Below are 57671 nucleotides of genomic sequence, written 5' to 3'. Positions count from 1 at the left end.
CTTTAACATTAAAAGGTTCAACTTTGGTAAAACGGCGTAAACCAACCTGCATCATGCGCAGTTCATCGCCTTCTGCAAAAGCCCAAAGCGCTTCTTTTCCTGCTTTGGCTATACCATCTACAGCTTCTACCATGTAAATCCGCAATAAATCCAGCTGACCTGCACATGCTTCTTCACCACGTATATGCACTAATTTTTCCGTCCTCAGCAAAGCTGATTCCAGTACATAGACATAACTGGCCATATCGGCAATGTTCATTAAAATTTCCTGTTCTTTACTCAGGGTCATCATCAATTTTTGAACCGCAGCACCAGCTACCATTAACGTTGCTTTTTTCAGATTAGAAAGTACTTTTTTCTCTGCAGCAAATAAGGTGTCATCTTCTTCACCAAAATCAGGTATACTCATCAGCTCGGCGGCAACTGCTGTAGCAGGCGTCATCAAATCCAGCTCACCTTTCATGGCTCGTTTCAGCATCATATCAACCGTTAACAAGCGGTTAATTTCGTTTGTACCTTCAAAAATACGGTTGATGCGGGCATCGCGGTAGGCCCTATCCATAGGTGCATCGGCACTAAAACCCATACCCCCATAAATCTGCACACCTTCATCTACCGTGTAATCTAAAGCTTCAGAACCCCAAACCTTTAAAATGGCACACTCTACTGCAAATTGTTCAACAGACTTTAATCTAGCTTTGCCAGATTCCATTCCACCTGCAACCAATTGATCATAAGTATCATCAATATTCTGCCCTGCACGATAATTTGCCGCATCAACCGCATAAAGCTTAGATGCGATTTCTGCAATTTTAAAACGAATGGCACCGTACTTCGAAATCGGGCGGCCAAACTGAATCCGTTCGTTAGAATAATTAATGGCAATATTTAAAGTTGCCTTCGATGCTCCGATAGCTGCCGCAGATAATTTAATACGGCCAATGTTTAGAATATTTACTGCGATTTTAAATCCGTTTTCGCGCTCGCTTAACATGTTCTCAACAGGTACCGGGCAATCGTTAAAGAAAACCTGACGTGTTGAAGAACCCTTAATCCCCATTTTATGTTCTTCCGGGTTCATGGTAATGCCGCCGAAATCTTTCTCTACAATAAATGCAGTTAAGTTTTTATCGTCGTCTATCTTAGCAAAAACGATAAAAACATCAGCAAAACCACCATTAGTGATCCACATTTTCTGACCATTGATAATGTAGTGTTTACCATCATCGCTCAATTTAGCCTTTGTTTTTCCTGAGTTTGCATCCGAACCTGAGTTTGGTTCCGTTAAGCAATAAGCTGCCTTCCATTCACCCGAACCAAGTTTAGGAATATACTTTGATTTTTGTTCTTCGTTGCCATAATATAAAATCGGTAATGTACCAATTCCAGTATGGGCAGAAAGTGCAACGGCAAAAGAATGGCCTGCACCTACCACATCCGCAACCAACATGGAAGTATTGAAATTTTTTCCGAAACCGCCATATTCTTCCGGTACGGAAACACCAAGAATACCCAGCTCGCCGGCTTTGGTTAACAGTGTTGGCATGAGTTCAGGATCTTCCTGCTTGTCGATTTTTTCTAAATTGGGATAAACCTCAGCTGCCAGAAAATCGCGACAAGTTTGTGCAATCATCTGCTGCTCTTCGTCAAATTCTTCAGGTATAAATACTTCCTGATAAGTGGTATCCTTAATTAAGAATTCGCCACCTTTAATTGTCTTTTTTTCAGTTGTTTCCATTGTTATGAGATTTGAGAAATGAGATTTGAGATTTGAGACCTGCTCAAATTCAAACTCAAATCATTTTTGTATGAGTTTTGAGATATTAGATGTGAGATTTGAGATTTTTTGATCGAACCGCATTGTCTCAAATCTCATATCTAGCTTCTCACGTCTATAAAAGTTCAAAAATTCCTGCGGCCCCTTGCCCGGTTCCTACGCACATGGTTACCATTCCGTATTTTTTGTTCTGCCTCTTCAACTCGTTCATGATCTGCACAGTGAGTTTTGCTCCCGTACAACCAAGTGGATGCCCCAGGGCAATTGCTCCACCGTTTACATTAATCACATCTGGGTTTAAATCCAATGTCCTGATTACCGCTAACGATTGTGAGGCAAAGGCTTCATTCAGTTCGATTAAATCAATATCTTCCTTTTTCAATCCGGCTTGCTTCAAAGCTTTTGGAATCGCCTCAATAGGACCAATGCCCATAATACGTGGTGGAACGCCTGCAATACCATAACTAACCAACCTCGCAATTGGTTCGGCATTTAATTCTTTCATTTTCTTTTCAGACACGACAAGAACGAATGCAGCACCATCTGATGTTTGCGAGGAATTACCTGCAGTTACACTACCTACTGCGTCAAATACAGGTTTCAGTTTCGCTAACTTTTCCAGCGTTGTATCTGCACGTGGCCCTTCATCAGTATCAACCACGTAAGATCGGGTTTTCTTTTTAAGGTTGTCATCCAGATAGTTTTCATTTACCGTTATCGGCAGGATTCCATCTTTTAAATGACCATTTTTTATGGCATGAATCGCTTTTTCGTGAGATTTTAACGAAAAGGCATCCTGATCTTCGCGGCTTACATTATATTCTTTAGCTACGGCTTCGGCGGTTAAACCCATTCCCCAATACCAGTCTGGATTGTTTTTGGCCACCTCTGCATTTGGCACCAGTTTCCAGCCACCAAAAGGCATTCCACTCATCACCTCTACACCCCCGGCAATTATACAATCGGCCATACCAGCTTTAATTTTGGCAACTGCAGTAGCAATCGTATCTAACCCCGAGGCACAGTAACGGTTTACGGTGACACCCGGTACCTTATCGGTATCCAGTCCCATTAGCGAAATCATACGGCCAATATTTAGCCCTTGTTCTGCCTCTGGCGTAGCATTACCCACTATTACATCGTCAATCTGTTCTTTATCTAAATTTGGGACTGATGCCACCAAAGCCCTGATTACTTCTGCGGCCAAATCATCAGCTCTTGTAAAACGGAATACGCCACGGGGTGCTTTACCCACTGCTGTACGGTATCCGGCTATAATATATGCTTCCATTTTTTTGAGATTTGAGACTTGAGATATTAGATTTGAGCCCTGTCCAAACCAATAATTCAAATCGATTATTATTTTTTGAGATACTAGATGTGAGACATTAGATTTGAGACCGATACCTTCTAAAATCTAGTGTCTCATATCTCATGTCCTTTTATTAATTTTCTTATTCAGCATCTGCTGAAAACCATAAGTCATTTTTTGTAGTTCATCAATTTGATCAAGTAAAGGATTCAAAATTTCAGATTCGAGAATAGCAAGTTTGTTAGCGATTACCAATTGAGTTTGCAATTCATAAGAAGATCCATTAGCTATCCCTAAAAAATTATTAAATTCTTTGACTGAATTTCTTCCGGCACCTTCGGCAATGTTAGATGGAATTGAGATAGCTGCCCTTCGAGATTGACTGGTTAAGCCAAAGCGCTCATCAGTTGGAAAGGTTGATGTTGCTTTGTAAACATCAACAGCTAAATTAATAGCCTTATTCCAAATTTTTAACTCTTTTAAATTATTCATATTCTATTATTGCTGATGCTATGAACGATGCAAACTGTCTCAAATCTAATGTCTACTGTCTCAAATCTAATGTCTCCTATCTCACATCTAATTCCTCAATGGTTTCCCTTTTGTAATGATACTCTGAATCCGTTCTAACGACTTCCTTTCTCCTGCGAGGGATAAAAACGCCTCTCTTTCCAAATCTAACAGATACTGTTCGGTTACTTCTGTTGGTGCAGATAAATCACCACCACACATTACATAGCCCAGTTTCTCAGAGATTTTTTTATCGTGTTCGGAGATGAAATGCCCTGCGTACATACTATTTGCACCAGCATAAACAATTCCCAATCCCTGCTTTCCTAATACTTTAATATCGTTCCGTTGTACTGGTTTGGTATAACCGGCATCTGCAAGCTCAATCGCTTTTGCTTTTGCATCGGCCAGTAAACGGTTGCGGTTCATTGAGATCGAGAATTTATCTTTTTGCAGATAGCCCAATTCATAAGCTTCGTAACCTGAAGTGGAGACTTTGGCCATACCGATAGTCAGGAAACGATCTTTCAGGGCATTCTGCACAATCTGATCGTCTTTAAACTCATCAGAAGCACGCAAAGCAAACTCTTTGGTACCGCCACCGCCAGGAATTACACCTACCCCAAATTCAACCAGGCCCATATAGGTTTCGGCAGAAAGCTGAACATGGTCAGCATGTAAACTAAATTCACAGCCTCCGCCCAGGGTTAAATTATGCGGGGCTACCACAACCGGAATAGAAGAATATCGGATGCGCATTGACGTATTCTGGAACATTTTGATCGCCATGTTTAATTCATCCCACTCCTGTTCTACCGCCATCATAAAAATCATCCCTACGTTGGCACCGGCAGAAAAATTTGCGCCATCATTGCCGATAACTAAACCACGGTAATCTTTTTCTGCCATATCAATGGCCTTATTGATTCCCGAAATCACGTCACCGCCAATGGTATTCATTTTAGTATGAAATTCTACATTCAGAATGCCATCACCGAGATCAATAATGGAAACACCAGAGTTTTTCCAAAGCGTTTTATTTTCGCGCAGGTTATCCAGAATGATAAACTCTTCTGTTCCTGGTAGCGCTTTATAACTTTTGGAAGGGATATCGTAATATTTTTTAACCCCGTTTTCTACTTTATAAAATGACGTATTTCCAGCGTCCAGCATTTCCTGTACCCAGGCTGCCGCTTTATTGCCATATTGATTCATCCCCTCGATGGCTTCTTTTACGCCAACGGCATCCCACAATTCGAAAGGACCGAGTTCCCAGCCAAAACCAGCCCGCATCGCATCATCAATACGATACAATTCATCAGAAATTTCCGGGATTCTATCTGATACATATTCAAATAAACCAAATGAAGAATGGCGGAACAATTCGCCTGCCTTATCTTTTCCTTTAGCAAAAATCTTCATGCGCTCACGAAGGTTTTCCACCGGCTTGGTCATTTCCAAAGTCGCCGATTTGACCTTCTGCTGAGGCTTATATTCTAATGTTTTTAAGTCGAGTGCAAGAATTTCAGTTTTTCCGTCAGCAGTTTTGGTTTTCTTATAAAAACCCTGTTTGGTTTTATCGCCCAGCCATTTATTTTCTTCCATTTTTTGCACGTATGCAGGAAGCTTAAACAAGTCGTGTGCTTTATCATCAGGGCAGTTGTCATAAAGCCCTTTGGCCACTTTGATCATGGTATCTAAACCTACAACATCTGATGTGCGGAATGTGGCAGATTTTGGTCTGCCCAATGCCGGCCCTGTAAATTTATCAACCTCTTCTACCGTTAAATCTAATTCTTCGACCAGATGCAAAAGTGCCATAATCGAATAAACACCCACTCTATTGGCGATAAACGCCGGGGTATCCTTACATAGAACAGTTGTTTTCCCTAAAAACTTATCACCATATTGCATCAGAAAATCAACAATTTCCGGCTTTGTATGTGGCGTAGGAATAATTTCCAGTAGCTTTAAATAACGTGGCGGATTAAAAAAGTGTGTCCCGCAGAAATGCGATTTAAAATCTTCGCTTCTTCCATCAGCCATTAAATGAATTGGAATACCAGATGTATTTGATGTAACTAAGGTGCCCGGTTTACGGAATTGCTCTACCTGTTCGAAAACCTTTTTCTTAATATCCAGGTTTTCGACAACCACTTCAATTACCCAGTCGTAACCGGCGATTTTAGACATATCATCTTCGAAGTTTCCGGTTTTGATTTTATTTAAGGCTTTTTTTGAGTAGACCGGAGATGGATTTGTTTTCACGGCCGTTTGCAAAGCAGTATTTACAATCCGGTTTTTTACAATGGGGTTGTCCAATGTTAATCCTTTTGCCTGCTCCTCGGGGCTGAGTTCTTTTGGTGCGATATCCAACAACAATACCTCAACGCCAATATTGGCGAAGTGGCATGCAATACGCGAACCCATAATACCCGACCCTAAAACTGCAACTTTATTAATGCTTCGTTTCATCATCTATTTGCTTTTCATTAGTCTGACGAACCATTTTATACAGTCCTTGTCAAACAGATTTCATTAATATATTTATTAATCTACAGTATAGGCTACTGTTATGTCATTCAATTTAATCAGGAGGTTGATAAAGGTCTCTTTTTCTTTTTTTGAAAAATGCTCATCAAGATACTCATTAAATTTCCGAACAACCCCCTTGGCCAACTGTTTTTTCTCTTTACCAAAATCAGTCAAAAAAACCTTTACCGAACGTTTATCCCCTACAGATGTTTCCCGAAAAATAAGGTTTGCCTCTTCCATATTATTCAGCATACGAGATAAACTAGTTGCTTTAACCCCAAGCAAGCCAGCTAAATTTGAAACCGCAGTGCCTTCAACATCATCTATATTAATAAGCATATAACCAATAGCCTGTGTAATCCCGAAACTGGAAGCCATTTGATTATACTTATTAAACATATTTTGCCAGGCAAACTTAATATGGTAATCTATGGTTTGTTGTTGCTTCATTTTCACTAATTTATTATGCTTGCATAACAAAGCTAATGAATGTATTTTGTTAATGCAATAGAAAAATTCAAAATATTTGTCAATTTTTTCTTATCATAGCCATACACAAAATTAAACCGCAGAATATGTTTAAAGTAAAGCAAATACTCTTGTTTAGTTTTTTTATTTTATGGACCGCTATTGGAAAAAGCCAGGTTGCCTATTTTGGAAAATCTCTTCTAAACAGTCAAAAGCTAGAGGTTTTCAAAAAAACAACCACTTTATTTACCTTTCAGTATAATGACTATGCTGAATTGGAAAAATTTGAGCAGGCCATTAAAAAAAACTGGAAAATCACACCATATAAAATAATTAAACCTGAAGAGTTGGCACGTTATGATACGCTTGCCAATTATTCACTTTTTTATTTTGATGCTTATACCGAAAAGTTAGACAGCATCAACAATACAAATATTATTTATGCGCTGAAGTTAATAACACCGTCTAAAAAGCCTAAGGTAAAAGAAGAAATTTTATTGGCGGCAGTAGCGCTTTTTGCTGATCCGAGTACCAATTTCCTCGTTGAAACACAAGATCAGCAATATGGCACGAAACGAAGAATAAAAAATAATATTTTATCTCATTTCTATAATAAAGCCAGTTTCTATAATTGGTCGCCAGGCTTTTTAACCGGTTATTTAAAACAAATAAACGATGGATTGCTCGCCAGCGAAAATTGTAATTTAGATTACCAATTTTACAATAGAGTGCGTTTGCCGGAACTGGCAAAAGAAACGCTGTATGTACCCGAATATATTAAGGAGGTTTTTTCTTCGAGATTAGCTCTCTTACCACCATCAGGAATTATTGCCGAACCTTATAATTATAAACTTAAGTTTGTATCGTATGAAGCACTGGATAGTTTAATCCTAAGTAACGCTGCTCCTATTAAATATGTGGTTTATACGCAGCGCGATAACGATAAAATCATAAGTGTATACGACAGTAAAGATGATAAAATTATTTATCAACGCTTTTACCCGCAATCGCCGGATTTTGAGATGAACGATTTAAGCGAGATTAAAAAGGTGATTGTATCACTGAAATAAGTTGAGTTCAATGATCTAAGGTCGATTAACATTTATACTTTTTGATTCATTTAACCTTTTTCCAACGCAATCTTCATGCTGAACTTGTTTTAAAAGTAGCACTAGCATTTTCAATTGTCTTGTAGCTACTGCGTGGTCAGCATCCTTTTTATTTACAAGACCTGAAATAAATCCGATGGCTCGAATCAGAGTGACGACTTTGTTTAGGGATTCTTCATTTCGTTCAGAATTCTATTGCACTAAGTTAACTTAATAAAGATCCTTCACTACGTTCAGGATGACAACCCGCATTTATAGCCATTAACCAAATCAGCTAGCAACCATACATAAAACGCCATAAACAGAAAAAGTCCTGATTTTCACCAGGACTTTTTAATATTGTTTAAAAACAACTTAGTAAAGTGTAAACTCTACACGACGGTTTTGTTGACGTCCCGCTGCTGTTTTGTTAGTTGCAATCGGTTGACCCATGCCGTAACCTGTAGCTTCAATACGTGAAGCGTTGGCACCTTGAGAAACCAAGTATGCTTTAACAGATTCTGCTCTTTCTTTTGATAAACGCAGGTTTAGTTCTTTTGATCCTGTATTATCGGTATGACCAGCTAATTTTAAGCTAAAGTTTTTCTGTATCAATAATGCTGCGACCCTATTTAATGAAGCATAAGATTTAGAACGAATAGTAGCTTTACCTAAATCGAACTCTAAGTTTTTAATCGCTTCATTAACTACTTTACGGTCTTCTTCTGTTACGATAACTTTTTCTACTACTTTCTCAGGAGTTTTTAACGGGCAACCAGCACCATCCACAACGGTACCTGATGGTGTATCCGGACATTTATCCAATTTATCAGCAACGCCATCACCATCTGAATCTTTTAATACATCGTTAAGTTCTGAGCGTAGCTTTGCATTATCAGCTTTTTGGGCATTCAATTCAGACCGTAAACCTTCTGCAGTTTGTTTTGCCTTTAGGGCTTCATCATAAGTTAAAGCTACCGGATTATGGAAAGCCAGTTGTTTCCCACTACCTAAAGCAAACTCTAAACCTGCATAAGCATAGTTGTATTTATCGTTTCCATTTTTATAGTAACCATCTAAGTTATCGCCATCAACAAAGTTGATTGTCCAACCAAGATCAAAGTTTACGGCATCAGAAATTTTAAATTTCGCACCTAAACCTACAGGAATGATCAGTTCGTGGATATTATCACCACCACCAAATGTTGAAGTTCCTGCTGCTGTAGTGATGGTGGGTTTGTAAGCAGCAATACCCGCTCCTGCAGAAGCATAAAGCTGTAATGTATTTTCTTTTTTAAACATATCGATATTAAACATGTTTACAACAGCATTTAAACTTCCTGAATAAGATAAGTCTGTATCAAAAGATTTTACCGGAGCGTTGTTTACCAAACCACTTTCATAGGGTTCTGAGTTATCGCCTTTTAATTTACCGCGAACTCCATCTAAACGTAGAGAGAAATAAGGTGTAAACTGTTTTTTAATGTATAGGCCATATCCCAAACTTGATTTGTTATTACTGAAATCATTTTTTCCGCCCAGTGGTGATAATGGCGTTAGCACACCAGCGTTTACTCCAATAGACCATGTTCTTAATGTTGTAGTTGAAGTTGCCGGACTTTCCTGAGCTGAAGCAACCGACCCGATTAATAAACCAGCAATTGCAACTGGTAGGGCTTTAGATAATTGTAGTTTCATAATTTTCTGTTTAACGTTGAATAGCGTCTCATAATCTTTACAATAGCCATACCAAAAATATAACGAGGTAAAAATACTTATTAACTTATCAACAGAAATTTGCGCAAACGAAACCTCTGTTAAATAATGTGAACTATGAATCTAAAAGATCATTTGCGATAATAACAACTGTGTTTTTATGTTAATTGAGCATTCTATTTGTCCTGGCCGGATGGGCTTCTTTCTTTTTGAAAGAAACAAAAAACGCCAGCTGAAAATTTGTCTGTTAAAGGCAGGGAGTGGGCTTTGATTGTGCTTCCCGAATCCCGATAGCAAGCAATCGGGATGTTAGGCTGGTGATGCTGAGAACGAAGATTTTCTACTTTGGCTTAGCGAAACGTTCATGCATGTCGGCAAAATTAAGACCCACAGCTCACGTTAAAATAGTCAAAGGCAATTATGAGGTCCATTGTTGAGTATTACCATTATTGATCATATCATGCACCAGATTATGCCCAGTTAATACGTAGATAATTTGATACAATAGAAAATTAATGAATAGAGCCGAAATGGCTACCAGCCAATGGCTTTATCATCACCCCTTGGGTCGGCACCACCCTGATAATTCCCCCATTTGGTCCTTAAGATGGCATCAACTCTGCCAATTGGGTCTCGCTGTAAAATTTTATAACCTTTTGCCTTCAACTTCGATATTGATAAGCTGTCAATAGCATCTTTTTCTACATACACTTCATCCGGCAACCACTGGTGATGAAACTTTTTAGCATTAACGGCCGATTGCATAGACATATCGAAATCGATTACATTAATAATGGTTTGGAATACAGAAGTAATAATGGTGGAACCTCCAGGTGTACCTACCACCATAAATAATTTTCCGTCTTTCTCCACAATGCTCGGCGTCATGGAGCTCAACATTCTTTTATTCGGGGCTATCGCATTGGCTTCGCCGCCAACCAAGCCGTACATATTTGGTGCGCCTGGTTTAACTGAAAAATCGTCCATTTCGTTGTTCAACAAAAAACCTGCTCCTTTTACGGCCACCAACGATCCATAAGAACCGTTTAAAGTGGTGGTAATGGAAACGGCATTTCCATCACGGTCTATAATAGAGAAATGCGTGGTTTCTTCATGTTCTTTGCCATTTATTTCACCGGCTGACACAACACTACTTGAAGTTGCAGAGGCCCAGCTAAAGTTTGCCATCCGGTTTTTATTATACGCAGCATCTAATAACTGCTGTTGCGGAACGGCATAAAAATCAGGATCGCCCAAATGCTTTGCGCGATCGGCGTATACCCTTCTTTCTGCCTCGACCATTACCTGTATGGTTGAATCGGCATTATGTCCCCATTTTTTAAGCGGATAAGGTTCTACAGATTGAAGCAACTGGATCAGGGCAATACCTCCGCTGGAAGGAGGTGGCATGGTAATAATTTTGTAGCCCCTGTAATTCCCGGTTATAGGTTTGCGCCAAATGGCGTGATAATTTTTTAAATCTTCTTTTGTAATAAGCCCTTTTCCGCGCTGCATTTCGGCTGCAAGCGAATCGGCCACAGCCCCTTCATAAAAACCGGCTCTGCCTTTCTCCTGGATCAGTTTTAAAGTATTGGCCAGCTCTTTTTGTACCAACACATCATTTTCCTGCCAGGTGCTTTCCAAATTTACAAATGCCGTTCCATTTGGGTTAAACTCCATAAACTTTCTATGCAAACCGTTCAATTCACCGGCCTGCCGTTTGGTAATTTTAAAACCAAGTTGAGCCAGATCTATTGCTGGCTGTATTACCTGCACCCAGGAAAGCTTTCCATATTTCTTATGCGCCTCTACCATACCATCTACCGATCCTGGTACCCCCGCAGCTAAATGGCCGTAAAGGCTTTTATCTACAATTGGATTGCCGGTTGCATCCAGATACATATCTCGGGCAGCTGCCTTCGCTGCTTTTTCCCTGAAATCCAGGGCATTTATTTCTCCGGTTGAACTGCGGTAAACCATAAAACCGCCTCCCCCGATATTTCCCGCATTAGGATAAACCACTGCCAGGGCAAACTGAACAGCAACAGCCGCATCAACTGCATTTCCTCCCTTTTTTAAGATATCTATACCTACCTGAGATGCTTCCGGATGGGCTGAAACCACCATGCCGTTTTTATATTCGCCACTATTATTTTTACCCAATTGTCCGGTTACACAACCAGCCAATAAAAACATCATGCTTAGGTATATTGCTGATTTTTTATAATTAGTGAGGGGCTTTATAGTTTTCTGCATCCCGATAGATTTTTTCAATTATTTCACTGTTTTTTTCGGTAATCACTTTTCTTTTCAAACTTAATTTTGGCGTTAGCTCGCCCCCATCTATGCTCCACTCTTTAGGTAATAGTGCAAATCGCTTTACCTGTTCCCATTTACCAAAATCCACATTTGCCGCTTCAATAACCTCGTTATATTTAGCGAGCACCTGCTCGTTTTTAATGATCTCTTCGTTTGAGCTGAAATTAATGCCCTTTCTTCCTGCCCAGGTTTTTAAGGTTTCGAAATTAGGAACAATCAGTGCAGAAGGAAATTTTCTATTTTCGCCCAGAACCATAATCTGCTCGATAAAAATCGATTCTTTATATTTATTCTCCAGCATTTGCGGGGCAACATATTTACCACCAGCTGTTTTAAACATCTCTTTTTTACGGTCGGTAATTCTTAAAAAGCGGCCATCAACCAACTCACCAATATCTCCGGTATGAAACCATCCATCCTGATCTATAGCCTCCTGAGTTAAGTCGGGACGGTTATAATAACCTTTCATCACCTGGTGTCCGCGGGTCAATACTTCCCCATCAGGGGCAATTTTAACTTCCACACCTTTAATTACCTCACCAACGGTACCAAACATGGTTCCGCCGAAATGATTAACGGTAATTACAGGCGAGGTTTCGGTCAATCCATAACCCTCAAACACAGGCATACCAGCTGCCCAGAAAATCCTCGCCAATCGCGGATTGAGGGCGGCACCTCCAGATACGATGACCACGATTTCTCTACCCAGAGCTTCTTTCCATTTTTTGAACACCAGTTTACGGGCAATACCCAGCTTGAAATTGTACCAGGCACCTGCATTGATGGTATATTTTTCGGCCAAGGCTACCGACCAAAAGAAAATTCCTTTTTTTATCCCGGTTAATGCCTTTCCTTTTTCCATGATCTTATCGTACACTTTTTCAAGAAGCCTTGGAACAGTAGAAAAGGCATTAGGTTTTACATGCTGGATATCGGCAACAATAGTTTCCATACTTTCTGCATAATAGATCCCTGTATAATTAAACAGGTATAGATAAATGATCATCCGCTCAAAAATGTGCGATAAAGGCAGAAAACTTAAACTTTTGTTAACCCCCTCGGGCATAACTACAGCCGAGTTTACAAAATTTGCGACTAAGTTATTATGCGTTAGCATTACTCCCTTGGGCGTTCCTGTTGTACCTGAAGTATAAATTAAGGTCAAAACATCATCTGGCTCCACATTTGAATGATAGGCTTCCAGGTCAATATCCGTACTTGCCTTACCGAGTTCGATTAAGGTATTCCAGTTTTCGGTTGCTGTAACTTCGTTAAAAGTATAAATCCTAATATCAGGATTTATGGCATCGGCACAAGGTTTAATTTTTTTATACAATTCTTCGTCAGCTACAAAAATTATGGCTATTTCTGCATCTTTTAGGATAAATTGAATATCATGCTCGGCTAAAGTTGGATATAAGGGGATCTGGTAAGCCCCGATCTGGCTGGCAGCAAAATCAGCAATATTCCATTCAGGCCGGTTGTGAGACATTACAGCAACCCTGCCCCCTTTCCCAATACCTTGTTTAATTAGTCCACGGCTTAAGTTATCTACAGCATTGCAAAAATCTACTGTACTATAATTTATCCATTTCCCGTTAATTTTTCCGCTGATAAATTCCTGCTTAGGATTTTCGAGGCTATACTTTAAAAGATCAAAAACCCGTTTAATTTCTGCCGCCATATGAACTGTATATTATTTGGTTAAATTAAAAAAATCAAACATAAAGATGATTACTTTATGTGTATTTATTAATGAAAATAATACTTGGCAATGAGTGAAATGCCGTATTTACTTTCCGTTAAAATATTTTTAATAAACTTAGCGATTACAAAATTACTATGCAAGCATTGTTTTTTATCAGGTTAAAATTTTTACCGAAAAAACAGAAACGGCATTAAAGTTGTTAGGCTGATAATTATTTACAAAACATTTAAATTATGAAAAAGTTATTTACAATTTTAGGATGCATTGCATTATTTGCCCTTAGTACAACAAACGTTAAAGCCCAAAACTACAAAACCGGATTAGGCTTAGGTATTGACTTCGGAGACGGCGCTACATTGGTAGGTCCTTCAATCAGACACCATTTCAGCCCTAAGGCGGCCATTCAGGGAGATGTATTGTTTGGTGGAAATTCAACCGTTATTCAAGGTTTCATTCAATACAATTCATCTATCCGCGGTGCAAAAGGTTTAGACTGGTATTTAGGTGGTGGTCCGTCTGTTCAATTGTATGATGGCGGTTCTAGTTTTTACCTTGTTCCAATGGTTGGTTTAGACTATAAATTCTCTGGTGCACCATTGGCATTGGCTTTAGATTGGAGACCTAGACTTTACATTGGCGACAACAACAGCGATTTTAATGCTGGAAGATTTGGTCTAGGATTTAGATATACTTTCTAGGTATAACGTTTAGCGCTAAGCGCATGACGTTAAGCTTTGTATAGTAAAGCATTTAACATAAAAATCCCGTAAGATGAATTCCTTACGGGATTTTTTGTGCTTTATATATAGACTAAAGATTCTCGATTAAAAATTAAACTCCTGTCCATTTTTTAAGTACTGCTTTTTGCGCAGGTGTGGCATTTTCATTAACAGTTGCTTTTAGGCGTACATTTGGATTCTCTTTCAGGGTTAACGAAATTTCTTTCTCTAATCCATCACGTCTAACCTTAAGTTTCAATACATCACCAATATTCTTTTTGCCTACCAACGGGATAACATCCAACGAAATCATCGGGCTTTTCAACCTCACTGTTGCTAGCGCATCACCTAACGAGGTATCATCTAAACTGAGTACAACGTCATTTACGTTCAATCCGCTGATCCAGGCCGCAGAATTTCTTGTCGTTGAAGTAATTACCAGACCATCATTGGTCAACTGTCCGGCAGCACCGGTAACCGGCTTGCCTGGAGTTGCATTTTCTGTCAAAACATCTACACCGGCATAACCGAAGTACTTCACATATTCTACATCATCTACCCCATTTACATATTTAGCCCAAAAATTGGTAAAGCTGATTCCGGATATTTTCTCCACCATGGCTTTAAATTCGGCATCAGTATAACCTCGCTTTAACGTTTTGCACTGCAGATACATCGCTTTCATAACATCATCCAGGCTTTTAGCACCTTTGGTGGCATTGATAATTTCCAGATCCATTAAAATACCAATTACCTCGCCTTTATTGTAATAAGAGATTGAATTGTTTTTCGAATTTTCATTCGGGCGGTAACCAATAATCCAGGCATCATAACTAGACGCAGCTGCAGACTGGTATTTGGCACCTGGGGTATTTAAGACTGTGCCCACGCCGCCAACTAAATCTTTCAAAAATTCGTTCACATCGGTAAAACCTGCACGGTGCAGGTATTTGTTCTCATAATATGAGGTAAAACCTTCAGCCACCCAAAGGTTGGTGGTGTAATTTTCGTTATCATAATCAAAAGGGCCTAAAGCAATAGGGCGCAAACGTTTCACATTCCACAGGTGATGATACTCATGCGCAACCAGGCTTAAAAAGCCTTTATAACCTTCAGGTGTGTTGTAAGCATTTCTAGTAGCACCTAAAGTAGTGGAGTTGAGGTGTTCCAGACCACCGCCCCCTTTTAAGAAATTGTGAACAATAAACAGGTAATATTTATTAGGATTTTCGCCATAAACTGCAGTTTCCTTTTCTACAATTTTGGCCATATCAACTTTTAGTTTTTCTTTATCATAATTACCGCCTCCATACATAGCCACTTCATGGCGAACACCGGCAGCTGTAAATTCAAAGGTGTCCTGATTGCCTACCTCAATAGGGCTATCATACAGAATATCGAAATCGCTGGCCTTGTAAGTAAACTGCTCGCCAGCAACAGGAGCTAAGCCGGTAGAAACCTTACTCCAGGTATTAAACGGAACGATTTTTACCGTACTTGCCGATTTGATCATGCCGTCAGGGTGCATAAAAATACCTGTTGGTGATAAGAAAGCATGAGATTCATCAATAAATGGTGTACGCACTGAAATTTCAAATGCATAAACCCGGTAATTGACTTGAATGTTAGGAGCCTTGGCCGAGAAAATCCTCCAGGTGTTTTTGCTAACCTTTTCAACCTTTGCCGCTTTACCGCCCGCAGTAGCCTTAAATTCTTCAACACTTTTTTCAAACTCACGCACTAAATAAGAACCTGGTGTCCATACAGGCATTTTTACATCTACATAATCTTTTGTCAGTCCAGAAATATTCATCTGCACTTCTGCATAATGCGCTTGCGGTTCTTTAAAAGAAACCTCGAAGCCTATTTTTACCTGCGCCTTCGCTGCCATAATACACGTTAGTAGTAAAACTAAACTTAAAACTGATTTTTTATTAAACATATTTACTGTGTTTTGCTACAAATTTAGATTTATTGATGGGGTTTTAATATAAAATAGCTCAATGTGGTGTAAAATAATCAATACTTAGCCTGGATAGTCTTGAGTCCAAAGTCTTGAGTCTTTAGTCTTTAGTCGATTTGGACTCAGGACTTGAGACTTTGGACTTTTGACTGGAAAAAACGCTGTAACATCCTTAATACAACAAAATTAGGACTAAACTATTTGAATATTTTTACGCTCTAATTCCAAACATTAATATCATTTTTAACGTTGGAATACGCACTACACAAATCATAACATGAAGAAAAGGTATATTATCTATGCTGTTTTAGCAATAGGCCTGGCTTATCTGGTATATTACAGAATTAATGCAAATAAAAAACTAGAAGGAAAAGGTGGTGCATCTGCTGGTGCCGGAAAGGGTAAAGAGGCTGGTAAGGGAGGCGCCTCTGCTCCACTGGCAGTGGATGGAATTATTGTAAAGCCGGTATCGTTTGACAATGACCTGGAAATAACCGGTGCTATTGACGCAAACGAATCGGTTGTATTAAAAAGCGAAGTATCGGGACTGGTGACCGGAATTTATTTTAAGGAAGGCACTATGGTATCAAAAGGAAGTGTACTGGTTAAAGTAAATGACCGGGATATACAAGCGCAATTGCAGGATGCACTGACGAAACAAAAACTTTCGGGTACAAATGAGAACAGGGCAAAACAATTGCTTACAAAAGGGGCAATCAGTCAGGAAGAATACGATACTTCCTTAGCAGATTTAAAGTCGTTGCAGGCCCAGGCACAATTAGTACGGGCGCAATTGGCCAAAACCACTATCCGCGCACCTTTTACTGGCCGTATAGGTTTACGTAACATTTCTATAGGCACTTATTTAACGCCCACCACAGTGATTGCCAACCTGGTGAGTACAAATCCTGTTAAAGTTACTTTCTCGGTTCCGGAGAAATATGCAGGGCAGATCAAAGTGAACTCCGAAATCATATTTACTACTGATGGCTCTTCAAAAGAAAACAAGGGAAGAGTTTACGCGATTGAACCGGGGATTAATTCCGCTACCAGAACCTTACAAATTAGGGCTTTAGCTCCCAATGCAGACAACGCTTTGTTACCAGGTTCATTTGCGAAAATCAAACTGGCTTTAAGTACCCTTCAAAATGCTATTCTGATTCCTAACGAGGCAGTTATCCCGGTTTTAAAAGGTAAGATCGTTTATATCCAAAAAGATGGTAAAGCACAAGAGGTTAAGGTAGAAGCGGGTACGCGTACCGATGAAAACATTGTGATTACATCGGGATTAAAAGCTGGCGACACGGTATTAACCACTGGATCAATGGCTTTGAAAAAAGGTGCACCGGTTAAAGTTCATTTGCTTAAGGAATAATTATGAGTATCTCTACCACGAGTATAAAGAGGCCGGTGCTGGCCATTGTGATGAACCTGTTAATTGTTCTTTTCGGGATTATAGGTTACACTTTTCTGGGTGTCCGCGAGTATCCTTCCATTGATCCGACCGTAGTTTCGGTAAGAACCTCCTATCCTGGGGCCAACGCCGATATTATTGAATCACAAATTACCGAACCTTTAGAAAAATCGATCAATTCTATTGATGGGATCAGAAATATCTCTTCATCAAGTAACCAGGGAGCGAGTAATATTACCATAGAGTTTAACCTTGACAAAAACATTGAAGAGGCCGCAAATGATGTGCGTGATAAAGTATCGCAAGCGGCCAGAACTTTACCGAAAGATATTGATGGTTTACCGGTGGTAAGTAAAGCCGATGCCAACTCCGATCCGATTTTATCGATGACGATCCAGAGTGATAAGCGCAATACGCTCGAATTAAGTGATTTTGCCGAAAACGTAATTGCCGACCGTATCCAAACCATTCCGGGGGTAAGTAGTGTACAAATCCAAGGGCAAAGGAAATATGCCATGCGTATCTGGATGGACCCAAATAAGCTCAGTGCTTATGGCTTAACCTCACAAGATATTGTTACGGCCTTAGATAATGAAAACGTAGAACTCCCATCAGGAAAAATTACCGGTGCTACCACTGAGCTAACGGTTAAAACCTTAGGGAAACTCACCAACGAAAGTCAGTTTAATAACCTAATCTTAAAAGCCGACAGCAACCAGGTGGTTAAACTGAAAGACGTGGGTTTTGCAGTTTTGGGACCAGAAAACGAAGAAACCATTTTACGCGAATCGGGCAAACCGATGGTGGCCATCGCTATTATCCCTCAGCCGGGCGCTAATTACCTTGACATCAGTAAAGAGTTTTACAAACGTTTTGATAAGTTAAAAGCCGATATACCGCAGGATATTAAACTAAAAGTGGCACTAGATAATACGCTTTTTATCAAACGTTCGGTAACCGAAGTAGCTGAAACGATTGGCTTATCGCTGGTATTGGTAATTTTAATCATCTATCTCTTTTTCAGGGACTGGGCCATCGCCTTCAGGCCATTGATTGATATCCCTGTATCATTGGTTTTTACTTTCTTTATCATGTATGCCTTTGGCTTTTCTATAAACGTACTAAGTTTATTGGCTATTGTACTGGCTACGGGCCTGGTGGTAGATGATGGTATTGTAGTTACCGAGAATATCTTTAAAAAGGTTGAAGAAGGTATGTCGCCATTTGAGGCAGCCATTAAAGGATCCAATGAAATCTTTTTCGCGGTAATTTCGATTTCCATTACCCTTGCAGCCGTATTCTTACCTGTAATCTTCTTACAAGGCTTTGTTGGTCGCTTATTTAGGGAGTTCGGTGTAGTAATTGGCGCTGCAGTATTGATATCTGCCTTTGTATCACTTACCCTAACACCGATGTTAAATGCGTACCTGATGAAAAAAGGGGGGCATAAGCCATCTAGATTTTACAACTGGACAGAACCTTATTTTGTAAAACTGAATGATGCATACGGATCGAACCTGAATAAATTTTTGGCTAAAAGATGGCTTTCTGTACCGATTATATTAGTTTGTATGGGGCTTATTTTCCTTTTCTGGAAGATATTACCGAAAGAAACTGCCCCATATGATGACAGGAGTGCCATCAATATCAACGTATCTACACCGGAAGGCGCTTCATTTGCCTACACGGATAAGTTTATCATGAAGCTGAATCAGTTGGTGATTGATTCTGTTCCGGAAAAAAATGTGAACATTACCATCACTTCGCCGAGTTTTGGTGGCTCTGGTGCAGTAAACTCTGGTTATGTACGGATGGGCCTTACCGATCCGGAAACCCGTGAGCGTTCGCAAAAGGAGATTGCAGATATGCTTACCCGCGTAACTAAAAAATATACCGAAGGCAAAACCATTGTGAACCAACAACCTACCATATCAGTAGGACGCCGTGGTGGCTTACCCATCAGCTACATTATCCAGGCTCAAAATTTTGAAAAGCTACGTGAGAAAATTCCATTGTTTATGGATGCTGTAGCCAAAGACCCCACATTTACCGTTTCGGATGTGAACCTTAAATTTAACAAACCCGAAATTAACCTGACCATCGACAGGGACAAGGCCAAAAATTTAGGTGTTTCTATTTCGGCCATTGCCCAAACCCTGAACTTAGGGTTGAGCGGACAAAGGTTCTCGTACTTTTTTATGAATGGAAAACAGTATCAGGTAATTGGGCAGTTTGACCGGGGTGATAGAAAAGATCCGTTGGATTTAAGTTCAGTTTACGTACGTAACGACAAAGGAGAATTGGTGCAGCTTGATAACCTGGTAACCGCCAAAGAAGAAAGCAGTCCGCCACAGCTGTACCGTAATAACCGCTTTATTGCCGCTACCGTTTCGGCAGGTTTAGCACAGGGCAAAAGTATTGGTGAAGGTATAGAGGCGATGGATGCCATTTCAAAAAAAGTATTGGATGAGACTTTCTCTACTGACTTAGGAGGAGAATCGCGCGATTTTAAGGAGAGTTCTTCCAATACCGTTTTCGCGTTTGGTTTGGCCCTGCTTTTGGTTTATTTAATTCTTTCTGCGCAGTTTGAAAGTTTTAAAGACCCGGTTATTATAATTTTAACTGTACCAATGGCAGTTGCAGGGGCATTTTTATCGCTCTGGTTGTGTGGCCAAAGCTGGAATATCTTCAGTCAGATCGGTACCATTATGCTGATCGGTTTGGTAACTAAAAACGGAATTTTAATTGTAGAGTTTGCCAACCAGCTTAAAGAAAAAGGCATTCCCATCCCAGAGGCCATCAGGGAAGCTGCGGTTTCGAGGTTACGCCCGATATTAATGACCAGTTTGGCCATTGCCATTGGTGCCTTACCTATTGCGCTCGCATTGGGTGCTGCGGCAAAAAGCAGAATGAGCATGGGAACCGTTATTGTAGGCGGAACTTTATTCTCTTTGGTATTAACCCTATTCGTAATACCGGCCATTTACTCTTATTGGGCAAAACCTTACCGGCCCAATCAAGAATTAAAAGAAGCACATCGTTTTGAACAGGAAGCTTTACATACAGAAGAATAAGATGAGCAAGAAATTAAAAATATTTATCATGCTGATAAGCTTATCGTTTTCAGGTTTTGCACAAGAAAAATTAAGCCTGAAAGAAGCCATCACTATTGCATTACAGCATAATTACGACATCAAAATCAGCAAAAACCAGATCGATATAGCAAAGAACAATGCCAATATTGGCAATGCCGGTATGCTACCTGGTGTAACCGGAAATTACACTAATGGCGGAAGTATCCAAAATACCAGGCAAAGTCCTGTAACTGGTCCTGATCGGGTGATTACCGGGGCTAAGAGTACCAATAACAGTTATGGTGCAGAATTAAACTGGACTATTTTCGACGGCTTTCGCATGTTTGCCAATTACGATCGTTTAAAGGAATTACAAAAACAGGGTGAATTAAATTCGCGCTTAACCATTTTAACTACTGTTGCTGATGTAATTGCGGCCTATTATGATATTGTAAGACAACAACAACTGGTTAAAGCAGCGGATAGCGCCATGGATGTTTCGGTATTGCGCACTAATATTGCCAAAACGAAATTACAGCTCGGACGTGGTTCTAAACTGGACGTGCTGACGGCACAGGTTGATTACAATACGGATACCTCAAATTACCTGCAAACCAAAAATGCGCTGCAGATCGCTAAAGTTCGCTTAAACCAATTAATGGTTAGGGACATTGGAACCACTTTTTCTGTTGCTGATAGTATTGATGTAGACAAAGGTATCTTATTTAGCAAAATGGCCGAAATGGCTGAAAAGCAGAACCCTGACTTGCAGAATGCATTTATCAATCAACGCATTGCTTCTTTGAATTTAAAGTCTATCCGTGGGGCCCGTTATCCGGCAGTTAGCCTGAACTCGGGTTACAGCAGGGCAAACAGTACCAGCCCCACGGGTTTTAACCAAAAATTTGCGGCCAATGGTTTTACCTATGGCGTTACAGCAAGTATCAATTTATTTAATGGCTTTTTACAGCGTCAGCAAGAGCGCAATGCCAAAATCGAGATCGATAATTCGATTCTTAACCTAAACAAAACCAGATTGGATGTGAATGCGCAGTTACTTGCTGCCTATGAAAATTATAGTACTTATCTTGATCTGATTAGATTAGAACAGCGGAATGTAGATATAGCGAAACAGAATTTAGATATCACTCTGGCAAAATACCGTTTGGGCAGCATAGCTCCGTTAGAACTGAGAGAAGCACAGCGTAATGCCATCGACGCTCAAAACCGTTTTATCGAAATGCAATATCAGGCAAAAATAGCCGAAAACACTTTAAAAACAATTAGCGGAAGTGTTGATTTGCTGAACTAAATAGTTTCAATCCCTGGCCAAGAGCAATCAGACATAAGGCATACTATCAAACTTTCTAAAAATACATCCATATCTAAAACGGCGTCACTAAGCTTTAAAAGAAGTAACGAAATTATTTCAAATATAAAATGCTATAATTAATTTTTATATTTAGGGCCATGATACTTGTTGCAGATAGTGGCTCATCAAAAACCGATTGGATGGGTTATCATAATGGCGAAACCATTAAATTTAATACCCCTGGAATAAACCCATATTTTTTAAGTGAACAAGAAATTACCAAGCTGATTTCCAAAAACGAATCCTTATTGCAATACGCCGGTGAGGTGAAAGAGATTTACTTTTTTGGAGCTGGTTGTTCTTCGCCAGATAAACATGAGGTGGTTTCAAACGGTTTATCAGCTGTTTTTAGCCGTGCTTTTATTTCTGTAGACCACGACCTTCTGGGTTCAGTATACGCTACCTGTGGAAGCGCCGAAGGATTAAACTGTATTTTAGGTACCGGATCTAATATCTGCTACTTTGATGGCAAAAAAATTCATGATGGTCACCATGGTTTGGGTTATGTTTTAGGTGATGAGGGTTCTGGTACCTTCTTTGGAAAAAAGGTGCTCCTAAGCTATCTGTACGGAAAAATGCCATCAACATTGGCAGCAGAATTTAAAAAATCCTTCCCTGCCGAAAAAGAGCAGATTATTACCAATGTTTATCAGAAACCTTTCCCCAACATCTACCTGGCAAGCTTTAGCCGCTTCATGGCCAGCCACAAAGACCACCCTTTTATTCAGGAAATATTAAGAAATGGCTTTCAGGAATTTGTAGATACGAACGTTAAAGACTATCACAGATACAAAAACGTACCTTGCCATTTCGTAGGCTCCATTGCCTATTATTATCAGGATGAACTCATTTCGGTATTACAGGAAAACGGCATTGAGGCTGGCAAAATTTTACAAAAACCAATAGATGAGCTGTTTAGTTTCATCTTAAACAAAGAGGGCATTGCACAACAGGCCAGTTAAGTTAAAATATACATTTACATCATAATTTGTTAAAATGTGCTTAATATGGTAAACATATCCGCTCAAACTTTTGTTATACTTTTAAAAGCATATAATTGCACACACATATGAAGAGAATATTGGTAGTAGATGATGATATTGAGGTTTTAGAAACCATACAATTAATCCTGGAAATTGGAGGGTTTAAAGTTTCGGCACTAAATGATGGTGAGGAAATTTTTAACAGAATTGAAAAATTCAGTCCTGATTTAATCTTACTTGATATTTCTTTAGGGCATATTGATGGCCGTGTGTTATGTGAACAGCTAAAATCTATTGAAAGCACTTCTAAAATACCTATCCTTCTTATCTCCGGCTTATACGATCAAAAAGATTTTACAACCTTAAATTATGGTCAGGATGATTTTTTATCAAAACCTTTCCAAATGGATGTATTGCTAAAAAAAATCACTAAAATCTTATCGCTGGAAGAAGATAAGCCAAGTTTTCTTTTAAATTAAACTCATTCAGATTTAAATATTCAGCCAAGAAGATCTTAAATTTTCTTGGCTTCTTTATTTATAGCACACAAAAATCATATTTCAAAAAAATTAACCGGATCTTAATGATACCAAGCAATGAATGGTTAAAAACCTGGAACGAGAAACGCGCATTATTAACCTGCCCCAACAACCTGAACGATTATTTTGAAGAAACAGCTGTGGCTGGCAAAAAGATAGATCGCCTTGAACTGGGAAGTGTATCTATCCCTACAGGAGAAATTCTGGTGAGAGATCCCCTGGTATATATCCAAAAAAATGCCGAGCCATATTTGATCAAGGTTCCTATTGGTGAATTTCCGGTAACGGCGGCTGTTATTATTCCTGACGATGAGGATTGCGCGCGGTATGCTGCCGTTAAAGTGCAGTTTACAGCTTATGATGCCATTCGCTTTGAAGAAGCATTAATTGGCACAGAAAACCTGCTTGATTTTAATGAAGGTGAATTTTTCGGTTTTAATGTGGATGCAGGCTTGGCTTGTGTACTGGATAAAGAAACTTTAAAACATTTTTGTACGTTTCAGGATAAATTTCATAGCGAACATCCAGGTAAAAACCTCTATGATGATTATTTCGCTGCACTTTTTGTAGCCAGCTATACTGAGAACCCTGATTACCAACGTAAAGATGGTGATTGGATTAACTGGAAAATACCAGGGACTAATTATCATATTCCCTTTTTCAAAGTGGCTTTGGTGATGGTACTTACCCCGTTTATTATGGTTTTGATATAGAAGGGAATGTTTGTTCACTGATTATTCAATTTATAGATATTGAATTGGCCTATAGTGAAGAAGAGCAGTAATAAATACTTGTTGTTTGTGGGGGTAAAAACCACGGCACTAAAATGACAAAGGCTACGCTTAACTTAAAATATATGAAAAATTAAGACTATAAAGTAGGCGCCTTGAGTGGAAACCGCTCCTATTAGCATAACACCAAATGATCTAAACCCGATGGCACGAATGCCCCAGATTTTTCATCGGGGCAGAAGGTACATCGGGATTAACATTAATTTAAATACAGTTTTTGCTTTCTAAATCATAGTTTAAATTGTATAACAATAAAAACAACTAGTGTTCTGTGAGGACACAGACCACGGAATCAGAAATAAAGACTATAGAATCGGCGCCCTGAGTAGAAACCGTTCCTATTAGCACAACACCAAATGATCTAAACCCGATGGCACGAATGCCCCGATTTTTCAGCGGGGCAGAATGTACAGCGGGGTTAACGTGAATTGAAATACAGGCTTTGCTTTCCAAATCATAGTTTAAACTGTATAACAATAAAAACGACTAGTGTTCTGTGAGGACACAGACCACGGAATAAAAACATATAGAAAATAAAGACTATAGAATCGGCGCCTTGAGTGGAAACCGCTCCTATTAGCACAACACCAAATGATCTAAACCCGATGGCACGAATGCCCCAGATTTTTCATCGGGGGCAGAAGGTACAGCGGGGCTAACGTGAATTGAAATACAGGTTTTGCTTTCCAAATCATCGTTTAAACTGTATAACAATAAAACGACCAGTGTTCTGTGAGGACACAGAACACGGAATCACATTAACTTTCTACTACGTTGCACTCCAATCGAAGTGACGATCGTTTTGAATCTTTACTAAAGAAATTAATCGTTCTTTCTCCATCTCCCGTTTTCCATCTTACATCTTACATCTTACATCTTACTGTCATTTTGGCAAACAAATTCTTTTGGAACAACCCTTGATATGCAGGATGTAGATTAAACAATTTATTTACATATGAGCATACAGGAAAAAGGAAATATTTCTATACATACTGAAAATATTTTCCCGATAATTAAAAAGTTTTTATACTCTGATAACGAAATTTTTCTTCGTGAATTGGTTTCTAACGCAATAGATGCTGTTCAGAAAATTAAAAGACTTGCTTCATTAGGCCAGTTTAATGGCGAAGTTGGCGCACCGTTAGTAAAAGTTGCGGTTGATAAGGATGCAAAAACCATTACCATTAGCGATAATGGTTTGGGAATGACGGCAGAGGAAATTAAAAAGTACATTAACCAGGTTGCTTTTTCTGGCGCAAGTGAGTTTGTAGAGAAATTTAAAGATGCGAAAGATGCCAACGAAATTATCGGTAAATTCGGTTTAGGGTTCTATTCAGCCTTTATGGTTGCTGATTTGGTTGAAATTCAAACTTTATCGTACCAGGATGGCGCCGAGCCAGCACGTTGGGTTTGCGATGGAAGTACAGAATTTGAGATTACTGAAGGTACTAAAACTACCCGTGGTACCGATATTATCCTCCATGTCAACAAAGATTCGGAAGAATTTTTAGCAGAAAGTAAACTGCAGGAAATCCTTAATAAATATGCTAAATTTTTACCAGTTCCAATTAAATTCGGCACTAAAACCGAATCGGTAGAAGATGGTACCGATGAAGAAGGCAAAACTAAGTATAAGGATGTTGAAGTTGATAACATCATCAATACCACCAACCCGATCTGGACAAAGGCGCCTGCAGATTTGTCAGATGAGGATTATTTAAAATTCTACCGTGAATTATACCCATTTAGCGAGGAACCATTATTCTGGATCCACCTGAATGTTGATTATCCGTTTAATTTAACCGGTGTATTGTATTTCCCTAAGTTGAAAAACGATTTTGAAATGCAACGCAACAAAATTAAATTATACTCCCGCCAGGTATTTATTACCGACGAGGTTAAAGATATTGTTCCCGAGTTTTTGATGTTATTGCACGGCGTAATCGATTCTCCTGATATCCCTTTAAATGTATCACGGAGTTTCTTGCAGGCCGACAGCAACGTTAAAAAAATCAATAACTACATTACTAAAAAAGTTGCTGATAAATTAAGTGAATTATTCGCTAAAGATCGCAAAGCCTACGAAGATAAATGGAAAGATATTGGTCTTTTTGTTAAATACGGCATGATCAGCGAAGAGAAATTTTACGATAAAGCCAAGGACTTTGCTTTAGTTGGCAATACTAAAAATGAGCTTTATACACTTCCTGAATATAAAGAAAAAGTAACAGCCTTACAAACGGATAAAAATGGAAATGTTGTGTATTTATACACTAACGACGCTGCAAAACAGGATGCATTTATCCAATCAGCCAATAAAAAAGATTATGATGTTTTGGTGTTAGATTCGCCGATTGACAATCATTTTATTAATCAACTGGAGCAAAAATTAGAAAAAACATCAATTAAACGGGTTGACTCCAGTGTGGTGGATAAATTAATTGAGAAAGATGAGCAGAACGAGCATGTTTTAAGTGAGGATCAGGTGAAAGAGGTAACCGCTATTTTTGAAAAAGCCATTACCAAACCTGGCATGCATGTAGAAGTTGTAGCTTTACATCCGGATGAGTTACCAGTTACAATTACCATGGATGAATTTATGCGCAGGATGAAGGATATGGCTGCAATGGGAGGCGGAATGAGCTTTTATGGTCAAATGCCCGACAATTACAAAGTTGCCATTAACGGAAACCATAAATTGGTAGGAAAAATTTTAAATGCTGAAGGAGAAGAGCAGCAAAACCTGGCTAAACAAGCGGTAGATTTAGCGCTTTTGGCGCAAGGTATGTTAACCGGAGCAGAGTTAACTGCTTTTGTAAGCAGAAGTGTAGAATTAATATAGCTTTATTATACTATCAATTTTAAGGGAGAAATCGGATCGGTTTCTCCCTTCTTTATGATATAAAGAGCCAAAAAAAAGTCCTGATCAGATCAAGACTTTAAAAGCATTTTCGAGAACGCCTAAAATGGTTTTAATAAGCTTAGCCAGCTGTTACAACATTTACTTTTTGATCTACATTAAAATAATCTTTGTGATCTTCGATCATTTTTGCAATGATAGCCGCTTTGGTATCGGTTATTTTAAACTCGAACAAAGGCTCTTGATTTTTCTTTGATCTCACCATTTTCTCCGTATAGAAGCGGTATACCAAACCATTGGTCAATAAACCATATTTGGCTTTTGTTTTACGGAAGTATTTAGATAAGCGCGAATCGTGAATATCCAAATTGTCATTATGGTGTTTACATTCAACCAGAATTGTTGGCTCACCATCTTTCATAATGGTATAATCAACTTTTTTACTCTTTTTAACTCCGAAGTCTAGAACAGCGTCAGATTGAACCTCAGAAGGATCAAATCCTAAGATTTGGATAAAAGGCATAACCAACGCATTCCTGGTTAAATCCTCAGATTGAACTTGCGGAAGCATTTTCTTAATTCTTACGGCAAATTGCCCGATTTCGTCTTTCAATTCCATATTGTTACCTATTATAGATAGTTAATTTTTTAAATGATACTGGTTGAATACCGAATTTGCTGTAGCGATAATCTGATCTAAGCTTTGTTTATCAAAAAAGTTTCTGTCCAACATATCAACCATATAAGTCAATTTATTGATGTCATTTGTTTCCATCTTAAACTGAAAACTTCTCATACCATCTTTTATTGCCTGTTGTACATAATTACGTACAACCAGGAAAGATTTCCTGAAGGCATATTCACGCTCTAATTTGCCTCTAGCAGGCTGCTGTCCGTTGAGATTGCTATATTCATTTTGCATTCTCTGGTACATGTCTGAGTTAATTCCTTGATTTTTCAGAATTCCCTTATAGTAGATATTATTAAGTAAATATTCGTATTCGTTGTTTTTCATTTGGAGGATGGGTAGATGTAGGGAATATTTATTTGGTTTTCCGGTATTTCTCTTTTTTAGGTTTTCACTATCAAACCCAGTATTGTATGGCCTGTTTTTAATATTATTATCTACAGGCTACACAAGATTGGGCAGGCAGATGTTTTTGCAATTAGTAACTTTTAACTACTAATCATTTGTTTTTGGCAAACAGTATAAAGATTATAAAAAGAAAAAGCGCTGTTAATTTTTTTACATCAACCACCCGGAATATTACACGAAACCCTGGTTTTCAATAGACAAAACCGGGAGATAAGTTTTTTTAAGGCGCAATTGTTAATTCAACTCATTTTTATTTAACTTGCATTCAAATCAAATAAACCCACAAATTCTACACATGAATCTAAAATGCGTTGTTATAGACGACGAGCAACATGCAATTGAAGTATTAACTGACCACATTGCAGAAATGCCTGGTTTAACTGTTTTTAAAACTTTTACCAGTCCTGTCCAGGCACTTACCGAAATAAGTATCGAAGACGAAATTGATTTATTATTTATGGATATTGATATGCCAGGAATAAACGGATTAGAACTGGCCAAAAATATCAGGGAAAAGGCGAAGTATCTTGTTTTTACAACTGCGCATCCCGATTATGCCCTGCAAGCATTTGATGTACAATCAGATCAGTACTTATTAAAACCTATTTCGTTTGCAAAATTTGCATTAGGTATTGATCGGATATTAAAGAAGGAATCAAACAATAGCAGCAAGGCTACAACAAAAGAAGCTGATCAGGTTGCCGCCCTTTATATTAAAGGCGACCACAAATATGCTTTTTCAAATATTGCTATTGATGAAATACTTTATATCAAAGCACTACAGAATTACATACAGATTATTACAAAATCTGAGATCCACACCACTTACCTTACGCTTAAGGAAATTGAAAAGGCCCTGGAAAATCATGCATTTATCCGTGTCAATAAATCAAATATTGTTGCCAAGGCAGCAATTAAGAAAGTTGACGGAAATATAATCCGGCTCATCAATAACGAGATGATACAAATAGGAGAAGGTTACAAAGAGGCTTTCTTTGCCTATGTACAGAGTAGTTTACTAAAATCGAACCGAAATTAATACCCTTTTGGTTTCTCATTATAGGATTAGTGATGAGGTTAAGAAACTACAATCCAAATATGAAGCTAGTCATTAAGGTGTGACTTTGGTCTCCTGTTGGGTTAGTGGAAAAGTTGTTTTTGGATTTAACGTTTTTATAAACAAAAACAGTCTTTTTAGCAAGTTTACCTGTGTGTTGAGCTTTCATGGTAACGATGTTTAAATATGATGATATAATATTGAATATCTTACTAAGAATTAAAATTCTATAATAAAGCTGGTCATTACCGTGTGGCTTTGATCTCCTGTTGGATTAGTAGAGAAGTTGTTTTTTACTTTAACATTTTTATAAACAAAAACAGTTTTTTTGGCAAGTTTTGTAGCAGAGTCAGTGTGTTGAACTTTCATGATGATGATGTTAAAAATGATGAGTTAACTATTAAAATGAGTTATTTTGAATTAAAATTCGATAATAAAACTGGTCATTACCGTGTGGCTTTGATCTCCTGTCGGGTTAGTAGAGAAATTGTTTTTTGCTTTAACATTTTTATAAACAAAAACAGTTTTTTTAGCAAGTTTTGCAGAAGGATTGGTATGTTGAGCTTTCATAATATATAGTATTTAAATTTTTGTTATTATCGTTGTGATTAATTTTCTGTAAAGATGCACCGCAAAATTAGCCCCAACTACTTTTTTACACCAACCCCTGTTTTTGGGAGATAAAAACCCCATTTTAATAGATTAAAAGAAAAAAATGAGCTTTTTACATTTAAAAAAATTCTACGAAAAGTATAAGTTTCACTTATTGGTATGGAGTCTTTATATCATTTATGAAGTATTTATTTTGGGTTTAGCTACCCATAGATTTAGAGAACCCGGAGCTTACCTGTTAGTTTATATTGTTAATATTTTTACCTTTTACGTGTACGGTTTTTTTCTAAAAAAAATGCTCAAAACCGGATCCTTTCCCATAAAACTTCTTAAGATTGCCGCCCTTATTACCATAATCATTTTTGCATACGTTGTTTCTACCTTTCTCCTTATTATTTTGTTTGAGCAGATCGGGTTAATTGAAATAAATCCATCTAGATCGTTTAACAGGGAATTTATACTTCCATGCATTTATCGCTCCATATTATATATTGGTTATTCTACCGGCTACATTTACGTTGTTAAATCATTTCAGGATCAGAAAAAAGTAGAAGCCTTAGAACGGCAGAATCTGGTTACACAGATAGAAAAGCAGGCTTTGGAAAATGATCTTGTTCAATCGCAAAACAATTATCTGCGTAGCCAGATCAATCCACACTTCCTGTTTAATACCTTAAACTTCATTTATAACGATGCCCGAAAAAAGGCGCCTATGGCGGCTGATGCCATTATGAACCTGGCAGAAATGATGCGTTATGCGCTAAAACGCCCATCAGCATCAGAGATGGTTCCGCTGAGTGAAGAAATCGAACAGATCGAACACCTGATCAATCTCCACAAGCTCCGCACAGCTAATACCATTAATCTGGAACTTAAAGTAACAGGCGATATGTTTGGGCTAAGATTTCCTCCGCTTATTTTATTGACACTGGTCGAAAATATATTTAAGCACGGAAATGTTTCACACTCTACCCAACCTGCAATTATTAAAATTGCCTACGAAAATGACAAGTTGAATATCAGTACCATCAACATGATTAATGATAATAATGGCAAACAGACAGAAAGCCATCATGTAGGTATTGAAAATGTTGGCAAACGTTTAAGTAATTTTTATGGCAATGATTATGTATTCAAGTATTACCAAGATCCGCTTAACCGTTATATTACTGAAATAGAGGTAACGGTCAATAATCCATTGGCCAGGCTAAACCGTTAAGTTCTTGTCGCATTTTGGCGCTGGATATCCTTTAGCAGAAAATAGTACATCACCATTTCATGTGTTCGCTGATCTTTGTTGAAAAGCCGGTTTACGTGCATATGCATTAAATCGGTCAATAACTTTGGTGCGTTTTCCGCGCCACATTGTTCAAGGGTTTTGATAAACGAATCAGAAAAAGCAATAAACCACCGCTCCTGTTCTACAGTTAATGCTGTCCATTCGGTTTTCCGAAATTCCTGGTAATGAATATTTAGTTGCTTAAAATCAGCTGCATCCAACCTATGCTCTTCATTAAAGTTATCAGACATTAACCTAACGATCTTACTGATGGCAGAATTATCGATGATGCTAGATTTAATAACCTTAGAAAACAAAACAGTACATAATCTATATTTATTAAAATCATCGGTCTGCGTTTCTAAAAGCGATAACACAAATCTACTATCTATACCAAAGTGTTTCTCTACATTTTCGATTATATTACTGCCATAACGCTCCAGTTCGCGCTTATATGTTTTAAGTTGCACATCTGACACGAAACCCGAATTTACAAACACTTCCAGCTCATCCATCAACTTTGATATCAACAACTGCCCACCATTTGGATCGTTGAGTTGAACCCTAAACCTAATGTGGTTTCCATTTTCGTTGTAACGGATAAAAAACCATGATTTCACCTGATCTGCATAAGTAATCAGGAAGGGGTTAATTACTTCCATCAAAATCTCATCGCTCCTTTGCTGGTGGCAATAAATTTCGAAATACAGCCATTCTTTACCTGGCAGAAAAAAACGGGTAACACCTTCATCTGCGGATGTTTTAGCCAAACGCCTATAAATTTGTTCGCCATGGCTGATGCTTAAAACGAACTGTGCGAAATAGGGCTTAGCGGCTTCATCAACCACAATACTATTTTTAGGCATTATCACTTCTTCAACGTAAGTATTGCCCTGTTTTTGCACATACTGCAAAAAAGCATTTATATCATCGTCGTTGTTTAAGGCAAAGCACAAGGTCTGATCAGACATACCGGCTTTAAAATATTCACTTATGCCTAAATTTTTGAGGTATGATCTACACTCGGTGATGGAAAGCAATTTTTGACCGGTACCCAACAGCGCTTCTTTTTTAATTTTCCATTTGTTGCTGCTTAAAACAATATTCTGATATTGCAACCTTGGGTAGTAGTCTAGATCAGGAATAATGGCATCAAGCGGAAAGGAAAGACTGGTTTGTAAGCCCTGATGCTGCAAATCGCATAATAGCCTAAATACAGAAAGGTCTGAACGGATATAATTATAGGCAGAGGCCATTCTTGGCACTAACCTTTTATTTAATTGCCCGGAGCGAAGGATAATCTCCGTACCCTGAACTGATATTTGTATATCATTTAATGCAAGTGGAGCGGATGAGGTATCGAAATTTAATATAGACAACTGATGCCCATAGATTAATTTCCGCCGGTTTACATTATCTACATTAGCTTCTACCATATAAGCCACATCAAAAAACAAAACATCGGGATTTGCCTCTTGTTCTGCAGCGGCAATGGCTTTTGCATAATTTGCTGCACTTTCATCAGCCATCGTAAATCTTCCGCTTAAGGCGTTGGATGTAACTCCACCAATCTGTTCTACAAAAATCAGGTCATCATGAACCGACATGACCATGCTAAATGAGTTAGGTAAGGGCACCAGCTTCTGATGCTGTGGTAAATCAAGTTTGTTCAGATAAATAGTTTTATCTTTTTCAAATCTCTGTCCGGCAAGATAACTTTTTAATGCTGTTTTCAGATTTTCTGTTTCTTCTTTTTTAGCCGGCTTATTAATGAAACGTGTTATAAAACCGCTGTTTTGACCGGCTTGCTCCAATTCGTCATAACCTACGCCCATCTCAGGGTCTAGCGCCAATAACAACGGTACTTCCTGATCTTCGAATTTCTTCTTAAACCTATTCCGAAACTGATCAAGGGCACCATGACCTTTTACCGGCATGATGTTATGTAACATACTGATCAAACCCGGAACAGACTGAAGCAAACGGTTATTGATGCATCCGGATACAGCTTTACGTTGTGCAATAAGGTATTTTGGCAGATCTTCGGTGGCGGTTAGTCCCAAACGTTCAAAATAATCATCTCCTATAATATTGGGGTCGTAGTTGGTAAAAATAAGCTGCAAATCGTGCATATCCTGAAGCAAGCCAAAGAAATTTTGCGTTTCAGTATCAGTTAAGCTTAGTTGGCTTAGTAAATCATTAAGTCGGATCGGCTTTAGGCAGGCAGCCAATATCTGTTGTACAAATTCGTTCTGATCCAACTCAGCCAGTTCAAAAACCCCATCAGTGCAGGCAATATAACGGATACTATCCGTTGTTAAATAATAGCTGCTGTTACTAAATAGCAGACAGTTCTTCTGCAACAAATCTTGCAATGGCAGTTGAATATTATTCTTGTATGGCCAATCAATCAGCTCACGTATTTTCTGGTCTTCATCAATTATGATTCTGCTTTCAGATGGCTTAATGGCATCGTTTAACAAACTAAAACCAGCAAAAGTTCCATAAGGAGTCGACCGGAATTTTGCACGGTTAAAATACTTCCAAATGGTAAAATAAACCTTAGGCGGAAGATCATGAAGTTCGTTTGCCTTTACTTCTTTGATGGTTTCGTAAAAAGTAGCTGACGATATGGAGATGGCAGACTTTAATGCCTCCCAACAATCTACCAGCTCGGATTGATATGAAAATTTCGGGGTTCTAAAAATTATCGTTGGTTGAATAGTCAGCTTCATTGCGTTAAAAGATAAGCCGAAAATTACAAAGATTAATTCAATTATTAATTTTCAGTGTCGAATTGGAGACGATCTGTTCAATTATTGACCTCAAAAACAACATATGCAGGGATAATGAGCATTGAGTTTATAATTATTTTTTGTTCATGGCGGCTCGAGACTGAAACAACTTGGTGGCAAAATGGTAATCGGAAACTGTAACTTTTCTAAATAGTAAATTAAAGATCCTACGCATAATTGCGTGGCTTACCAATAAATCAGGTGGCATAAAAAAGCCATCTCCATTTCAGGAAGATGGCTCAATTGGGATGATAACAAATATTATTTTTTAATTACTTTAAACGCTGTTCTTCTGTTTTTTGCCCTTCCTTCAGGATTATCTTTTTTCTTGCGCTTTACAATAATTTCGTTCGGCTCAATAGGCATCGATTCTCCATAACCTTTAGAAGTCATTCTAGCCGCAGCTATTCCTTTACTTTCCAAATAATCTGTACATGATTTTGCTCTTCTGTTTGATAATTCCAGGTTGTATTCTTCTGTTCCGATATTATCGGTATGGGAACCCAATTCGATTTCCATTTGCGGATTATCTTCCATAATCGGAATGAGGAAGTCTAATACTTTTTTGGAAGGCTCTGTAAGTTCTGCACTGTTAAATTCATAATAAATATTCTCCAAGGTTATAGGTATGCCCAGTTTAAAAGGACTCAAACAATATTCTTTATCAAGCAGGGTATCTGCTTTTGCCAACTCCTCATAAAGATAGTTTTTAGTAACAGCGAAATAATTATCTTTTGCAAAAAGTAACTTGACCGGTCTTTTAGAATCTACTTTAAACGTATAAATACCGTCAGAACCTGTAATCATCTTTTGTGATCCTTCTACATTGGTCAAAGTTACATCGGCATCTGCCAGCGGTAACTTGGTTTTACAATCAGTTAAAAGACCAGCTATAGAAAGGTGTTCTTTTTTCACTTCAAATACTTCCAGACAACAAGATGATTCGCGATCAGAACTAATGTAGCCTTTGGTTCCTTGATCATCACTAGCGGTAAAGTAAAGATCATCTTTTGACGAATTGAATGGATAACCCAGGTTTTTTGGCTTAGACCAATTTACCAGATCTCCTTCTGACTCAAAGAAATCGAGGCCACCAAAACCAACACGCCCATCGGTACTGAACAATAATTTTTTAGTTAGCGTATTATAATATGGCGCACGTTCATCGTCTGCAGTATTAATGTCTGGTCCAAAATTTACCGCCTGACCTAACGAACCATCTTCGCGGATGGCACAATACCAAAGATCGAATTTACCGTAACCGCCACTTCTATCAGATGAAAAAAGCAGGAATTTACCATCGCTGGTAACAAAAGGCTGTGAAGAGTTGAAGTCTTTGCTATTTACCTGTAAACCAACCGGCTGTGGATCTGACCATTTTTCACCGGCTTTTCTTGACGAATAGATAGCATATTTTTCTTTATCCTTCCAGGCGGTAAAGTACATGGTATTTCCGTCAGGTGTAAAAGCAGCTGCAGCGATTTCAATATTTTTAGGAAAATTGATATCTACTTTTTTTACGTCAATATCAGCCGAATTGAGTTCTCCTTTAGTCGTATAAATGTTATTCATAAATGGATTGGCTTTAGTTGATACCTGAACTTCCCCGGTAGCTGTTTTAACCATATCTCTTTTACTTCCTACTGTAACCGGGCGGGATGAGGTGAAATATAATTCGCTGTTGATTTTAACAGGTGCATAATTAGATCCCAGGCCATTTATACCAGCTGGAACTTTCTTAACCTGTATCATACGTGGGAAACGCATTTCTTCAATCGCAAACTTGCATGATTCTATTTCCTTTTTAGCATCTTTAGCTAAAGGATCGCCAGGGTTTTTCTGGATAAACTGCTGAAAGGCATCAATAGCCTGGTTAAATTTTTTATTTGCCCTTAAGCTCTCGGCATAATAAAATAATGCCTTTCTGTAACGTGTATTGGTAAAGGTTATGGCAATAGCATAATATTTTTCAGCCTCGTTAAATTCCCTGTAAAGCCTGCTGGATTCTGCAAGATTATATATCGATCCTTCATAATCTTCTATCACCTTATCATCAGTTGCCGATTTTCTTTCCTTGCCATAAGGCAAAACAATCTGACTGCTATCTCCAGTAATTTTCAATGCTTTTTTATAAAAGGTAGCTGCAGCATAATAATCCTTATTCTCGAAATAAGTATCTGCTACCTTTTTATAATTTACCACATACTGTGCGTTTGCAAAACCGCCAAATGCCAATAAAAAAAAGAATAATATTTTTCTCATCTTTCTAAACTTGTTTTCAATAGTGATAAAACCGTCATGATTTCCAAGTCATAACCATATTACCCTGAATAATTATAAACGTGGACAAAAGAAGTTCGGACCAATTATACCATTACGGCCTATAAGAGATATCGAGAGTTCTAAACCACCATTACTGTTTGATGCACGATTAAAAGAAGAGGTATTTACGTCGTAACTTAACCCGAAAACCATGTTTTTTAACTGTAAACCAACAAAAGCAATGGCTGCGTCTTTAATACGGTAGTTACCTCCGAACAAAATATTAGCGGATGGATTAACATTAAGTTGTGCATAAGCACCTAAAGAAACTTCGTTTGTATTACCCTGATACATGAACAAGGCATTAGGTACAATATCCAATAGCTCTGACGCCCTGATGCGCGCACCACCATGTCCGGTAAAACGTACCGGAACGCGTGAGTTTGTCCCAGAGAAACGATCCATAGGACGGGTTAAATGTGCCGCACTTGCACCCAGGAAAACGTTAATATTTTTGTTGGGATCGCCATCAAAAAACATGATACCGGCGTTTACGTCAGGAACCAAAGATGATTGAGATGAAAGTGTTTCTCCACTCATCATGCCACCATCGTAACCCGTAATCGGATTAAACTGGTTACCAAACCTGGCCTGGGAGAAATCGAAACTACGGTTAATGATACCAGCCTGTAAGCCAAAGCTCACCATCTGCAGTCCTTCGGCACCAAACCTTAAACGGTACGAACCTGATACCAAAGCAGATAAATAGTTAAAATCCAACTCTCCCGCCCTTTGATTTAAAATGGTTGCACCAAATGCGAAGTTCTTTTTGGGAGCCATATCGAAAGATGCGCCGCCGGTTAAAAAAGAGCTGTTTAGTGCACTCCATTGTTGTTTAAAATTTACAGTTGCACGGTAATCGCCATCTATTACCCCGGTTAATGCAGGGTTTAGGTATAATGGGTTTGCATAATATTGTGAAAAATGCGGATCAGTTTGTGCAAAGGACTTAGCTGTAAACAGCAACGATACCAGTACTGCAACATATATTTTTAAAGCCGATAGTATTTTCATGGTCTTTGATTTTATCTGTTTATTATTAATCCTCTTACTTATCTAATCAGCGTTACTGTACCTTTTCTCATTGATGTTGTTCCGTTACTGAAGGTAATATCAACCATGTACACGTAAACGCCATTCGGTTGATTTACCCCTTTGAAGGTTCCGTCCCATCCGTTTGCAACGTTATCTGACTGAAATATCAACTGACCCCATTGTGTGTAAATACTCATTTTCGCGCTTGATATGGTATTACCGTAAATTAGGAATACATCGTTTTTACCGTCGTTATTTGGCGTAAATGCATTCGGTATATAAACCTGATCGCCAAAAGGATTAGCGGCTTTGCCGGTTGCCGAACCATTTTGGCTGGTCTGGCATTCGATCTGACCTTTAGCCCTTACCAAGATACTTACACTTTGATCTGGTTTCAGGCCTGCTATAAGGTAAGTTGTTCCGCTTGATCCGCCCGTTGGGTTAACCCAGCTTAAACCATTATTTAGTGAAACCTCGTATGCTGTAGCACCTGCTACCGCGGTCCATGCAAACGTTACACTATTAGCTGTTGTAGTTTGTACGGCTACGGTTGGTTTTGCTAATACCGGCAACACAGTTATTGTAACAGCTGTTCTTGTTGCGCTTGCACAACCACCTGCTGCAATTGCTTCTACATAGTAGATTGTAGTCACATTTAAGTTTGGTGTGGTAAAAGCTGTGCCTTCTGCCAGCACTGTTCCGCCCGAGCTTGCAGCATACCATCTGTATGCTAATCCTGCTACCGGATTATTCACTGTTAATATCGTTGAGCTACCTGAGCAAAGTGTTCCATTTGCTGCTGTTACCGATGCCGGCGCAACCGGTACCGGTAGTGCAATTACATTCACGGCTGTTCTGGATGATGATATACAAGTTCCATTTCCACCTTCAACATAGTAAGTAGTATTTGCATTGACCGCTGGTGTTGTAAAGTTTATACCTGTTCCAGCTACCGTTCCACCTGCCGATGTAGTATACCAATTGTAGGTAACACCTGTTTGGGGATTCGTAACGGTTAATATTGCTGTACTTCCTGTACAAACGCTAACTGATATAGCAGCCACCGTTGGCACCGCAGGTTTTGTATTGACGGCGACCGTTACTTTAACGCGGCCACCGTTGTTGGTACAACCGCCTGTTCCAATAGCTAAAACATAGTAATCTGTTGTTGCCGTTAAGGCTGTTACATTGAATGTTGCACCAGTAAACAGTAAATTACCCCCAACTGCTGCATTGTACCACTCGTAAGTAACACCTGCCTGAGCATTGGTTACGGTAAGTGTTGCTCCATCACCTGCGCATACCCCGCCATTTGGCACTGATACTACCGGATTATCTGGCGACGCATTTACCGTAATCGCTGCGGCCCTTGCTGTTGCAGCCGTATTTTCACATCTGTTATCACCTTTAACAGTTACGTAATATGTTGTATTTGCCACTAATACCGGTGTCGTAAATAATGCCCCTGTAAATACCACCGTATTTAAAGTAGCATCGCTATACCAGGTAAATACCGGGTTCGTTACGGTTGTGCTTGTTGCAGCTAATGTTGCTGCAGTATTGCTACAAACTGAGGTTGATCCATTTACCGTAATATCCGCTGCTAAAGCATTTGGGTTAACCGTTACGGTTAAGGGTTTTGCATTAGCTGCTGTATTTTCACACTTATTGGTTCCTTTAACAGTTACATAATAAGTGGTAGTAGCGGTTAATACCGGTGTGTTAAATGTTGGCCCGGTAAAGGCTACACTGGTTAATGAGGCATCGTTGTACCAGGTAAATACCGGATTGGTTACCGTTGTAGAACTTGCATTGATTACGGCGGAACCAGAACCACACAGCTTGGCCGGTACAGATAAGGCAATATCTGCAGCTGTTGCACCTTCGTTAACAGTTACCATTACCACTTTAGCGGTGATTGATGAGTTTTCACATTTGTTATCGCCTTTAACCGTTACATAATAATTAGTTGTTGCCGTTAATGCCGGCGTGGCAAATGATGCACCTACATAAGCTATCGAAGTTAAAGCCGCATCGTTGTACCAGGTAAAGACTGGGTTGGTTACGGTTGTTGTACTTGCTACTAAAGTTGTACCAGCCCCAGAGCATATTCTCGCATCAGCGGTAGCAACATCAGCAGCAGTAGCAACCGGGCTAACATTAATGGTAACTACTCTGGCTGTACCAGGCGCATTCTCACATTTATTATCACCTTTAACGGTTACATAATAAGTAGTGGTGGCAGTTAATGGTGGAGTGGTGAATGTTGCGCCAATAAAACTTACATTAGTTAAAGCTGCATCACTGTACCAGGTAAATACGGGATTAGTTACTGATGGAGATGTTGCGCTCAATACCGCTGATGATCCTGCACAGGCGATGGTGCTTCCGTTGAGGATTATATCAGTAGTAGTAGCCAGTGGATTAACTGTTACGGTTACCGCTTTGGCATCTGCAGCAGTGTTTTCACATTTATTAGCCCCCTTAACACTCACATAATAAGTAGTAGTGGCAGTTAAACCCGCTACCGTAAAAGTTGGCCCGGTAAATACTGCGTTCGTTAATGAAGCATCGCTATACCAAGTAAATACGGGTTGAGTAACCGTAGTACTTGAAGCCATTAACATCACGGTAGAACCTGAACAGATTTGGGCATTGCTTACTGCAATATCAGCAGCTGTAGCAAATTCTTTAACAATTACCGTAACAATCTTAGCGCTTGCAGCTAAATTCTCGCATTTATTATCCCCCTTTACAGTTACATAATAGTTAGTAGTTGCATTAAGCGCAGGAGTTGTAACGCTAGCACCTACATGAGCTACTGTAGTTAAATTAGCATCGCTATACCAGGTAAATACAGGATTGATCACCGATGTTGTTGAGGCAGATAGTGCAGCTGTAGATCCTTTACAGATTGGAGTAACCCCGCTAATGGAAATGTCTGAGTCAGTGGCTGAAGGGTTAACGGTAATGGTGATTGATTTTGCATTAGCCGCTATATTTTCACATTTATTATCTCCTTTAACCGTTACATAATAGGTTGTTGTTGCAGTAAGTACTGGAGTAACGAAATTAGCACCGGTAAATGCTACTGTAGTTAAAGCTGCATCGATATACCAGGTAAATATCGGATTAATTACCGTTGTACTCGTTGCATTTAAGGTAACTGAAGCACCACCGCAAACAGTACCTGTTCCGGCCAGGTTAATGTCAGTTTGGGTAGCTGCAGGGTTTACGGTTATCGTAACCTCTTTTGCGTTACCTGCAGTGTTTGCACATTTATTTGTTCCGCTAACCGTAACATAGTATTTGGTGGTTGTGGTAAGCGCTGGCGTATTGAATACCTCCCCTACATAAGCAACCTGTGTTAATGCCGCATCAGAATACCAGGTAAATACCGGATTGGTTACAGTTGTACTGGTAGCCGTAAGCACTGCAGCACCAGCAGCACATAGTGATGTCGTTCCGTTTACGTTTAAATCAGTAGCTAATGCTGATGGATTAACTGTAATGGAAACTTTTGTACGCGTTGCGTTTGAACAACCTGTTTCACTTACCGCTTCAACATAATAATCATATGTTCCTGCTGCAAGAGATGCAGATGTAGTAAAACTACTGTTGTTTGTTACCAGCAAATTTCCAGCTACCGTGGCATCGTACCAGTTATAAGTTACCCCTGCAACGGCCTGTACGCTTAAAGTAGCAGATGAACCGATACAGGTTGAGGTAGGATTGGTAGTTGATGGAACCGGTGGTGCCGGTGGCGTTACAATGGTTACAGTTACTTTGGTTCCGGGGGTTTCACAGCCATTAGCCGTAGCGGTTACCGAATAAACATAAGTTCCCGCAGCCAAAGCAGGGTCTGTTATAAAAGTTGCACCATCTTTGCCTGCCTGATAAGTGGTTCCCAGGTACCATTTATACACCACACCTGCCTGTGGGTTCTGCACACTTAAAGTTGCTGATGACCCTTGACAAGCACTAGCATTAGCTGCTGTGATGGTTGGCGCAGTGATTACCCTTTGGGCGTAATCTAGATTAACAGAAGTTAATGCACCAAGAAGTCCGGAGTTTAACCTCAGTTCCAAGCCGTCAAATCTGCTGGTTGGTACGAAAGTTAATATCGCCGATGTTCCGCCAGATAATAATTGTAAGTTGATTAATGGGCTAGCTATTGAAACCGCATCATTATTGCTGACTGAACCCTGGAAAGTGGTTACCGTTAAATTAGATAATATACCTGCTGAAAGCAATGTACCAGGAGTGGTAATTTTCACTCTTAGTGTATCGCCAATGTTTGATAATCCTGTAAAACCAACCTGATGATAAACAGAAGCACCTAAGAATCCCGCTGGAATAACCAGGCTGGATCCGGTATTGATGTCGTTATCGACCGCAAAGGTTGGGTTGAAAACTCCCGCCGATACGGCTACACCTGTTACACCAGTTGCAACTGTTGTTGTAGCTACCCCACAAGGAGTAGTTATCGGGTTACCGTTAGGAATTACCGTAACCGTTACAGTTGCCCTGCTGGTCGCAGTACAGCCACCCGGAATAGTTGCTTCTACATAATAGGTAGTGGTTGTGCTTAATTGTGGTGTTACATAGGTTTCGCCAGTAAATACCGGAACTGTTCCGTTTGCTGTAGTATACCAGTTAATGGTTGCTCCGGCTGTACTTGATGTTGCCTTTAATACGGCTACAGCACCTTCACTAATGGTAATTGATGGAGGTGTAATTACCGGAACATCAATGGTTCCCAAAATAATTTTGGCTTCAGTTCTTGCTGATGAACTTCCACAGGCATTTACTGCGGCAACAAAATAACTTCTATCAGCTGCAATTAATGGCGTTGTAAAATTGTCGCCAGTAAATAAGACGGTAGCAGATGTGGCAGTATCGTACCAGTTATAGGTTGTACCTGCAATCGGATTTTTAACCTGAAGCATAACCGAAGTATTCGGACAAGTATTAACAGATGCTGAAAGTAGATCTGGTGCTACCGGTGCCGGATTTGTAACTACATTAACCGCTGTTTTGTAACTCACACAACCAGTGGCAGAAACTGCGGCAACGTAGAATTTAGTATCGCCTGTTAGTATTGGCGTAGTGAATATGATACCATCTTTACCGGTTAAATAGGTACCTGTGGCATCGTACCATCTGTAAGTTAAACTTGCCGATGGGTTGCTTACTTCAAGCTGTGCAGTTTGACCAACACAAGCTGTAACGTTACCTGATGCTACAGTAGGTGCAACCAAAATTCGCTGCGCGTAATTTAAGTTGATTGATGTCAGGGCTCCCAATACACCTGAGTTTAACCTAACCTCTACCCCGTCGAAAACATTCGTTGGAACAAAAGTAATTAAGGCCTGGGTATTACCACTCAACAATTGAATATTGAGCAGGTTATCATTTAACAATTTTGAATCGCCATTGCTGTTGGCGCCGACATAAGAAGTAATTGAAGCGTTTCCTAAGAGCGAAAGTGATAACAGTTTTCCTGGTGATGAGACCAAAACGCGTACCGTATCTCCAACTTTGGATAATGAACCAAAACCAACTCTTTGATAAACAGAGGCACCAACTGCTCCAACTGGCATCACCAAAGAAGAAGCGGTTTGCGTATCGTTATCAATAGCCAATGTTGGGTTAAACACACCTGCTAACAAAGCTACACCTGTAACACCACCAACCTGTGTTGTTGCGGCCTCGCATGGTACAGGGTTTGGAGATCCGTTTCCATCAACAATAATGGTAACCTGAACACGGCTTGCCGAAGTACATCCGTTAGTAGAAACCGATTCTACATAGTAAGTTGTAGTAGCCAATAAAGGCGGTGTAACATAAGTAGCACCTATATAAACAGGCGTAGTGGAGGTATTTGAAGTATACCAATTGAAAGTATGTGTAGGATCTGCAGAACTGGCTGTTAAAATTGCAGTTTGTCCTGCGCTCACTGTTGATAAACTTGCGGTCACACCAGGTAAAGCCGGGCGAGGATTTACCGATACAGCTGCGGCAGCACGTGCGGTGCTTGTACAGTTCCCTTGCGCAGCCTCTACATAATAATTAGTAGCAGCTGTTAATGCCGGTGTTGAAAATACTGCACCTGTAAAAATCAGGTTTCCTCCTGTTGCAGCATCATACCATCTGTAGGTTATTGAAGCATCTGGATTAGCAACCGCTAACGTTGCTGACGAACCCTCACAAACATCTGCAATGGTTGCCAGCACCGGTGTTGGTAATGCCGGTGTTACCGTTACAGTTACCGGAATTCTTATGGTATTCGGACAACCAGCTTTGCTTACCTGAATATAATAGGTTGTGGTAGCTGTTAAAGCTGGAGTGGTAAATGTTTCGCCAGTGGCCAGTTGTGTACCACCTGTTGCTGCATCGTACCAGGCTAATGTTGTACCGCCATTTGCCGTTGCAGTTAATGTTGCCGTACTTCCTGCACAAATAGTTTGAGCACCGGCGGTTACTGTCGGACCAGGATAAATCACAGTTGCCCCATAAATATCCAGGCTGGTTAAGACGGTAGCTAATGCACCGAAACTAACCTGTATCCTATCGTATGCGCCACCTGCCAATACAGTTGCTGCAAAACGGTTACCAGATAAAAGTCGGAGATTTAACAATCCACCATTTAATTGTGTCGTTTTTACAACCGTAGTACCATTTAATACCGTAACAGTTACGTTATTTAATAAGCCTACATCTGCCAAACCGGTAGGCAAGGCTAAATCTAAACGAATACTATCTGTAGCTGTTCCTACCGTAGGGAAAATTAATTGCTGGTAACCCGATCCACCGACACCTGCTGCCAGCGATATCCTGGTAAAGTTGGTAGGATCAGCATCAGTAGAATTTCCTGCACCAGTTATACCGCATAATAAACAGATTCCGTTAATTCCGGAATTTTGCGCATTGGCCGCATTACATGCAGTACCGCCGCCATTATTTAGTACAGTAACCGTTACAGGTACGCGGCTTGCACTTTTACAACCGCTGGCATTTGTAGTTTCGACATAATAAGTGGTAGTAGCAGATAGTATTGGTGTAGTAAATGAATTACCTGCACCTACCTGTGTTCCTCCCGTAGCAGCATCATACCATTGAATGGTATTTCCGGTATCGGCCGTGGCCATTAAAGTAGTAGACTGGCCGGCATTAATTACCTGGCTGTTAGTGGTTACCGTCGCTGCAGTAGCTGCTGGGTTAACCGAAACATTAACGGCAGTTCTCGGGCTTACTGCAGTTCCGGATACTGCCTCAACATAAAATACCGTAGGAGCGTTTACCGCAGGTGTGACGAAAACGCCTGTATTATTGGTAACCAATGGTGTACTTCCGGTAGAAGCATACCAGTTATAAGTTACACCACCCTGCAAGTTACTAACGCTTAAAGTGGCTGAACTTCCGGCACAAACTGTTGCTGAAGCAACTACAGGAGCATCAACCGTTACGGTTAAACTGTACGCAGTTGTAGCTTTGTTTCCGTTAGCATCTGTTGCCGTTAAAGAGATGGTAAAAGTTCCGCCTAAAGCTGGTATTCCTGTGATTTCCCTTGTTGCAGTATTAAAACTTAAGCCCGGGGGAAGGTTCGTAGCCAGGTAAGTATATGGCGCTGTTCCACCTGTTACTGCTGGCAAAGTTTGTGTTGGATAAGGGGTACCGACAATACCATTTGGTAAAGTTGCACCTGGTAATGATAATATGCCTATTATTTTGAGTGAATAATTATTACTTGCTGTTCTGCCTTCACTATCTGTTGCAGTTACACCGATCGTATAATTTCCGGCCTGTGTAGGTGTTCCGGAAATTTGTCTTGTTGTCGGATTAAAGGTTAATCCTGCCGGCAGATTGCTGGCCACATAAGTGTACGGACCAACGCCACCAGTCGCAGATGGCAATGTTTGTGTAGCATATACTGTTCCTTCTGTTCCATCAGGCAAAGTTGCTGCTGGCAATAATAGCGGATCAGCCACTACTATTGCATAATTAGTGGTTACTGTTTTTCCATCAGCATCGGTTACCGTTACGGGTACCGAAAAAGTTCCTGATTGTGTTGGTGTCCCGGTAATTTCTCTTGTAGCGGGATTAAAAGTTAATCCTGGCGGAACACCGGTAGCGGAATAAGTATAAGGACCGGTTCCCCCTGTTGCAGATGGAATAGTTTGAGTAGGGTAAACGGTACCGGTAGCTCCATTGGCTAAAGTTGCCGCAGGTAAAACCAATGGGTCGGTTATTTTAATTGTGTAGCTCGCCGTAACCGTATTGCCATTGACATCGGTTACCGTAACCGGAATGGTAAAAGTTCCGATCTGGGTTGGCGTACCTGTAATTTCTCTTGTTGCAGGATTAAAGGTTAATCCTGGCGGAACACCGGTAGCGGAATAAGTATAAGGGCCTGTTCCTCCGGTTGCAGCAGGAATCCCATTGGTGGTATAAGCTGTACCTGTTACGCCGTTAGGCAATGCACCCGGAGCTAACGCCAATGCAGGGGTTACGGTTAGCGTAAATGTTGCTGTTGTGCTACAACCTTTTGTATCTGTTACTACAACATCGAATGTTGGGTTACCTGTTGCAGTTGGCGTGCCGCTTAACAGGCCATTAGCTGATAAAGTTAAACCTGCTGGTAACGAACTACCTGCTGCCAAAGCATAAGTATAACCTGGTGTTCCGCCGGTAGCTATCGGAAGTTGCTTACTATAGGGCGAGGCAATTGTTGCATTGGTTAAAGCAGTACCAGTAAATACAATTGCCGGATTAACAGTAATAACCACCGGAACCCTTGTGGTATTTGAACAATTGCCCTTACTGACCTGAACATAATAAGTTGTCGTAGCGGTTAATGCAGGCGTGGTGAAGTTTGCGCCTGTACCCACCTGGTTGCCGCCTGTCGCAGCATCAAACCAGGCTAAAGCAGTGCCACCATTTGCAGTTGCGCTAATTGTTGCCATACTACCTGCACAAATAGATTGTGCGCCGGCTATAAATGTTGGATTGGGATAAACTACTGTCGCTCCATAAATATCCAGGCTGGTTAAAGCGGATGCAAGTGCACCAAAGCTTACCTGAACCCTATCGTAAGCCCCACCTGCTAAAACAGTTGCCGTAAAACGGTTACCTGATAACAGTTGAAGACTCAGCAATGCACCATTTAATTGAACTGTTTTTACAACCGTGTTCCCATTTAATATGGTAACGGTTATGTTATTTAAAAGACCAACATCAGCTAAACCTGTTGGTAAAGCCAGATCTAAACGGATACTATCCGTAGCAATCCCGGCAGTTGGGAAAATTAATTGTTGGTAGCCCGTTGCCGTAACCCCCACAGCAAGAGAAATTCTGGTGAAGTTATTGGCATCAGCGTCAGTAGAGTTACCTGCACCATTTACAGCACATAATAAACAGATACCATTAATACCCGTATTTTGACTGTTTGCTACGTTACAAGCTGTTGCGCCACCACCGTTAATTACCGTTACAGTAACGGGAACACGGACTGCACTTTTACAGCCATTGCTACTTGTGGTTTCTATGTAATAGGTTTTCGTTGCCGTTAAAGCTGGCGTTGTGAATGAAGGCCCCGTTCCAACCTGCGTACCTGCTGATGGAGCATCAAACCAGGCAATGGTATTTCCGGCGTCAGCGGTAGCTGTTAAAGTGGTGGTTTGTCCGGAGTTGATGACCTGGTTATTTGTAGTTACGGTTGCTAAAGTTGCAGGTGGATTAACGGAAACGGTAACCGATGTTCTCGAACTGGTTGCCGTTCCGGAAACGGCTTCTACATAAAATACTGTAGCTGCGTTTACTGTTGGCGTTACATAAGTACCGTTATTGCCAGTTACCAATGGTGTACTTCCTGTTGATGCATACCAGTTATAAGTTACACCTGCCTGCAGGTTACTCACTATTAAGGTAGCCATGCTTCCGGTACATACGGTAGCTGAAGCCACAACCGGTGCATTTACCGTTACAGTTAGGGTATAAGTAGTTGTTGCCTTATTATTGTTAGCATCTGTAACGGTTAAAGAAATATTGTAAGTACCGCCTTGTGTTGGTGTTCCGGAAATCTCCCTTGTAGCTGGGTTAAACGATAACCCCGGCGGAAGACTTGTTGCTGCATAGGTATATGGAGACGTTGCTCCTGTTACAGCCGGTAAAGTTTGTGGTAAATAAGAAGCGCCAACAATCCCGTTAGGTAAAGTTTTGGTTGGTAAGCTTAAGGTACCGTTTACTTTAACAGGATAATTGTCACTGGCTGTTTTACCCTGGCTATCAGTGACGGTAATGGCAATAACGTAATTACCTGCCTGTGTTGGTGTACCTGTAACCTCCCTGGTGCTTGCGTTAAAAGATAGTCCGTCAGGAAGATTGGTACCAGCATAAGTATAAGGTCCCACACCACCGGTGGCGGCCGGTAAAGTCTGCGTCGCATAAACTGCGCCCTCTGTTCCATCTGGCAGGGTTGCAGCAGGCAAAAGAAGCGGATTGTTAATATTAATCGTATAATTGGTGGTCACCGTTTTTCCGTCAGCATCAGTTACCGTAACGGGTACAGTATAAGAACCAATAGTTGTTGGCGTACCGGTAATGGCCCTGGTTGATGAATTGAAAGTTAAACCCGGAGGGACACCGGTTGCCGAATAAGTATAAGGTGTGGTTCCACCGGTTGCGCCTGGTATAATTTGCGTAGTATAAATTGTTCCGGTAGTACCATCAGCTAAAGTTGCTGCTGATAGTAATAATGGATCAGTTATCTTTACGGCATAATTAGATGTTAGTGTATTACCGTTTGCATCAACAACTGTAAATGATATGGTGTATGTTCCAGGCTGGCCTGGTGTTCCGGTAATTTCTCTTGTTGTTGGATTAAAAGTTAAGCCTGGAGGAACCCCTGCTGCGGTATAAATATACGGTCCCGTTCCACCGGTTGCAGCGGGAACGGTTTGTGTTGGATAGACAGTTCCTGTTAAACCATCTGGCAATGCACCTGGGGTAAGAACCAATGCAGCCGTAACTGTTAAATTATACGTTGCAGTTGCTTTACAGCCTTTGGCATCAGTAGCAACTACAGAAAAACTATAGGTATTTGCTACCGTTGGGGTTCCGGTAATTGCGCCGACCGATGATAAACTTAAACCTGCCGGCAACGTACTGCCTGGCGCCAAGGCATAAGTATAGCCTGCAGTTCCACCTGTGGCGGCATCCAATTGTTTAGAATAGGCGAAACCTGGCGTGGCATTGGTTAAGGTAGCGCCATTGAAAATAATTTGTGGATTTACGGTAATCGCAACCGGTATCCTTGCCGATTCGGCTGTACAGCCTACCCTTCTGGCAGCGACATAATAAGTTTTATTAGCGTTCAGCGCAGGTGTAGTAAAAGTGCCATTAAAAGCAACCGTTTGTAATGCCGTTCCGCCTTCTATTGCTTCATACCACCTCAATTCGTTAATATTGGGCGTAGTAGCATTTAATGCCACAGTATTATTGTAGCATGCACCAATCGCTGTGCTTACTGGCGTTGGCCTGCCTGCAGAGCGGATTACACCATATAAATTGATGGTTTGTGTGAGGTTTAAAGCAACTACTGAACCGAGCGTAACCTTCACCCTATCGTAAACTACATTGGCACCTGGAGAAAAAGGTATTGATACTGGCTGCCCACTATTGAGTAAGCCCAATAAATCCAGGTTTAATAAACTTGCGGCTGAACCGGTATATACCTGAGTACCGCCATTGTAGGCTGTTATAGAAATATTTTGTAGCAGCCCCGCTGTTAACAATGCAGGTGAAGCACTGATCCTCAGGTTAATATCATCGCCAGGATTTGACGGTGTTGCAAAATAGAAATTCTGGCTAATGGATGATCCCACGCCAAGTAGCCCTAAACTCAGTTGAGAAAAATTCTCTGAATCTGAATCAATTGCCCTTTCACTATTGGTTACGCCTGAGCTGCCTAACTGTAAGGCATCTAGTGTAATTCCGGTTCCTTCAAATCCTGTAGCAAATGCCTGTGCACAGGGATCGGTACCTGAAGTATAAAAAGCATAATAAACCTTTGTATTATTAGCCACCGAAACCAGAAGTGCATTGGTTACATCTTTAACAAATACCCGATCATAAGCCTGTGTAGGCGTTATTGCAACGTAAAAGAAACCATTTGCATCTTTTACCAGCCGCAAGTTATCCGAGGAAAATCCGTCAGCACTGTTACTACCTGTTGGGGGAACAGCCAAAGCACCATTTCTCGCACCTACCTGGAAGGAATGGTTTCCCAAAACCACCGTTCCGCCGACGTTAGCCAGCAAGGCTCCTAAACTACCACCTAACAACCTGTTCAGCACATCTGCATCAAAATCTATCCTGATATAAGATGTAGTTCCCGCAGCAACAGCAGCCGGATATTTTAATTCCAACTCGCCACTATATGAGCCAATTCCAACCGCAATTCCACCATATGAATTAACGCTAGCGAAAGTGTTATTGTCTAAAGTTGCGTTGATTGCATTATCTACCCTGCTTTGAGCAGATACGGTATTTGCAAAAATTTTAGTTTGCGCATACGATTGAGTAGAGAAGAGCGTTAATACAATGATGACTGCAATATATACATTGCGGATTATCCCTATTCGGGACGATAAAGTAAAGATTTTCATCATATCAGGCGTTATTTAGGAGACTTACTAATGTGATCAATGCCCTTGTGTGGTTGTTTTTACTAAGTGCATTATATAATCATGACAAATCTAATTTTAGAATAGCTACCTCCCTTATCCATTGCTATTCATTTTTATTGTGTCTCATTTATTCATTTTATTCATACAGGGCTTTCTTCGTGAATAGATTTCTTCAATTGTGAAATTATGATGACATTAGCAAAAGTCATCCTATAAGATAGTTCATGAATGCTAACGATCTCCTTATCGAACTCCGGAAGTTTGTTCTTCTAAAATCTGGTTTGAGAAACATCGACCCGGCTCATTGTAAGATAATTTCTGAATATGTATATCAGGAAACTAAGAATTATGTAAGTGAAACAACGATCAAACGTTTTTTTGGCTTTGCAAACACCTTACATAAATTTTCTTTGTTCACTTTAAACAGCCTTTCGCAGTATGTAGGTTATAATGATTGGGATGCATTCTGTAAGGATAAGGAAAACCAGACCAGTTCAGCTCAAAGTATCTGGCAGGATTTAAAGTTAAAGGCACACGCCATTACCGAAGTGTCATTAATTGCCAAGAAAAATAATTCCGGTGTTCCCTTTAATGCCACGGCCAACAGAAGTTTTTTTTATCCGGACTTTGACTATTTCTTAAAAAACAACTATCAGTTTACCACCGTAAGCGCACAACCCGGACAAGGAAAATCAATACTGCTTGCCCACATGGTAGAGTATTTTTTCTTTTCAGAAAACGCCATTTACAAAAACGATATTGTTTTGCTGGTTAATTCTACCAGTCTCAATACCATCATCCAAAACAGTGATACTTTAAAAGAGTGGTTTTTAAAAGAATTCAAATTCAGAAACCTTAGTGAATTGATCAGTTTTTTCAAAAAAAACCCTGAAAAACGCGAAGGTCGTTTTGTTATTATTGTTGACGGTATAGATGAATATCTAGCCAAGAGCAATTATTTCAAAATATTTATAGACTTTTTATACAGCATAGAAGAAAACAGTTTTGTTAAGCTCATATTTGGCCTGCGAACAGATACCTGGATCAATATCCAGCCGGCCATTTATGGTTCCGCATCCCTAACTAAAGCCTGGTATACCGGATTATTTTATGATGAGGAAACACTCAGTAATGTACCATCGTTAAATGTTGATGAGATTCTCTACACCTTAAGCCATTTAGAAAATAAAATTATCAATCGAGCTGACGTAAGTCTGCCGCTGTTAACCCAGTTTAAAACGCCTTTCTGGTTACAGGTTTATTTCAAACTCAAAGATGAAAATCAACAGCTCGAACTGAACAATCCATTATTATGTTATGAACTGATCCATTATTTTTTAGAAAAGCGTGTATTCCTCGCAAAAAAAAGCACCGAAAAGATATTTCTGCTTAAAAAGATCAGTGATTGCATTTCAGAAGGAAACAAGAAATTAAGAGTTTCCAAAGAAAAGATCTTAAGCTACATCAATTGTTATCCTGATACCTATGAAGAACTTTTGCACGCTGGGATTATTATTGAGGAGAAAAGATTAAGTACAACCATCCCTACAGAGATCGTCCGCTTTATAAGCGACAATATTTATACTTATTTCCTGTTTATACAGATTACCGATAAATTTGAATATAAACCTGATAAACCTTTTTTTGAATACATCCTGAAAAATTTCCGCCATCAAAGCTATCAAAGGGATCATATTCTTAACTGGTCAATCAGATTTTGTATCAACCGAAACGAAATTGCCGCTTTAAAAAACATATTCAAACTGCCATTTTCCAACTGTGAAAAAAATAATGCATTCGATTTTATTTGTTATGTATCCAAATATGAGTTGAGCAAACCCAATGCAAACTTTAACAAATTAAGTGTGGATACAGATTTTATTGATATTATGACTACCGGACGTACTACGGGCAACCTATATAAAGAAACGATCAGAACAATATCAAAAAACGTACTGAATGAAGACATTCAACTTTTACTGCATGTAATAGAATGCAACGTTAATATTATCGATGTTGATAAATTGGCTTTAGCTAATTCAATGCAGCTATTAAAAAGGAATTATAAAAGATTGAACGAACTTTTTCCAATCAACCCTTACGATCTGATACTTTATTTCCATAACAACCTGATTAACAAACCCAATGAAAGCAAAAGCCTTGAAGATAAAATCATTAAACTCTGCCAACAGATAGATCAGAGTAAACCAAAGAAAAATGAAGAAATTACCTCCGCTGAGATACTTTCTTATAGACTGGTGTTAATGGTATTATTTTCTCAGAAAAATTATGCAGAATGTCACCGTTTTATTATGGCTATACTCCATAAATATCCCAATATTTTTTACGTCAGATATTCGGTATTCTCTCCTTTTTTGTTGCTTAAGTTAGGGCAAACCTATGTTAAATTAAATTATTTTAAAAAGGCGCAGCGTATTATACATTTTGTAGATAAAATTATAAGCAGCGATTATACCTATTATACCAATTTTGTACTGGCCAGCTTTAATGTTTTTAAAGCAAATTTTTACAATGCCACACATCATTATGAACAAGCACTTTTAGAAACCAATACAGGCTTGAATATTACCAAGAAAAATAATTTCAAGATGTATGAAATAACCTTACTGTTAAGTAAGATCGATACCCTGAAACATACCGAGGAATCGGAAGAAGTCTCAAATGTAATTAAAGAATTGCTCAACTTTTTAACGGTTTATAAAATCTCTATGCCCGATTATGCGAATTTGAGCAGCTACGAATTTGAGCATACTTTCAAGATTTTAAAATCTTATCGCCGACACCAAAATCTATAATACAGGTGGTATTTAACCATCTGTTTCGCATCTCTTATACGGGAGCGCAAGGCCAATACTAGACACTAAATTTCGTCCCGTTTTCCGCTTTTACGCTTCGCTGCCTCTTACCTCGTTGATGCAGGGTAACCGCTTCAACCGGGGCTAAGTGGCAAGGGCAGTATTTCATTTTGAGCGTTTGCAGGGCGCCAACCTTTGTTCCTAAACCCGACAGTAGCGGCAGCCTCCGATTTTTCATCGGAGCTATAGCGAATGGCGGGACAGCGGGCCGCCAAGAACCACAGACCTATCGTTTCCTAATCTTAAAACAAAATTATTTTTCTATCTGGAGCGCAGGGCCTGTGCAAATCACCAAATTCGTCCCGTTTTCCGCTTTTACGCTTCGCTGCCTCGTACCCCATTGCTGCAGGGTAACCGCTTCAACCGGGGCTATGTGGCAAGGGCAGTATTTCATTTTGAGCGTTTGCAGGGCGCCAACCTTTGTTCCTAAACCCGACAGTAGCGGCAGCCTCCGATTTTTCATCGGAGCTATAGCGCATGGCGGGACTGCGAGCCGCCAAGAACCACAGACCTATCGTTTCCGAATCTTAAAACAAAATTATTTTTTTATCTGGGGCGCAAGGCCTGTGCAAATCACCAAATTTCGTCCCGTTTTCCGCTTTTACGCTTCGCTGCCTCTTACCTCGTTGATGCAGGGTAACCGCTTAAACCGGGGCTAAGTGGCAAGGGCAGTATTTCATTTTGAGCGTTTGCAGGGCGCCAACCTTTGTTCCTAAACCCGACAGTAGCGGCAGCCTCCGATTTTTCATCGGAGCTATAGCGAATGGCGGGACAGCGGGCCGCCAAGAACCACAGACCTATCGTTTCCTAATCTTAAAACAAAATTATTTTTTGACGAAACGCACACACATGGCAAAACACCGGGATTGCTCCAGTTTTCCGCTTATCATCTCCTGATCCTAAAATTGATCTTTAATTTGAAAACAAGGAACCTTTTAGTCCGTCCCATTAATTCCCTACTATTATTTTATCAAATTGTAAAGCTCATCCAGCTTAGGCGAAAGTACAATCTCTATCCTTCTGTTTTTGCTTCTTCCATCAGCACTTGCGTTAGAGCCCAGGGGCTGAAACTCGCCTTTACCTGTAGCCGTCATCCTTACACTTTCTACCTTCTCGTTCTCTGTTAAATAACGTACTACAGAAGTAGCTCTTAATACACTTAAATCCCAGTTATCTTTAATCTGCCCCAGGTTATTTATTTTCTGGTTATCGGTATGGCCTTCAACTGCAATATTAATTTCTGGCTGTTGTTTTAATACATTGGCCAATTGTGTTAAAGCCTGCTTACCTTTTTCATCAATAATAATACTTCCTGAAGGAAATAAAAGCTTATCGGTTAGTGAAACATATACTTTACCATTTTTAATTTCGACCGTTAAACCACTTTTGGTGAAGCCTAACAGGGCCTGCTGCAATTTTTCTTTGAGCGAGTTGGTGGCTTCATCTCGTTTGCGCAGCACCTCTTCCACCTCTTTCAAACGTTTCTCGCGGGCAGCCAGATCACCTGATAACTTGGTGATTTCGCTGGAGGAATTACTTTTAAGCTTTTTGTAATTGGCATCAACAGTATTGTAGCTATTTTGCAGATCGCGAAGCTCTTCAGCCATCAATGTGGTATCCTTTTTTAATCCTGCCATTTCTTTTTCAAGATTTTCTATTTTGATCAAACCTTCATTAAAAGCGGTGTAAAGCGAATCTTTAGTCCCTAGTAAAGCTTTATACTTTTTAGGGGATAACACTACGCAAGAAGTTAATGAAGAAATAAAAAGGAGAACGGCAAAGGCAAAAAAAGTATTTTTCATGTTTAAAGTTTCAAGAGTTTAGTTTTTAGTAGCAAGTAGCGGGTATTAAGTAGCAAGACTGGTAATTAGTTTTTGGTTATTGACAACTGCTAACTGTCTACTGCTCTATCGCATTCCGTAAAAATGCAACTAATGGTTGTATTGTTTTGAAAGAACTTATCAACTTATTAACGAGGTTTGGTTTTAAAAATTCTTCGTCATCGATTTTCTGTGTGGCTTCGAAACTTTTCAGCTTCAAAAATTCGATGTTCGGATCTGCAAGATCATAACCTTTAGGCGCATTTTTAAGGGCATTATCAAATCCCAGTTTAAAATTTCTCTTAAAATCCGTTTGGTTTATAATTTCTTTAAAATCGCCTATATTGTAATCAATCTCCTGCCTGATCAATTTTAAATGCGGTGCATCAGGCATCCAGTAGCCGCCGGCAAGAAAACTCTTTCCTGGCTGGATATGCAGATAATAACCCGGCTCGTTGCCCCCTTTACTTTTTGCCGAAAACCAGACACCGAAGTTATTTTTATAGGGATCTTTATTTTTACTGAAACGCACATCGCGATAAATGCGCAACAGGCTTTTTTTAGGATCAGCCTCTGCTGAAAGCAAGGGGTCTACCTTGGCCAGTTCGGGAATAAGCTTACCTACCAATGCCAAAACATCAGCTTTGGCCGCTTCGTACACATCTTTATTAGCAGCGAACCATTCGCGGTTGTTATTTTCCGTAACATCCTTTATAAAGTTCAGGGTTTCTTTTTTAAGCATCATTCAGGGTTCATTGGTCATCAGTTCAGTAGCCATTGGTTTAAATGGCCCCTACATTTATGTTGTTAAATCTTCGCCAAACGCTTATCACTAACCGCTAAACCAACAATTAACCAGTTTATACGATTTAAACGATTATCCCATACTACTTATCGTAATACGGCTTGTACTTAATATTTGGCGACAGAACATGAAGCAATATAATCCTGGAATAACGGTAATTAAAGGGATACAGTACAAAACAACCGGTAAAAATAACAATCAGGTATGGCCAGAAAGTTTCATCGGTAAGCGGACCAAAAATTAAATAGGTAAGAAAACTGGCGATCAGCATTTCAATCACATTCATGGCATAGCTTACATACATAGCTGCATAAAAGTAACCAGGTTCAATTTCTATCCGCTGTGCGCAATGTCCGCAGATTTCTTTAGTGTGCTGAATGTTCCAGCCATACATACTGCCTGTAAAAATATCTCCCCTACGGCAATGCGGGCATTTACAATGTACAATGGCGTAGAGTTTTGAGGTCGTTTGATCAGACATACTTTTAATTTAAGTTAAAAGGTTCCTTTTTCATGTGGAGCTGGATATTTTTTTTTCGGTATTTTTTATACCACACCACGCCCACAATTACCGCCATTAAATAAGGAAGAGACAAAAGGTACAACACACCTGTATTTAAACCGGCGGTTTGTGTATTGCCATTTTTCACCCCCTGTTCGGCATTAATGGTACACATAGAACATTGTGCGTTAACATTGGGACTTACAGCAAAGCTAAATACCAATACAAACAGGATAAAAATGGCTTTCTTCTTCATGGTTTACAAATATAGGAATAAACGCATGGAGGGGTTTAAAAATTATGTCATAAAAAAAACTCACTTTTTTAGGGTGAGGTTTTGAAGATATGGCAATTTCAGTTTATATTGATTCGATTGTATATGCAGCGATGCTTACCCCATCAACAATTCTATAAATAATAAAACCAGAAGTATTATTACAAATAGAATAATAACCATCTGGCACAAATGTGGTATAACTACTATCTGCGTAATATTTATTATTTGCAGAGTTTTGAAAAATAGTAGTGTTTAACCAAAGATTATTTACGGTATCTAAAACAGCTTCCGGACTTGTACAATATAATTGTACCGGATTAAGTGGCAATGGTAATAGATAAGAATCTAATTGCTTAGCAACTAGCTGTCTTGGGATCCCTTCATCTGAATTAACACATTCTATGAACTCATAAACAGCGACAGCAAGAGCAATGTATCCTAAATATTTCACACCAACAAATTTCAATGCTTGAAGTGCTGTTGTAGCTGTCATTCCTGTAGTAAATGCACTCGAAAACAAGGTATAGGCTTGGTTAAAGCCAAGTGCAGCCAATGCACAATGCACAATGCACCCATTTAGGAGTACCTCCTGTTGCTGCAGAATTATTTGCTGCTTCGTATAATATGGCCAACATTGCTTTTTGCTGTGGAGTAAAATTTAGAATATAAGTTTGCTCTTCATAAGTAAGCGTATTCCACTCTTGAGTTCCAACAATCTGATCAATCAAATTATTATATAGTGTAGTTCCTGATTCAACTGTGGACTGTAGTAACTGGCTCGCTTGTAGTTCGTCTAAATTCTGAACATCAGTTGGAGTTAAATCATCGAAAGGTTGCAGATTCAAACTTAAATTTGATAGAGCTAAAGTAATCCTTGTATTATCTTTAATTGATAAATCATTATTGTGTGCAGACGTTTTATTATTAATGATTTATTCTTTTTTACAACCATTAATAATTATTAAAGTAAATAAAAGCGTTAGATAGATTAGTTTTTTCATTTTTTTGATTTTTAGATAGTGAAATAATAGTTTAATTTATGTCATACCAATTATAATTATTACTAATTATTTTGATTTTTAATTATTGTTAATATTTATGCCAAATAAAGCTCATCATTTCAAATGACCTTTATTAGTTTTATACTATCATTTTAATATTCTTCTCAATTTAACGGGGGTGTCTAAAAAGGCTCCCTCTTTTTGTTTATAGCAAAAGTTGATTTTTTTCAGCTTCTTATGAATAGCTTTAATTTATGCTTAGTTAAATTGCTTGCTGGATCAGATTCTGTTGAAATTGGTTTATCATGATGATTCGGATTGGTTTGACGCGGCTTTTATGCTGCTTTTGCAGCCATT

The 57671-nt window shown here is 39.5% G+C and carries 34 protein-coding genes and 1 pseudogene (1 of these 35 running past the window's edge); 12 read left to right on the top strand and 23 right to left on the bottom strand.

Annotation, left to right across the window (positions count from 1 at the left end; all coding sequences use genetic code 11):
• The 5 genes from ACIQXP_RS20885 to ACIQXP_RS20865 form a co-directional block, all read right to left on the bottom strand.
• Positions 1–1738, bottom strand: the 5' portion of a protein-coding gene (locus ACIQXP_RS20885; protein ID WP_387507464.1) for an acyl-CoA dehydrogenase family protein. Its footprint begins 56 nt before the window's first position; the window shows 1738 of its 1794 coding nt (coding positions 1–1738); the start codon lies at positions 1736–1738; its stop codon lies beyond the left edge, outside the window.
• A gap of 154 nt (positions 1739–1892) precedes the next feature.
• Positions 1893–3068 carry an acetyl-CoA C-acyltransferase gene (locus ACIQXP_RS20880; protein ID WP_090986680.1) on the bottom strand — a complete coding sequence of 392 codons (1176 nt, stop codon included), beginning with the start codon at positions 3066–3068 and terminating at the stop codon, positions 1893–1895.
• Between the two features lie 141 nt (positions 3069–3209).
• Positions 3210–3581, bottom strand: a complete 372-nt coding sequence (locus ACIQXP_RS20875) for a four helix bundle protein (protein ID WP_293743142.1) — start codon at positions 3579–3581, stop codon at positions 3210–3212.
• A gap of 87 nt (positions 3582–3668) precedes the next feature.
• Complete coding sequence (locus ACIQXP_RS20870) at positions 3669–6074, bottom strand: 3-hydroxyacyl-CoA dehydrogenase/enoyl-CoA hydratase family protein (protein WP_387507538.1); 2406 nt, start codon at positions 6072–6074, stop codon at positions 3669–3671.
• Between the two features lie 75 nt (positions 6075–6149).
• A complete protein-coding gene (locus tag ACIQXP_RS20865; RefSeq protein WP_090986686.1) occupies positions 6150–6584 on the bottom strand; it encodes a MarR family winged helix-turn-helix transcriptional regulator in 435 nt (144 codons plus the stop codon).
• A 125-nt stretch (positions 6585–6709) separates the two neighbouring features.
• On the opposite strand from ACIQXP_RS20865, the gene ACIQXP_RS20860 reads away from it, so the two are divergent.
• Positions 6710–7672 (top strand): hypothetical protein, encoded by a 963-nt coding sequence (locus tag ACIQXP_RS20860; protein ID WP_387507461.1) that lies wholly within the window; start codon positions 6710–6712, stop codon positions 7670–7672.
• 393 nt (positions 7673–8065) lie between these two features.
• Here the strand turns inward: ACIQXP_RS20860 and ACIQXP_RS20855 are convergent, their stop codons facing one another.
• From ACIQXP_RS20855 to ACIQXP_RS20845, 3 genes are all read right to left on the bottom strand, one after another.
• Positions 8066–9388, bottom strand: coding sequence for a DUF6089 family protein (locus ACIQXP_RS20855; RefSeq protein WP_387507459.1), 1323 nt, complete (start codon positions 9386–9388; stop codon positions 8066–8068).
• A gap of 552 nt (positions 9389–9940) precedes the next feature.
• Positions 9941–11662: a gamma-glutamyltransferase gene (ggt, locus tag ACIQXP_RS20850; RefSeq protein WP_387507457.1), complete on the bottom strand. Its 1722-nt coding sequence runs from the start codon at positions 11660–11662 to the stop codon at positions 9941–9943.
• Complete coding sequence (locus ACIQXP_RS20845) at positions 11634–13409, bottom strand: AMP-dependent synthetase/ligase (protein ID WP_293743138.1); 1776 nt, start codon at positions 13407–13409, stop codon at positions 11634–11636. Before ACIQXP_RS20845 ends, ggt begins: the two co-directional genes overlap by 29 nt.
• A 257-nt stretch (positions 13410–13666) precedes the next feature.
• Here ACIQXP_RS20845 and ACIQXP_RS20840 point away from each other — a divergent pair, with 257 nt between their 5' ends.
• Positions 13667–14131 (top strand): hypothetical protein, encoded by a 465-nt coding sequence (locus ACIQXP_RS20840; RefSeq protein ID WP_293743137.1) that lies wholly within the window; start codon positions 13667–13669, stop codon positions 14129–14131.
• Positions 14132–14264: 133 nt separating this feature from the next.
• Here the strand turns inward: ACIQXP_RS20840 and ACIQXP_RS20835 are convergent, their stop codons facing one another.
• Positions 14265–16094 (bottom strand): M61 family metallopeptidase, encoded by a 1830-nt coding sequence (locus ACIQXP_RS20835; RefSeq protein WP_293743136.1) that lies wholly within the window; start codon positions 16092–16094, stop codon positions 14265–14267.
• A 298-nt stretch (positions 16095–16392) separates the two neighbouring features.
• On the opposite strand from ACIQXP_RS20835, the gene ACIQXP_RS20830 reads away from it, so the two are divergent.
• From ACIQXP_RS20830 to htpG, 7 genes and pseudogenes are all read left to right on the top strand, one after another.
• A complete protein-coding gene (locus ACIQXP_RS20830) occupies positions 16393–17490 on the top strand; it encodes an efflux RND transporter periplasmic adaptor subunit (RefSeq protein WP_387507453.1) in 1098 nt (365 codons plus the stop codon).
• 2 nt (positions 17491–17492) lie between these two features.
• Complete coding sequence (locus ACIQXP_RS20825; protein WP_387507450.1) at positions 17493–20603, top strand: efflux RND transporter permease subunit; 3111 nt, start codon at positions 17493–17495, stop codon at positions 20601–20603.
• A 28-nt stretch (positions 20604–20631) separates the two neighbouring features.
• Positions 20632–21915 carry a TolC family protein gene (locus ACIQXP_RS20820; protein ID WP_391527803.1) on the top strand — a complete coding sequence of 428 codons (1284 nt, stop codon included), beginning with the start codon at positions 20632–20634 and terminating at the stop codon, positions 21913–21915.
• A 158-nt stretch (positions 21916–22073) separates the two neighbouring features.
• On the top strand, positions 22074–22937 hold the full coding sequence (locus tag ACIQXP_RS20815; RefSeq protein ID WP_387507448.1) for an N-acetylglucosamine kinase: 864 nt from the start codon (positions 22074–22076) through the stop codon (positions 22935–22937).
• Between the two features lie 107 nt (positions 22938–23044).
• Positions 23045–23437: a response regulator gene (locus ACIQXP_RS20810; protein ID WP_090498477.1), complete on the top strand. Its 393-nt coding sequence runs from the start codon at positions 23045–23047 to the stop codon at positions 23435–23437.
• A gap of 104 nt (positions 23438–23541) precedes the next feature.
• Positions 23542–24281, top strand: a pseudogene (locus ACIQXP_RS20805) (DUF4241 domain-containing protein).
• A 962-nt stretch (positions 24282–25243) separates the two neighbouring features.
• A complete protein-coding gene (gene htpG, locus ACIQXP_RS20800) occupies positions 25244–27130 on the top strand; it encodes a molecular chaperone HtpG (RefSeq protein WP_387507444.1) in 1887 nt (628 codons plus the stop codon).
• Positions 27131–27269: 139 nt separating this feature from the next.
• On the opposite strand, the gene ACIQXP_RS20795 is transcribed toward htpG, so the two are convergent.
• Both ACIQXP_RS20795 and ACIQXP_RS20790 read right to left on the bottom strand, forming a co-directional pair.
• Complete coding sequence (locus ACIQXP_RS20795) at positions 27270–27767, bottom strand: type I restriction enzyme HsdR N-terminal domain-containing protein (protein WP_090986709.1); 498 nt, start codon at positions 27765–27767, stop codon at positions 27270–27272.
• Positions 27768–27788: 21 nt separating this feature from the next.
• On the bottom strand, positions 27789–28163 hold the full coding sequence (locus ACIQXP_RS20790) for a hypothetical protein (RefSeq protein ID WP_293743129.1): 375 nt from the start codon (positions 28161–28163) through the stop codon (positions 27789–27791).
• 376 nt (positions 28164–28539) lie between these two features.
• On the opposite strand from ACIQXP_RS20790, the gene ACIQXP_RS20785 reads away from it, so the two are divergent.
• Entirely contained in the window at positions 28540–29283 is a 744-nt protein-coding gene (locus ACIQXP_RS20785; protein ID WP_387507441.1) for a LytR/AlgR family response regulator transcription factor, read from the top strand.
• 237 nt (positions 29284–29520) lie between these two features.
• On the opposite strand, the gene ACIQXP_RS20780 is transcribed toward ACIQXP_RS20785, so the two are convergent.
• Both ACIQXP_RS20780 and ACIQXP_RS20775 read right to left on the bottom strand, forming a co-directional pair.
• Positions 29521–29670, bottom strand: a complete 150-nt coding sequence (locus ACIQXP_RS20780; protein ID WP_387507439.1) for a hypothetical protein — start codon at positions 29668–29670, stop codon at positions 29521–29523.
• Positions 29671–29721: 51 nt separating this feature from the next.
• Positions 29722–29871, bottom strand: a complete 150-nt coding sequence (locus ACIQXP_RS20775) for a hypothetical protein (RefSeq protein ID WP_159435288.1) — start codon at positions 29869–29871, stop codon at positions 29722–29724.
• 145 nt (positions 29872–30016) lie between these two features.
• Here ACIQXP_RS20775 and ACIQXP_RS20770 point away from each other — a divergent pair, with 145 nt between their 5' ends.
• Complete coding sequence (locus ACIQXP_RS20770; protein WP_293743126.1) at positions 30017–31132, top strand: sensor histidine kinase; 1116 nt, start codon at positions 30017–30019, stop codon at positions 31130–31132.
• Here the strand turns inward: ACIQXP_RS20770 and ACIQXP_RS20765 are convergent.
• The 4 genes from ACIQXP_RS20765 to ACIQXP_RS20750 all read right to left on the bottom strand — a co-directional run bounded on the left by ACIQXP_RS20765 (position 31129) and on the right by ACIQXP_RS20750 (position 50015).
• Positions 31129–33927 (bottom strand): lantibiotic dehydratase, encoded by a 2799-nt coding sequence (locus ACIQXP_RS20765; protein ID WP_387507436.1) that lies wholly within the window; start codon positions 33925–33927, stop codon positions 31129–31131. The genes ACIQXP_RS20770 and ACIQXP_RS20765 overlap by 4 nt on opposite strands.
• Positions 33928–34248: 321 nt before the next feature.
• Positions 34249–36249, bottom strand: a complete 2001-nt coding sequence (locus tag ACIQXP_RS20760) for an OmpA family protein (protein WP_293743124.1) — start codon at positions 36247–36249, stop codon at positions 34249–34251.
• A 72-nt stretch (positions 36250–36321) separates the two neighbouring features.
• Positions 36322–37323 carry a PorP/SprF family type IX secretion system membrane protein gene (locus ACIQXP_RS20755; protein ID WP_134204719.1) on the bottom strand — a complete coding sequence of 334 codons (1002 nt, stop codon included), beginning with the start codon at positions 37321–37323 and terminating at the stop codon, positions 36322–36324.
• A 38-nt stretch (positions 37324–37361) separates the two neighbouring features.
• The gene (locus tag ACIQXP_RS20750) at positions 37362–50015 is read right to left on the bottom strand and encodes an Ig-like domain-containing protein (protein ID WP_387507433.1); all 12654 of its coding nucleotides are present in this window, start codon (positions 50013–50015) and stop codon (positions 37362–37364) included.
• 242 nt (positions 50016–50257) lie between these two features.
• Between ACIQXP_RS20750 and ACIQXP_RS20745 the strand changes: the two genes are divergently transcribed.
• Entirely contained in the window at positions 50258–52849 is a 2592-nt protein-coding gene (locus ACIQXP_RS20745) for an NACHT domain-containing protein (RefSeq protein ID WP_387507430.1), read from the top strand.
• 1022 nt (positions 52850–53871) lie between these two features.
• On the opposite strand, the gene ACIQXP_RS20740 is transcribed toward ACIQXP_RS20745, so the two are convergent.
• From ACIQXP_RS20740 to ACIQXP_RS20715, 6 genes are all read right to left on the bottom strand, one after another.
• The gene (locus ACIQXP_RS20740) at positions 53872–54711 is read right to left on the bottom strand and encodes an OmpA/MotB family protein (RefSeq protein ID WP_293743120.1); all 840 of its coding nucleotides are present in this window, start codon (positions 54709–54711) and stop codon (positions 53872–53874) included.
• A 97-nt stretch (positions 54712–54808) separates the two neighbouring features.
• Positions 54809–55474, bottom strand: a complete 666-nt coding sequence (locus ACIQXP_RS20735) for a DUF2461 domain-containing protein (protein ID WP_387507425.1) — start codon at positions 55472–55474, stop codon at positions 54809–54811.
• Between the two features lie 142 nt (positions 55475–55616).
• Positions 55617–56015 carry a DUF983 domain-containing protein gene (locus ACIQXP_RS20730; protein ID WP_090986732.1) on the bottom strand — a complete coding sequence of 133 codons (399 nt, stop codon included), beginning with the start codon at positions 56013–56015 and terminating at the stop codon, positions 55617–55619.
• 4 nt (positions 56016–56019) lie between these two features.
• Positions 56020–56292, bottom strand: coding sequence for a hypothetical protein (locus tag ACIQXP_RS20725; RefSeq protein WP_387507423.1), 273 nt, complete (start codon positions 56290–56292; stop codon positions 56020–56022).
• 103 nt (positions 56293–56395) lie between these two features.
• Positions 56396–56878 carry a hypothetical protein gene (locus ACIQXP_RS20720; RefSeq protein WP_387507421.1) on the bottom strand — a complete coding sequence of 161 codons (483 nt, stop codon included), beginning with the start codon at positions 56876–56878 and terminating at the stop codon, positions 56396–56398.
• A complete protein-coding gene (locus ACIQXP_RS20715; RefSeq protein WP_293743116.1) occupies positions 56847–57158 on the bottom strand; it encodes a hypothetical protein in 312 nt (103 codons plus the stop codon). Before ACIQXP_RS20715 ends, ACIQXP_RS20720 begins: the two co-directional genes overlap by 32 nt.
• Between the last annotated feature and the right edge of the window lie 513 nt (positions 57159–57671).

The sequence above is a fragment of the Pedobacter suwonensis genome, assembly GCF_044762335.1.
Lineage (GTDB): Bacteria > Bacteroidota > Bacteroidia > Sphingobacteriales > Sphingobacteriaceae > Pedobacter.
This window is presented reverse-complemented; position numbering and strand designations above follow the sequence as displayed.

Coding starts and splice junctions, on each gene's coding strand:
- ACIQXP_RS20880 (WP_090986680.1), bottom strand. CDS start 3,068: ATGGAAGCATATATTATAGCCGGATACCGTACAGCAGTGGGTAAAGCA.
- ACIQXP_RS20875 (WP_293743142.1), bottom strand. CDS start 3,581: ATGAATAATTTAAAAGAGTTAAAAATTTGGAATAAGGCTATTAATTTA.
- ACIQXP_RS20870 (WP_387507538.1), bottom strand. CDS start 6,074: ATGAAACGAAGCATTAATAAAGTTGCAGTTTTAGGGTCGGGTATTATG.
- ACIQXP_RS20865 (WP_090986686.1), bottom strand. CDS start 6,584: ATGAAGCAACAACAAACCATAGATTACCATATTAAGTTTGCCTGGCAA.
- ACIQXP_RS20860 (WP_387507461.1), top strand. CDS start 6,710: ATGTTTAAAGTAAAGCAAATACTCTTGTTTAGTTTTTTTATTTTATGG.
- ACIQXP_RS20855 (WP_387507459.1), bottom strand. CDS start 9,388: ATGAAACTACAATTATCTAAAGCCCTACCAGTTGCAATTGCTGGTTTA.
- ggt (WP_387507457.1), bottom strand. CDS start 11,662: ATGCAGAAAACTATAAAGCCCCTCACTAATTATAAAAAATCAGCAATA.
- ACIQXP_RS20845 (WP_293743138.1), bottom strand. CDS start 13,409: ATGGCGGCAGAAATTAAACGGGTTTTTGATCTTTTAAAGTATAGCCTC.
- ACIQXP_RS20840 (WP_293743137.1), top strand. CDS start 13,667: ATGAAAAAGTTATTTACAATTTTAGGATGCATTGCATTATTTGCCCTT.
- ACIQXP_RS20835 (WP_293743136.1), bottom strand. CDS start 16,094: ATGTTTAATAAAAAATCAGTTTTAAGTTTAGTTTTACTACTAACGTGT.
- ACIQXP_RS20830 (WP_387507453.1), top strand. CDS start 16,393: ATGAAGAAAAGGTATATTATCTATGCTGTTTTAGCAATAGGCCTGGCT.
- ACIQXP_RS20825 (WP_387507450.1), top strand. CDS start 17,493: ATGAGTATCTCTACCACGAGTATAAAGAGGCCGGTGCTGGCCATTGTG.
- ACIQXP_RS20820 (WP_391527803.1), top strand. CDS start 20,632: ATGCTGATAAGCTTATCGTTTTCAGGTTTTGCACAAGAAAAATTAAGC.
- ACIQXP_RS20815 (WP_387507448.1), top strand. CDS start 22,074: ATGATACTTGTTGCAGATAGTGGCTCATCAAAAACCGATTGGATGGGT.
- ACIQXP_RS20810 (WP_090498477.1), top strand. CDS start 23,045: ATGAAGAGAATATTGGTAGTAGATGATGATATTGAGGTTTTAGAAACC.
- htpG (WP_387507444.1), top strand. CDS start 25,244: ATGAGCATACAGGAAAAAGGAAATATTTCTATACATACTGAAAATATT.
- ACIQXP_RS20795 (WP_090986709.1), bottom strand. CDS start 27,767: ATGGAATTGAAAGACGAAATCGGGCAATTTGCCGTAAGAATTAAGAAA.
- ACIQXP_RS20790 (WP_293743129.1), bottom strand. CDS start 28,163: ATGAAAAACAACGAATACGAATATTTACTTAATAATATCTACTATAAG.
- ACIQXP_RS20785 (WP_387507441.1), top strand. CDS start 28,540: ATGAATCTAAAATGCGTTGTTATAGACGACGAGCAACATGCAATTGAA.
- ACIQXP_RS20780 (WP_387507439.1), bottom strand. CDS start 29,670: ATGAAAGTTCAACACACTGACTCTGCTACAAAACTTGCCAAAAAAACT.
- ACIQXP_RS20775 (WP_159435288.1), bottom strand. CDS start 29,871: ATGAAAGCTCAACATACCAATCCTTCTGCAAAACTTGCTAAAAAAACT.
- ACIQXP_RS20770 (WP_293743126.1), top strand. CDS start 30,017: ATGAGCTTTTTACATTTAAAAAAATTCTACGAAAAGTATAAGTTTCAC.
- ACIQXP_RS20765 (WP_387507436.1), bottom strand. CDS start 33,927: ATGAAGCTGACTATTCAACCAACGATAATTTTTAGAACCCCGAAATTT.
- ACIQXP_RS20760 (WP_293743124.1), bottom strand. CDS start 36,249: ATGAGAAAAATATTATTCTTTTTTTTATTGGCATTTGGCGGTTTTGCA.
- ACIQXP_RS20755 (WP_134204719.1), bottom strand. CDS start 37,323: ATGAAAATACTATCGGCTTTAAAAATATATGTTGCAGTACTGGTATCG.
- ACIQXP_RS20750 (WP_387507433.1), bottom strand. CDS start 50,015: ATGATGAAAATCTTTACTTTATCGTCCCGAATAGGGATAATCCGCAAT.
- ACIQXP_RS20745 (WP_387507430.1), top strand. CDS start 50,258: ATGAATGCTAACGATCTCCTTATCGAACTCCGGAAGTTTGTTCTTCTA.
- ACIQXP_RS20740 (WP_293743120.1), bottom strand. CDS start 54,711: ATGAAAAATACTTTTTTTGCCTTTGCCGTTCTCCTTTTTATTTCTTCA.
- ACIQXP_RS20735 (WP_387507425.1), bottom strand. CDS start 55,474: ATGATGCTTAAAAAAGAAACCCTGAACTTTATAAAGGATGTTACGGAA.
- ACIQXP_RS20730 (WP_090986732.1), bottom strand. CDS start 56,015: ATGTCTGATCAAACGACCTCAAAACTCTACGCCATTGTACATTGTAAA.
- ACIQXP_RS20725 (WP_387507423.1), bottom strand. CDS start 56,292: ATGAAGAAGAAAGCCATTTTTATCCTGTTTGTATTGGTATTTAGCTTT.